Annotated in this window: 53 protein-coding genes and 1 pseudogene (1 of these 54 cut by a window edge); 39 read left to right on the top strand and 15 right to left on the bottom strand. The window is 70.6% G+C overall.

Features of this window, described 5'->3' with window-relative positions; genetic code table 11:
* The 13 genes from ACZ561_RS27165 to ACZ561_RS27105 form a co-directional block, all read left to right on the top strand.
* A protein-coding gene (locus ACZ561_RS27165; protein WP_470999654.1) for a putative bifunctional diguanylate cyclase/phosphodiesterase crosses the window boundary here: on the top strand, nt 1-54 show its end. 2,061 nt of this gene lie to the left of the window's left edge; 54 of the gene's 2,115 nt are visible here — the last part of the coding sequence; its start codon lies off the left edge, out of view; it ends in the stop codon at nt 52-54.
* A gap of 118 nt (nt 55-172) precedes the next feature.
* Nucleotides 173-469, top strand: a complete 297-nt coding sequence (gene gatC / locus ACZ561_RS27160) for an Asp-tRNA(Asn)/Glu-tRNA(Gln) amidotransferase subunit GatC (RefSeq protein WP_015036350.1) — start codon at nt 173-175, stop codon at nt 467-469.
* Between the two features lie 4 nt (nt 470-473).
* Nucleotides 474-1,973, top strand: coding sequence for an Asp-tRNA(Asn)/Glu-tRNA(Gln) amidotransferase subunit GatA (gene gatA / locus ACZ561_RS27155; protein WP_470999652.1), 1,500 nt, complete (start codon nt 474-476; stop codon nt 1,971-1,973).
* Nucleotides 1,974-1,978: 5 nt separating this feature from the next.
* A complete protein-coding gene (locus ACZ561_RS27150) occupies nt 1,979-2,212 on the top strand; it encodes a hypothetical protein (RefSeq protein WP_189513203.1) in 234 nt (77 codons plus the stop codon).
* A 16-nt stretch (nt 2,213-2,228) separates the two neighbouring features.
* Nucleotides 2,229-3,740, top strand: coding sequence for an Asp-tRNA(Asn)/Glu-tRNA(Gln) amidotransferase subunit GatB (gatB, locus tag ACZ561_RS27145; RefSeq protein WP_329115609.1), 1,512 nt, complete (start codon nt 2,229-2,231; stop codon nt 3,738-3,740).
* 113 nt (nt 3,741-3,853) lie between these two features.
* Complete coding sequence (locus tag ACZ561_RS27140; RefSeq protein ID WP_329115607.1) at nt 3,854-4,147, top strand: ArsR/SmtB family transcription factor; 294 nt, start codon at nt 3,854-3,856, stop codon at nt 4,145-4,147.
* Nucleotides 4,144-4,530 carry a VOC family protein gene (locus tag ACZ561_RS27135; protein ID WP_376438881.1) on the top strand — a complete coding sequence of 129 codons (387 nt, stop codon included), beginning with the start codon at nt 4,144-4,146 and terminating at the stop codon, nt 4,528-4,530. The genes ACZ561_RS27140 and ACZ561_RS27135 overlap by 4 nt, the downstream gene beginning before the upstream one ends.
* A 179-nt stretch (nt 4,531-4,709) precedes the next feature.
* Nucleotides 4,710-6,800: a phosphocholine-specific phospholipase C gene (locus tag ACZ561_RS27130; protein ID WP_470999650.1), complete on the top strand. Its 2,091-nt coding sequence runs from the start codon at nt 4,710-4,712 to the stop codon at nt 6,798-6,800.
* A gap of 201 nt (nt 6,801-7,001) precedes the next feature.
* Nucleotides 7,002-9,272 (top strand): MMPL family transporter, encoded by a 2,271-nt coding sequence (locus tag ACZ561_RS27125; protein ID WP_470999648.1) that lies wholly within the window; start codon nt 7,002-7,004, stop codon nt 9,270-9,272.
* Entirely contained in the window at nt 9,250-9,816 is a 567-nt protein-coding gene (locus tag ACZ561_RS27120) for a GNAT family N-acetyltransferase (RefSeq protein ID WP_470999646.1), read from the top strand. The genes ACZ561_RS27125 and ACZ561_RS27120 overlap by 23 nt, the downstream gene beginning before the upstream one ends.
* A 35-nt stretch (nt 9,817-9,851) precedes the next feature.
* Nucleotides 9,852-10,439 (top strand): hypothetical protein, encoded by a 588-nt coding sequence (locus ACZ561_RS27115; protein ID WP_470999644.1) that lies wholly within the window; start codon nt 9,852-9,854, stop codon nt 10,437-10,439.
* Nucleotides 10,440-10,568: 129 nt separating this feature from the next.
* Nucleotides 10,569-10,751 (top strand): hypothetical protein, encoded by a 183-nt coding sequence (locus ACZ561_RS27110; protein ID WP_470999641.1) that lies wholly within the window; start codon nt 10,569-10,571, stop codon nt 10,749-10,751.
* Between the two features lie 7 nt (nt 10,752-10,758).
* Nucleotides 10,759-13,818: a helix-turn-helix transcriptional regulator gene (locus tag ACZ561_RS27105; RefSeq protein ID WP_470999639.1), complete on the top strand. Its 3,060-nt coding sequence runs from the start codon at nt 10,759-10,761 to the stop codon at nt 13,816-13,818.
* Here the strand turns inward: ACZ561_RS27105 and ACZ561_RS27100 are convergent.
* From ACZ561_RS27100 to ACZ561_RS27090, 3 genes are all read right to left on the bottom strand, one after another.
* Entirely contained in the window at nt 13,702-14,019 is a 318-nt protein-coding gene (locus ACZ561_RS27100) for a DUF6191 domain-containing protein (protein WP_470999637.1), read from the bottom strand. The two genes, ACZ561_RS27105 and ACZ561_RS27100, sit on opposite strands and share 117 nt — an antisense overlap.
* Before the next feature lie 10 nt (nt 14,020-14,029).
* Entirely contained in the window at nt 14,030-15,139 is a 1,110-nt protein-coding gene (locus ACZ561_RS27095; RefSeq protein WP_470999819.1) for a PQQ-dependent sugar dehydrogenase, read from the bottom strand.
* A gap of 83 nt (nt 15,140-15,222) precedes the next feature.
* The gene (locus ACZ561_RS27090) at nt 15,223-16,224 is read right to left on the bottom strand and encodes an aldo/keto reductase (RefSeq protein WP_470999635.1); all 1,002 of its coding nucleotides are present in this window, start codon (nt 16,222-16,224) and stop codon (nt 15,223-15,225) included.
* Nucleotides 16,225-16,299: 75 nt separating this feature from the next.
* On the opposite strand from ACZ561_RS27090, the gene ACZ561_RS27085 reads away from it, so the two are divergent.
* The 7 genes from ACZ561_RS27085 to ACZ561_RS27055 all read left to right on the top strand — a co-directional run bounded on the left by ACZ561_RS27085 (nt 16,300) and on the right by ACZ561_RS27055 (nt 26,782).
* On the top strand, nt 16,300-17,262 hold the full coding sequence (locus ACZ561_RS27085; protein WP_470999633.1) for a 2-hydroxyacid dehydrogenase: 963 nt from the start codon (nt 16,300-16,302) through the stop codon (nt 17,260-17,262).
* A gap of 203 nt (nt 17,263-17,465) precedes the next feature.
* The gene (locus ACZ561_RS27080) at nt 17,466-20,492 is read left to right on the top strand and encodes a putative bifunctional diguanylate cyclase/phosphodiesterase (protein ID WP_470999631.1); all 3,027 of its coding nucleotides are present in this window, start codon (nt 17,466-17,468) and stop codon (nt 20,490-20,492) included.
* A gap of 205 nt (nt 20,493-20,697) precedes the next feature.
* Nucleotides 20,698-22,581 carry an acetolactate synthase large subunit gene (locus tag ACZ561_RS27075; protein WP_470999629.1) on the top strand — a complete coding sequence of 628 codons (1,884 nt, stop codon included), beginning with the start codon at nt 20,698-20,700 and terminating at the stop codon, nt 22,579-22,581.
* A gap of 32 nt (nt 22,582-22,613) precedes the next feature.
* Nucleotides 22,614-23,138, top strand: coding sequence for an acetolactate synthase small subunit (ilvN, locus tag ACZ561_RS27070; RefSeq protein ID WP_215065241.1), 525 nt, complete (start codon nt 22,614-22,616; stop codon nt 23,136-23,138).
* A 128-nt stretch (nt 23,139-23,266) separates the two neighbouring features.
* Nucleotides 23,267-24,268 carry a ketol-acid reductoisomerase gene (gene ilvC, locus ACZ561_RS27065; RefSeq protein ID WP_329115580.1) on the top strand — a complete coding sequence of 334 codons (1,002 nt, stop codon included), beginning with the start codon at nt 23,267-23,269 and terminating at the stop codon, nt 24,266-24,268.
* Between the two features lie 237 nt (nt 24,269-24,505).
* Entirely contained in the window at nt 24,506-26,095 is a 1,590-nt protein-coding gene (serA, locus tag ACZ561_RS27060; protein ID WP_383553709.1) for a phosphoglycerate dehydrogenase, read from the top strand.
* Between the two features lie 105 nt (nt 26,096-26,200).
* Nucleotides 26,201-26,782, top strand: a complete 582-nt coding sequence (locus ACZ561_RS27055) for a TetR/AcrR family transcriptional regulator (protein ID WP_470999626.1) — start codon at nt 26,201-26,203, stop codon at nt 26,780-26,782.
* On the opposite strand, the gene ACZ561_RS27050 is transcribed toward ACZ561_RS27055, so the two are convergent.
* A complete protein-coding gene (locus ACZ561_RS27050) occupies nt 26,754-27,746 on the bottom strand; it encodes an NAD(P)-dependent alcohol dehydrogenase (protein WP_470999624.1) in 993 nt (330 codons plus the stop codon). The genes ACZ561_RS27055 and ACZ561_RS27050 overlap by 29 nt on opposite strands.
* Before the next feature lie 124 nt (nt 27,747-27,870).
* Nucleotides 27,871-29,187 (bottom strand): PucR family transcriptional regulator, encoded by a 1,317-nt coding sequence (locus tag ACZ561_RS27045; protein ID WP_470999622.1) that lies wholly within the window; start codon nt 29,185-29,187, stop codon nt 27,871-27,873.
* A 182-nt stretch (nt 29,188-29,369) separates the two neighbouring features.
* Here ACZ561_RS27045 and ACZ561_RS27040 point away from each other — a divergent pair, with 182 nt between their 5' ends.
* The 6 genes from ACZ561_RS27040 (at nt 29,370) to ACZ561_RS27015 (ending at nt 34,827) form a co-directional block, all read left to right on the top strand.
* Nucleotides 29,370-30,296 carry a proline dehydrogenase family protein gene (locus ACZ561_RS27040; protein WP_470999620.1) on the top strand — a complete coding sequence of 309 codons (927 nt, stop codon included), beginning with the start codon at nt 29,370-29,372 and terminating at the stop codon, nt 30,294-30,296.
* Nucleotides 30,297-30,326: 30 nt separating this feature from the next.
* A complete protein-coding gene (pruA, locus tag ACZ561_RS27035) occupies nt 30,327-31,958 on the top strand; it encodes an L-glutamate gamma-semialdehyde dehydrogenase (protein ID WP_470999618.1) in 1,632 nt (543 codons plus the stop codon).
* Between the two features lie 123 nt (nt 31,959-32,081).
* On the top strand, nt 32,082-32,318 hold the full coding sequence (locus ACZ561_RS27030) for a hypothetical protein (RefSeq protein ID WP_470999616.1): 237 nt from the start codon (nt 32,082-32,084) through the stop codon (nt 32,316-32,318).
* 133 nt (nt 32,319-32,451) lie between these two features.
* Nucleotides 32,452-32,868, top strand: coding sequence for a hypothetical protein (locus tag ACZ561_RS27025; RefSeq protein ID WP_470999614.1), 417 nt, complete (start codon nt 32,452-32,454; stop codon nt 32,866-32,868).
* Between the two features lie 7 nt (nt 32,869-32,875).
* Nucleotides 32,876-34,318, top strand: a complete 1,443-nt coding sequence (locus ACZ561_RS27020; protein ID WP_470999612.1) for a hypothetical protein — start codon at nt 32,876-32,878, stop codon at nt 34,316-34,318.
* Nucleotides 34,315-34,827: a hypothetical protein gene (locus ACZ561_RS27015; protein ID WP_470999610.1), complete on the top strand. Its 513-nt coding sequence runs from the start codon at nt 34,315-34,317 to the stop codon at nt 34,825-34,827. The genes ACZ561_RS27020 and ACZ561_RS27015 overlap by 4 nt, the downstream gene beginning before the upstream one ends.
* A gap of 67 nt (nt 34,828-34,894) precedes the next feature.
* On the opposite strand, the gene ACZ561_RS27010 is transcribed toward ACZ561_RS27015, so the two are convergent.
* A complete protein-coding gene (locus tag ACZ561_RS27010; RefSeq protein ID WP_470999608.1) occupies nt 34,895-35,824 on the bottom strand; it encodes an alpha/beta fold hydrolase in 930 nt (309 codons plus the stop codon).
* A 95-nt stretch (nt 35,825-35,919) separates the two neighbouring features.
* Here ACZ561_RS27010 and ACZ561_RS27005 point away from each other — a divergent pair, with 95 nt between their 5' ends.
* On the top strand, nt 35,920-36,477 hold the full coding sequence (locus ACZ561_RS27005) for a GNAT family N-acetyltransferase (protein WP_470999817.1): 558 nt from the start codon (nt 35,920-35,922) through the stop codon (nt 36,475-36,477).
* A gap of 13 nt (nt 36,478-36,490) precedes the next feature.
* Here the strand turns inward: ACZ561_RS27005 and ACZ561_RS27000 are convergent, their stop codons facing one another.
* The 3 genes from ACZ561_RS27000 to ACZ561_RS26990 form a co-directional block, all read right to left on the bottom strand.
* Nucleotides 36,491-37,216, bottom strand: coding sequence for a hypothetical protein (locus ACZ561_RS27000; RefSeq protein WP_470999606.1), 726 nt, complete (start codon nt 37,214-37,216; stop codon nt 36,491-36,493).
* Nucleotides 37,213-37,551, bottom strand: a complete 339-nt coding sequence (locus ACZ561_RS26995) for a PadR family transcriptional regulator (RefSeq protein ID WP_470999604.1) — start codon at nt 37,549-37,551, stop codon at nt 37,213-37,215. Before ACZ561_RS26995 ends, ACZ561_RS27000 begins: the two co-directional genes overlap by 4 nt.
* 100 nt (nt 37,552-37,651) lie before the next feature.
* Nucleotides 37,652-38,659 (bottom strand): zinc-binding dehydrogenase, encoded by a 1,008-nt coding sequence (locus ACZ561_RS26990; protein ID WP_470999602.1) that lies wholly within the window; start codon nt 38,657-38,659, stop codon nt 37,652-37,654.
* Nucleotides 38,660-38,760: 101 nt separating this feature from the next.
* Between ACZ561_RS26990 and ACZ561_RS26985 the strand changes: the two genes are divergently transcribed.
* Together ACZ561_RS26985 and ACZ561_RS26980 are read left to right on the top strand one after the other, a co-directional pair.
* Nucleotides 38,761-39,636 carry a LysR family transcriptional regulator gene (locus tag ACZ561_RS26985; RefSeq protein ID WP_470999600.1) on the top strand — a complete coding sequence of 292 codons (876 nt, stop codon included), beginning with the start codon at nt 38,761-38,763 and terminating at the stop codon, nt 39,634-39,636.
* A 208-nt stretch (nt 39,637-39,844) separates the two neighbouring features.
* Nucleotides 39,845-39,979: a hypothetical protein gene (locus ACZ561_RS26980; protein ID WP_383553750.1), complete on the top strand. Its 135-nt coding sequence runs from the start codon at nt 39,845-39,847 to the stop codon at nt 39,977-39,979.
* A 153-nt stretch (nt 39,980-40,132) separates the two neighbouring features.
* Here ACZ561_RS26980 and ACZ561_RS26975 read toward each other — a convergent pair whose 3' ends face one another.
* A complete protein-coding gene (locus ACZ561_RS26975) occupies nt 40,133-40,315 on the bottom strand; it encodes a hypothetical protein (RefSeq protein WP_470999597.1) in 183 nt (60 codons plus the stop codon).
* Between the two features lie 69 nt (nt 40,316-40,384).
* Between ACZ561_RS26975 and ACZ561_RS26970 the strand changes: the two genes are divergently transcribed.
* Both ACZ561_RS26970 and ACZ561_RS26965 read left to right on the top strand, forming a co-directional pair.
* On the top strand, nt 40,385-41,425 hold the full coding sequence (locus ACZ561_RS26970) for a 3-isopropylmalate dehydrogenase (protein WP_329115547.1): 1,041 nt from the start codon (nt 40,385-40,387) through the stop codon (nt 41,423-41,425).
* Nucleotides 41,426-41,666: 241 nt separating this feature from the next.
* Nucleotides 41,667-42,755, top strand: coding sequence for a branched-chain amino acid aminotransferase (locus ACZ561_RS26965; RefSeq protein ID WP_470999595.1), 1,089 nt, complete (start codon nt 41,667-41,669; stop codon nt 42,753-42,755).
* Between the two features lie 219 nt (nt 42,756-42,974).
* Here the strand turns inward: ACZ561_RS26965 and ACZ561_RS26960 are convergent, their stop codons facing one another.
* Nucleotides 42,975-44,402 (bottom strand): cytosine permease, encoded by a 1,428-nt coding sequence (locus ACZ561_RS26960; RefSeq protein WP_470999593.1) that lies wholly within the window; start codon nt 44,400-44,402, stop codon nt 42,975-42,977.
* A 153-nt stretch (nt 44,403-44,555) separates the two neighbouring features.
* Here ACZ561_RS26960 and ureA point away from each other — a divergent pair.
* The 5 genes and pseudogenes from ureA to ACZ561_RS26935 all read left to right on the top strand — a co-directional run bounded on the left by ureA (nt 44,556) and on the right by ACZ561_RS26935 (nt 48,967).
* A pseudogene (gene ureA / locus ACZ561_RS26955) lies at nt 44,556-45,238 on the top strand (urease subunit gamma).
* A 188-nt stretch (nt 45,239-45,426) separates the two neighbouring features.
* Nucleotides 45,427-46,443, top strand: coding sequence for an agmatine deiminase family protein (locus tag ACZ561_RS26950; protein WP_470999591.1), 1,017 nt, complete (start codon nt 45,427-45,429; stop codon nt 46,441-46,443).
* 43 nt (nt 46,444-46,486) lie between these two features.
* Nucleotides 46,487-46,927: a hypothetical protein gene (locus ACZ561_RS26945; RefSeq protein ID WP_470999589.1), complete on the top strand. Its 441-nt coding sequence runs from the start codon at nt 46,487-46,489 to the stop codon at nt 46,925-46,927.
* A gap of 72 nt (nt 46,928-46,999) precedes the next feature.
* Nucleotides 47,000-47,560, top strand: coding sequence for a TetR/AcrR family transcriptional regulator (locus ACZ561_RS26940; RefSeq protein WP_376444774.1), 561 nt, complete (start codon nt 47,000-47,002; stop codon nt 47,558-47,560).
* Nucleotides 47,561-47,635: 75 nt separating this feature from the next.
* Complete coding sequence (locus ACZ561_RS26935) at nt 47,636-48,967, top strand: MFS transporter (protein WP_470999587.1); 1,332 nt, start codon at nt 47,636-47,638, stop codon at nt 48,965-48,967.
* A gap of 6 nt (nt 48,968-48,973) precedes the next feature.
* Here ACZ561_RS26935 and ACZ561_RS26930 read toward each other — a convergent pair whose 3' ends face one another.
* On the bottom strand, nt 48,974-49,717 hold the full coding sequence (locus ACZ561_RS26930; protein ID WP_470999585.1) for a hypothetical protein: 744 nt from the start codon (nt 49,715-49,717) through the stop codon (nt 48,974-48,976).
* 487 nt (nt 49,718-50,204) lie between these two features.
* On the opposite strand from ACZ561_RS26930, the gene cimA reads away from it, so the two are divergent.
* Nucleotides 50,205-51,821, top strand: coding sequence for a citramalate synthase (cimA, locus tag ACZ561_RS26925; protein WP_470999583.1), 1,617 nt, complete (start codon nt 50,205-50,207; stop codon nt 51,819-51,821).
* Between the two features lie 75 nt (nt 51,822-51,896).
* Nucleotides 51,897-53,243, top strand: coding sequence for a hypothetical protein (locus tag ACZ561_RS26920; protein WP_470999581.1), 1,347 nt, complete (start codon nt 51,897-51,899; stop codon nt 53,241-53,243).
* A 224-nt stretch (nt 53,244-53,467) separates the two neighbouring features.
* On the opposite strand, the gene dnaN is transcribed toward ACZ561_RS26920, so the two are convergent.
* Nucleotides 53,468-54,586 carry a DNA polymerase III subunit beta gene (gene dnaN / locus ACZ561_RS26915; RefSeq protein WP_470999579.1) on the bottom strand — a complete coding sequence of 373 codons (1,119 nt, stop codon included), beginning with the start codon at nt 54,584-54,586 and terminating at the stop codon, nt 53,468-53,470.
* Nucleotides 54,587-54,692: 106 nt separating this feature from the next.
* Between dnaN and ACZ561_RS26910 the strand changes: the two genes are divergently transcribed.
* On the top strand, nt 54,693-55,841 hold the full coding sequence (locus tag ACZ561_RS26910) for a serine hydrolase domain-containing protein (RefSeq protein WP_470999577.1): 1,149 nt from the start codon (nt 54,693-54,695) through the stop codon (nt 55,839-55,841).
* A gap of 119 nt (nt 55,842-55,960) precedes the next feature.
* On the opposite strand, the gene ACZ561_RS26905 is transcribed toward ACZ561_RS26910, so the two are convergent.
* Together ACZ561_RS26905 and ACZ561_RS26900 are read right to left on the bottom strand one after the other, a co-directional pair.
* A complete protein-coding gene (locus ACZ561_RS26905) occupies nt 55,961-56,572 on the bottom strand; it encodes a YceI family protein (RefSeq protein WP_470999576.1) in 612 nt (203 codons plus the stop codon).
* A gap of 93 nt (nt 56,573-56,665) precedes the next feature.
* The coding region (locus ACZ561_RS26900; RefSeq protein ID WP_470999574.1) for a hypothetical protein at nt 56,666-56,856 on the bottom strand (191 nt) is incomplete at its 5' end.

Genomic DNA, 56,856 nt, shown 5'->3' with positions numbered 1-56,856 from the left:
GAGGAGGCCGCCCTCCAGGCCGCCGACCAGCCCACCGGACATGTGGTGCAGTAGCGGTCCGACGCCTCGGGGGCGCGCCCCCGAGGCAGCCGCGGCAAACCGTTTCACGGGTAGAGGTGCGGGCCCCATAGGATTGAGCCCAACACCATCAAACTCACCCCGTGAGGATCGCATGCCTGGCATCACGCGCGAGGAGGTCGCCCACCTCGCACGGCTGGCGCGTCTGGAGCTGAAGGGCGAAGAGCTCGATCACTTCGCCGGTCAGCTCGACGACATCATCGGCGCGGTCGCCCGCGTCTCCGAGGTCGCCGACCAAGACGTTCCGCCGACCTCCCACCCGCTGCCGCTGACGAACGTCATGCGCGCGGACGAGGTCCGTCCGTCGCTCACCCCCGAGCAGGCGCTCTCCGGCGCCCCGGCCCAGGAGCAGCAGCGTTTCAAGGTGCCGCAGATCCTGGGGGAGGACTAATCACATGACGGACAGCACCATCATCAAGCTCACGGCTGCCGAGATCGCCGGGAAGATCGCCGCGGGCGAGCTCACCGCGGTCCAGGTGACCGAGGCCCACCTCGCCCGTATCGAGGCCGTCGACGAGAAGGTCCACGCCTTCCTGCACGTCGACCGGGAGGGCGCCCTCGCCCAGGCCCGCGCCGTGGACGAGAAGCGCGCCAAGGGCGAGAAGCTCGGCCCGCTGGCCGGCGTCCCCCTCGCGCTCAAGGACATCTTCACCACCGTCGGCATCCCGACGACCGTCGGCTCGAAGATCCTCGAAGGCTGGATCCCGCCGTACGACGCGACGCTGGTCAAGAAGCTGAAGGCCGCAGACGTCGTCATCCTCGGCAAGACCAACATGGACGAGTTCGCCATGGGGTCCTCCACCGAGAACAGCGCCTACGGCCCCACCGGCAACCCCTGGGACCTGACCCGGATCCCCGGCGGCTCCGGCGGTGGCTCCTCCGCCGCCCTCGCCGCGTACGAGGCCCCGCTCGCCATCGGCACGGACACCGGCGGCTCGATCCGCCAGCCCGCCGCCGTCACCGGCACCGTCGGCGTCAAGCCGACCTACGGTGGCGTCTCCCGCTTCGGCATGGTGGCCTTCTCCTCCTCCCTCGACCAGGGCGGGCCCTGCGCCCGTACGGTCCTGGACGCGGCGCTGCTCCACGAGGCCATCGCCGGACACGACCCGCTGGACTCGACCTCCATCGACGCCCCGGTCCCGCCGGTCGTCGAGGCGGCCCGCAACGGCTCCGTCGCCGGAATGCGCGTCGGTGTCGTCAAGCAGTTCCGTGGCGAGGGCTACCAGGCCGGTGTCGTACAGCGCTTCGACGAGTCCGTCGAGCTGCTGACGTCGCTGGGCGCCGAGATCGTCGAGCTGGACTGCCCGACCTTCGACCTCGCTCTTTCGGCGTACTACCTGATCGCGCCGTCGGAGTGCTCCTCCAACCTGGCCCGTTTCGACGCCATGCGCTATGGCCTGCGGGTCGGCGACGACGGCACCAAGTCGGCAGAGGACGTCACCGCCCTCACCCGTGAGGCCGGCTTCGGCGACGAGGTCAAGCGCCGCATCATCCTCGGTACGTACGCGCTGAGCTCCGGCTACTACGACGCCTACTACGGCTCGGCGCAGAAGGTCCGCACCCTCATCACCCGCGAGTTCGAGAAGGCCTTCGAGCAGGTGGACGTGATCGTCTCCCCGACGACCCCCACCACCGCCTTCCCGATCGGCGAGCGCGCCGACGACCCGATGGCGATGTACCTCGCGGACCTGTGCACCATCCCGACCAACCTGGCCGGCAACTCCGCCATGTCACTGCCCTGCGGTCTCGCGCCGGAGGACGGTCTGCCGGTCGGTCTGCAGATCATCGCCCCCGCCATGAAGGACGACCGGCTGTACAAGGTCGGCGCCGCCGTCGAGGCCGCCTTCGTGGAAAAGTGGGGTCACCCGCTGCTTGAGGAGGCTCCGTCGCTGTGAGTGCCATGGCAAAGAAGGCCAAGAACTTCAAGAAGTCGAAGACCGGCGTCTACGTCTCGCTGGCGACCACCGCGTTCGGTGCCATCAGCGTCGCGAAGCAGGCCAAGATGGCCCGCAACGACAACGACATGCTGCGGCTGATCGACTCCGCCGTGTCCGCCGCCGCCATCGTTACCGGCCTGGCGATCCTCTACCGGGAGCTGAAGCGCCTGGGCGACGACGACGTCCTGCTGGGCTGAGAGGGAAAGTCTCACTGTGACCGTCACTGAACTGCTGTCGTACGACGCGGCGCTCGCTGCGTACGACCCCGTCATGGGCCTGGAGGTCCATGTCGAACTCGGTACGAAGACCAAGATGTTCTGCGGCTGCTCGACCGAGCTGGGTGCCGAGCCCAACTCGCAGACCTGCCCCACCTGTCTCGGTCTGCCCGGCTCGCTGCCGGTCGTCAACGCGATCGGCGTCGAGTCGGCCGTCAAGATCGGTCTCGCGCTGAACTGCGAGATCGCCGAGTGGTGCCGCTTCGCCCGGAAGAACTACTTCTATCCGGACATGCCGAAGAACTTCCAGACCTCGCAGTACGACGAGCCGATCGCCTTCAACGGCTATCTGGACGTCCAGCTGGAGGACGGGGAGATCTTCCGCGTGGAGATCGAGCGCGCCCACATGGAGGAGGACACCGGCAAGTCGCTGCACGTCGGTGGTGCCACCGGCCGCATCCACGGCGCGTCCCACTCCCTGCTCGACTACAACCGGGCCGGCATCCCGCTCATCGAGATCGTCACCAAGCCCATCGAGGGTGCGGGCGAGCGCGCTCCCGAGGTCGCCAAGGCGTACGTCGCCGAGCTGCGCGAGCTGATCCGTGCGCTGGACGTCTCCGAGGCGCGCATGGACAAGGGCCAGATGCGCTGCGACGTGAACCTGTCGCTGCGCCCGCACGGCACCAAGGTCTTCGGCACCCGCTCGGAGACGAAGAACGTCAACTCGCTCCGTTCGGTGGAGCGGGCGGCGCGCTTCGAGATCCAGCGCCACGCGGCCGTCCTGCAGTCGGGCGGCACGATCGTGCAGGAGACCCGTCACTTCCACGAGGAAGACGGCTCCACCACGTCCGGCCGGATCAAGGACAACGCGGAGGACTACCGGTACTTCCCGGAGCCCGACCTCGTCCCCGTCGCCCCGGCCCGTGAGTGGGTCGAGGAGCTGCGCGCCGGGCTGCCCGAGCTGCCGCGCGTGCGCCGCAACCGGCTCCGCGAGGAGTGGGGCGTGTCGGAGCACGACATGCAGTCGATCCTCAACGCGGGCGCGGTCGACCTCATCGTCGCGACCACGGACGCCGGTGCTCCGGCGGACCAGGCCCGCAAGTGGTGGATGGGTGAACTGGCCCGCTCCGCCAACGAGTCGGGCACGGCCCTGGACGAGCTGCCGATCACCCCGGCGCAGGTCGCCCGGGTGACCGAGCTGGTGGCCTCCGGCGACCTCACCGACAAGCTGGCCCGCCAGGTCATCGAGGGCGTGCTGGCCGGCGAGGGCGGCCCGGACGAGGTCGTCGAGAAGCGCGGCCTGAAGGTCGTCTCCGACGAGGGCGCGCTCGGCACGGCGGTCGACGAGGCCATCGCGGCCAACGCGGCCATCGCCGACAAGATCCGCGGCGGCAAGGTCGCGGCGGTCGGCGCCCTGGTGGGCGCGGTCATGAAGGCAACCCGCGGCCAGGCGGACGCGGCGCGCGTGAAGGACCTGATCCTGGAGAAGCTGGGCGTCAGCGAGGGCTGATCGGCTGCTTTCGTACAAGGGCGGCCCGCACCGGAGGTTCCGGGGCGGGCCGCCCTTGTCATGGGGAGGGCCGGCCTTGATAGGCAAGTGGCTACTTGCCTATGGTGGTGGGTATGACGGAGGATGTCTTCAAGGCACTGGCCGATCCCACCCGTCGGCGCATCCTCGATGAGCTGGTGGAACGGGACGGTCAGACCCTGTTCGAGATATGCACACGGCTGGTGACGAAGCACGGTCTGGGGCTGTCCCGGCAGGCGATCAGCCAGCATCTCGCCGTACTGGAATCCGCGGGTCTGGTCGTCTCGCGGCGGCAGGGCCGCTACAAGTTCCACGATCTGAACACCGAACCCCTTGAGCGCATCGCGAGCCGGTGGCTCAGGCCCGAAACACCGGAGAGCACCCCATGAGGATCCACATCACCAGCGTCTTCGTCGACGACCAGGAGAAGGCCGAGCGCTTCTACACGGATGTACTGGGCTTCGTGAAGAAGCACGACGTCCCGCTGGGCACGGACCGGTGGCTGACCATGGTCTCGCCGGAAGACCCCGAGGGGACCGAACTGCTCCTCGAGCCCTCCCGCCATCCCGTGGTGCAGGCGTACAAGACGGGGCTGGCGAAGGACGGCATCCCGGCGGTCTCCTTCGCCGTGGACGACGTGCGGGCGGAGTTCGACCGACTGCGCGGGCTCGGCGTCCAGTTCACCCAGGACCCGCTGGAGATGGGCCCGTCCACCACGGCGGTCCTGGACGACACCTGCGGCAACCTGATCCAGATCGTGCACGTCAAGTAGAGGCGGCGGCCGCGGGGGCTCCGTGGCCGGAAATCGCTTGGACTTCCGTCACCGCCTGATGGACGTTCACCACCCCGCCGTCGTCGGGTCTTCTCACCGTCACTCGGTCTCACTACCGTCCCCCGCGTACCACCCAATGGCTCGAAGGCGAACCATTGGCCGTCGTCTGGAGGTCGTTCGTGTCACCCGAGATGTCTCGCAGAAGGCTCCTCGCACTGGGCGGTGGCGCCCTCGGTGTTGCCACCGCCGGATCGTTGCTCCCGCCGTCGTTGCAGGAGGCGATCGCCGCGGGGCCACCGGCCGGCGGGATGTCGGCGGTGAAGCACGTCGTGATCCTCATGCAGGAGAACCGGTCCTTCGACCACTACTTCGGCACCCTCCGCGGTGTCCGTGGATTCGGTGACCGCAACGCCATCGAGCTCCCCTCCGGCAAGCCGGTCTTCGAGCAGCCCGCCGCGCTCGACCGGACCGTGCTCCCGTTCCCGATCAGGAACGCGGCCGAGGCCCAGAAGAAGGACCTCCAGTACATCGGCGACCTCGACCACTCCTGGAGCGGTGGCTCCAAGGCGTGGCGCGACGGGTGGATGGACGGCTGGGTCTCCGCCAAGACCGCGGCGACGATGGCGTACTACGACCGCCAGGACATCCCGCTGCACCACGAGCTCGCCGACACCTTCACCATCTGCGACGCCTACCACTCCTCCATCCACACCTCGACGAGTCCCAACCGGAACCACCTGTGGTCCGGCTGGACCGGCTTCGAGGCCGACGGCAGCCGTGCCGTCACCAACGCCGCGTACGCCGAGGGCACCCACCCCGGCTACTCCTGGCCCACCTACGCCGAGCGTCTCGAAGCGGCCGGGCGGAGCTGGAAGACGTACACGGAGTGGGAGAACTTCACCGACAACAACATCGAGTTCTTCACCAGCTTCAAGAAGATCGCCCGCAAGGCGCTCGCCACCACCGGCGGGCACACCTTCATGGAGTCCTTCTACGCCGCTGTCCGCGACACGGAGGACGCCGCCGAACGGTCCCGGCTCCTCGCCGCCCTCGAGGACGGCGTCGCCACCCTCACCGCTGCCGAGCGCTCGCTCTTCGAGCGCGGACTGCGCCGCGTCGAGACCGGGAAGCTCGCCGACGCCTTCCGCGCCGATGTGGCCGCAGGGACGCTGCCGGAGGTCTCGTACCTCGTCCCCTCCGCGATCGACTCCGAGCACCCCGGCTCCTCCTCACCGATCGCCTCCGCCACCCTCGTCTACAAGGTGCTCGACGCCCTCGGCGCGCACCCCGACGTGTGGCGCCACACCGTCGTGCTGATCAATTACGACGAGAACGACGGCTTCTTCGACCACGTGCCGCCGCCCGTCCCGCCGGCGGACAACACGGACGAGCGCTACAAGGGTCTGCCCACCGGCCTCGGCATCCGCGTCCCGCTGCTCGTCGTCTCCCCCTGGTCGGTCGGCGGCTACGTCTGCTCCGAGACCTTCGACCACACCTCCGTGGTCCGCTTCCTGGAGAAGCTCACCGGCATCCAGGAGCCCAACATCACCCCGTGGCGCCGCGCCGTCACCGGCGACCTGACCTCCGCCTTCGACTTCCGCCGCGGGCACCGCCGGCCCGAGATCGAGCAGCCCGGCCCGATCCCGCCCTTCTCCGGCCGGTGGCGGCCGCAGCCCCCGCTCGTCCAGCAGATGCCGGTGCAGGAGCCGGGCACCCGCCCCGCCCGCCCGCTGCCGTACCAGCCGGACGCCGTCGCGAAGGTGGGGGAGAAGGAGATCACCGTCGCCCTGCGCAACAGCGGGAAGGCGAGTGTCCACTTCGCGCTCTATCCGTACGCCGGAGAGTTCACCGTCCCCCAGCACAAGGACGTAAGGGGCGCGGCGCACTGGGCGGTACCCCTCACCCGCGATCATTACCGGTTCACGATCACCGGTCCGAACGGCTTCCGCCGCGAGTTCGAGGGCCCGACGGCGGGCGGCGCCGAGGTCGCCTCGCATATCGACCATCATGACCGTGACCTGCATCTCACCGTACGGAACACGGGCGCCGCCCCGATCTCCTTCACCGTCCGCCCGCTCGGCTACGTCGACCGGGACGACCTCCGCGACTGGACCCGCACCGTCACCGTCAAGCCGGGCCGGGGCCGTACCGTCGTGCACTCCGCGGCCGACGCGCACGGCTGGTACGACGTCGAGGTGACCGCCCCCGGCGGCTTCCGGCGGCGGCTCATGGGGCACATCGAGAACGGGCGGGCGAGCGTCTCCGGCTGAGGCCGCCGACGAGACCTTCCGAACGCGCTGCGCGGGAGCCCAGGACCAAAGGCCTGAGCTCCCGCGCAGCCCTGTGAGTAACGACACGAAACGGGCAAAGGATCTCTTAAGGCTGCAACAGTGGCCTGACGTAGGTCATGCGTTCTTTGCGGGCAGTTCCCCGGTAAAGATCCACGAACCACCCACCAGGGAGCACGTCCTTTGGCAGCCATCGCACGGTGGTGCATCAAGCACCGCCTCGTCGTCGTTCTGCTCTGGCTCATCGCCCTCGGCGGAGCAGTCGCCGGCGCAGCGGTCGCGGGCAACGCGTACTCCAACGACTACGAGGTACCAGGCACCGAGTCCGGCCGTGCCACCGCTCTCCTCGATCAGGGGTTCCCCGGCGCGGGCGGTGACAGCGACACCATCGTCTGGCACACCGAGACGAGCAGTGTCCGCGCCACCGGCATCGAGCAGCGCATGACCGAGATGCTCGACGAGGTGGCCGAACTGCCCGGCATCGCGTCGGTGGCCTCCCCGTACGGGGACAGCCCGGCCGCCCAGGCGCAGATCAGCGAGGACGGGCGCACCGCCTACGCCGCGGTCACCTTCCACGAGCAGGCCGACGACATCCCGGAGGCCCAGGCCCAGGCGCTCGTCGACACGGCCCGCACGGCCGCGGGCGACGGCGTCCAGGTCGAACTCGGCGGCACCGCCATCGCCCTCACCGAGGCCCCCGGCGGACACACCGCCGAGGCCGTCGGCGTGGTCGTCGCGGCTGTCGTCCTCTTCCTCGCCTTCGGCTCGCTCGCCGCCTCCGCGCTCCCCATCGCCACCGCCCTCGTCAGCGTGGGCATCGCGTACTCCGGGATCGCGCTGCTCGGCCACGTCATCACGGTCGCCGACTTCGCGCCCATGCTGGGCCTGCTCATCGGCCTGGGCGTCGGCATCGACTACGCCCTGTTCATCGTCACCCGGCACCGCAAGGGCCTCAAACGTGGGCTCTCGGTCGCCGAATCCGCGCAGATCGCCGTCGCGACCACCGGCCGTGCCGTCGTCTTCGCGGGCGCGACCGTCTGCATCGCACTGCTCGGCATGCTGATCCTCAGGCTCAGCTTCCTCAACGGCGTCGCCATCGCCGCCTCACTGACCGTGGTCCTCACCGTCGCGGCCTCCATCACCCTGCTGCCCGCGCTGCTCTCCCTCATCGGCATGCGGGCGCTCAGCCGGCGCGAACGGCGGCATCTCGCCGAGCACGGCCCGCAGCCCGAGCTGCCGACCGGCTTCGCCGCCCGCTGGTCCGCCTTCGTGGAGCGCCACCCCAAGCTGCTCGGCGCGGTCGCCGCCGTCGTCATGCTGGTCCTGGCCCTGCCGACCCTCTCGCTCCATCTCGGTACGTCCGACCAGGGCAACGGCCCGGCCACGGCGACGACGCGGCAGGCGTACGACCTGCTGGCCGAAGGATTCGGGCCCGGAGTGAACGGGCCGCTCACCCTCGTCGCCCAGATCGACGGCGCCGACGACAGGGTCGCGCTCGCGGAGCTGCCGGCCGAGCTCGCGAACACCCGAGGCGTCGAGTCCGTCTCGCCGATCACGTACAGCAGCGCGGGCGACACGGCCGTCCTGACCGTCGTACCGGACTCCTCTCCGCAGTCGAAGGCGACGAGCGAGCTCGTCGACCGGCTGCGCGCGGACGTGCTGCCCTCGGCCGAGCAGGGCACCTCGCTGGACGTGCACGTCGGCGGCGTCACCGCCTCGTACGACGACTTCGCCGAGATCATCGTCGGCAAGCTGCCGCTCTTCGTGGGCGTCGTCATCGCGCTCGGCTGTCTGCTGCTCCTGCTCGCGTTCCGGTCGATCGGCATTCCGCTGAAGGCGGCGGCCATGAACGTGGCCGCCGTCGCCTCCTCCTTCGGGATCGTCGTCGCGATCTTCCAGTGGGGGTGGGGGAGCGAGCTGCTGGGGCTCGGCAGCGCCGGCCCGATCGAACCGTTCCTGCCCGTGATCATGGTGTCGGTGCTCTTCGGGCTCTCCATGGACTACCAGGTCTTCCTGGTCAGCCGGATGTACGAGGAGTGGCTGGAGACGGGCGACAACCGTCGGGCGGTCCGGGTCGGGCTCGCCGAGACCAGCCGGGTGATCAACTCCGCGGCGGTCATCATGATCTCCGTCTTCCTCGCCTTCGTGCTGAGCGGGGACCGGGTCATCGCGATGTTCGGCATCGCGCTCGCCGCCGCCGTCGCGCTCGACGCGTTCGTCCTGCGCACGCTGCTCGTCCCGGCGCTCATGCACATGCTCGGCGGGGCGAACTGGTGGCTGCCGCGCTGGCTCGACCGCCGACTGCCCAGGATCAGCATCGAACCCGCCGAGTCCCGTGCCGCAGCAGACGCGCGCGACGCCGAACGGGACGACGACCGTGCGAAGATCCCCCTGCAGCGTGTGACGGTTTCGAGCGCGGAGGACAACGAGGATGTTCGCGATATCGCTGGGTGACGACGGTGCGGTGCTGAAGCCTCTGGAGCCTTCGCACGCCGAGGAGTTCCTCACCCACATGAACCGCGGCCGGGAATACGTCGGGGAGCACATCGCGCTCCCCGACTTCGTGGCGGACCTCGACTCGGCCCGCTCCTTCCTCAAGGCGTACGCCGAGAAGGCCGCGAACGACGCCGGCCGGATCTACGGCATCTGGACCGGGGGCACCCTCGTCGGCGGCGTGCTCTTCCGCACGATGGACGTGACCCTCGGGACGGCCGAGGCCGGGTGCTGGCTGGAGCCGTCGGCGGTCGGCAAGGGCCTGGTCACCAGGGCCGCGCGCACCATCATCGACTGGGCGATCGTGGAGCGCTCCATCCACCGCGTCGAGTGGCTGGTCTCCTCGAAGAACGAGGCCAGCATCGCAGTGGCCCGGCGGCTCGGCATGACGAAGGACGGCGTGCTGCGGGAGAGCTACCCGTACCGCGGGCAGCGCCTCGACATGGAGGTCTGGTCGGTGCTCGCGCCGGAGTGGAAGACGCTCAGGGCCGGGCAGGCTTCTTAAGGCCCTTCTCATACGCGGCACCTAGCGTGCCGTGCATGACTGCCAAGACTGACGAGAACACGGAAGCCGAGAAGACCACGGAGGCCGTGCAGACCGAGGACACCGTGAAGACCACGGAGGCCGTGCAGACCGCGAAGACCGCGGAGGCCGTCGGCCCCGGCGACGGCCTCGACGCCGTCGACGAGCCGGACGAGCAGGGAGACCTGGACGACCTGGACGAGCTGGAGGCGGCCGACGAGGTCCCCGCCGCCTCCAGCGGCGTCGGCGCGGGCGCCGCGGCCGTCGTCTCCGCCGGCCTCGGGCTCGCCGCCCTGAGCGGCACCTGGGTCGGGAAGGTCGGCAGCGAGCGCGAGACGCTCATCGGCCAGATCAAGGCCCAGGGCGGCACCGCCGCCCAGCAGATCTCCGAGATCTACGGCGACGCCTGGCACACCACCGCACTCGTCAACGGCCTCTTCTCACTCCTCGCCCTGATCACCGCCGTGGTCGTCCTCACCCGTCCGCAGCGCCCCGTCTGGATCCGGGCCGTGGCCGTCGCCGGTGCCGTACTGGGCGGAATCGGACTGTTCCTGTCGGCGGGCATGTACTTCGACCTGTTCCTGAGTCTCCCGTCGGCGCCCTAAGTACCCCCTAGGACCCTCCTAAGGCCCCCCGTACCCCGAACATGCGGCACTCTCCCGATGTGGCGACACCCCCTGGGAAACGACAGTAGAGGCATCGCAAGGAGCGATACCGACACCAGGGAGCATCGAATGTTCGCGTACGAACTGCACCGCATGAACCACGACGAGCGCGTCCGTGAGGCCACCGCCGAGCGCCTGGCCCGCCAGGCCGTCAAGGCGCGGCGGGCCGCGAAGGAGGCCGCCCGGTCCGGAGGCCATGATTCCGAAGGGCGGGTGGGAGCCGAGCGAGGCCGCTTCGTCCGGGCCGCGTGACCCCCGTATGAGCACGACCCCGGACGTCTGTGCGATGCTCGGCGCCGTGGAGACCAGGTCAGTCAGCCCCGTGTTCGTCGGCCGGGCCGGCGAACTCACCGCCCTCACCGACGCGCTCGCCCGCGCCGGTGAGGGAGAGCCCCAGGCTCTGCTCATCGGCGGCGAGGCCGGCGTGGGCAAGACGCGGCTCATCGAGGAGTTCGTCGCCGCGGCCTGCGACCGCGGCGCCTTCGTCGCGGTCGGCGGCTGTGTCGAAGTCGGCGCGGACGGGCTGCCGTTCGCGCCCTTCTCCACCGCCCTGCGCGCGCTGAGCCGCCGACTCCCCGACGAACTGGCGGCCGCGGCCGCCGGGCAGGAGGGCGAACTCGCCCGCCTCCTCCCCGAACTCGGCGACGTCGGCAGCCACGAGCCCTCCAACGAGGACTCCACCGCCCGGCTCTTCGAACTGACCGTACGGCTCCTGGAACGGCTCGCCGCCGACCGGACGATCGTGCTCGTCCTGGAGGACCTGCACTGGGCCGACGCATCGACCCGGCACCTCCTCGCCTACCTCTTCCGCACCCTGCGCCGCGGGCGGATCGTGGTCGTCGCCACCTACCGCGCCGACGACATCCACCGCCGCCACCCGCTGCGCCCCCTGCTTGCCGAACTGGACCGGCTGCGGACCATCCGGCGCATCGAACTCGCCCGGTTCACGCGCGCGGAGGTCCGCCGCCAGCTCACCGGCATCCTCGCCGCCGAACCCGACGCCGCCCTCGTCGACGAGGTCTTCGACCGCTCCGACGGCAACGCCTTCTTCGTCGAGGAACTCGTCGTCTCCCACGAGTCCGGCTGCGCCCCCGGCGCACTCACCGACTCCCTGCGCGATCTGCTGCTCGTCCGGGTCGAGACGCTCCCCGAGGACGCCCAGCGGGTCGCCAGGATCGTCGCCGAAGGCGGCTCCACCGTCGAGTACGCGCTGCTCGCCGCCGTCGCCCGGCTCTCCGAGGACGACCTCATCGAGGCGCTGCGCGCCGCCGTCGGCGCCAACATCCTGCAGTCCGTCCCCGACGGCGACGGCTACCGGTTCCGCCACTCCCTGGTCCGCGAGGCCGTCAGCGACGACCTGCTGCCCGGTGAACGCTCCCGCCTCAACCGGCGCTACGCCGAAGCCCTGGAGGCCGACCCCTCCCTCGTCCGCTCCGACGAACGGGCCACCAGGTCCGCCAGCTACTGGTACCACGCCCACGACCCCTCCCGGGCGCTGCCGGCCGTGCTCCGCGCCTCCGTCGAGGCCCGCAAGCGCTCTGCGTACGCCGAGCAACTGCGGCTCCTCGAACGGGCCATGGAACTCTGGGACGAGGTCCCCGCCGAGGTGCGCGGCTCCCTGCGGCCGATGGACTACGCCGAGGCGTACCCTCCGTGCGGCTGCGACCCCGAGACCACGCCGCTGCGCTATCTCGACCTGCTCGCCGAGGCCGCGTACGCCGCCCGGCTGTGCGGGGAGCGCGAACGCGCCCTGAAGATCGGCAAGATGGCCCTGCGGCTCCTCGAAGGGGAGGAGGACGAGGACCGCGACCCGCTGCGCTCCGCCTGGTTCTGGACCGAACGCTCCCGCATCGTCTCCGGACTCGGCCGCTCCGACGGCTGGGACGAGATCGCCACCGCCCAGGAACTCGTCAAGGGCATGCCTCCGTCCGGTGTGCACGCCCGCATCCTCGCCGTGGCCGCCGGCTGGGGGATGCTCCACAAGCCCGGCCCGGAGAGCCTCGCCGCCGCCGAGCGGGCCGTCGAGTACGCCCGCCTCGTCAAGGACGAGTCCATCGAGCTCAGCGCCCGACTGACCCTCGGCACCCTCCAGGTCGGCGCCGGAGACCGCGAGACCGGGCTCGCCACCATGTACGAGGTACGCGACCGCACCCGCGCCCTCGGCCTCCACCACGAGTCCTCCCGCGCCCACGTCAATCTCTCCCACTCCCTGGAGAACCTCGGCCGCTCCCAGGAGGCCGTCGACGTCGCCGAGGAGGGCATCCGGCTCACCCGCGACCACGGCCTTCTCGACAGCCAGGGCTGGATCCGCTCCAACCAGGCCGAGTCGCAGCTCTCCCTCGGGCTCTGGTGCGATGCCCAGCGCAACTGCGAGTGGCTGGAACGGAACGGCATCCGATCCAAGCCGCGCGGCTCCGTGGCCCTGCGCCTCGCCCAACTGGCCCTCGCCCGGGGCGAGCTGGACACCGCCGTCACCCAGCTCGCCGCCGCCCGCGAGCACTTCGGCGAGGCCGACCCCATGCCGCAGTACACCGTCCCGACGCGCATGGTCGAGCTGGGCATCGCCGCCGTCGGCGGCCGGATCCAGGACGTCCGGACCGTGCTCGCCGCCGCCGCGGAGTCCGGCTTCCCGCTCGGCACCCACCGAGAGGCCTGGCCGCTGCTGCTCGCCGCCGCCACCGCGGAGGCCGACTCGCTCGGCCTGCCCGCCGCCGAGGAGGGCCGCACAGAGGCGATCGCCCTGATCCGCCGCTGCGTACGGGGGCTGGCGACCCCCGCGCCCGTGTGGGAGGCGTACTCCCTGCACACCTCGGCGGAGCTGGACCGTGCGGAGGACCGCCGACCCGTCGAACGCTGGACCGAGATCGTCACCGCGTACGAGCAGCTGGAGCGCCCCTACCTGCTCGCCCAGACGCGTCATCGCCTCGCCGACGCCCTGCTCGCGGAGGGCGGCCTTCGTGAGGAGGCAGCGGCCCTCCTGCGCGAGGCCCATGCCACGGCCGTCCGCCTCGGCGCGCACCCCCTCCGCGAAGACGTCGCACTCCTGGCCGCCCGGGCCCGTCTCTCCCTCACCACCCCGGATCACGCCCCCGAACCGGAGACGGGAGACGACGCCTTCGGCCTGACTCCCCGGGAGCAGGACGTCCTGCGCCTGGTCTCCGCCGGCCGCACCAACCGTCAGATCGCCGAGGAACTCTTCATCTCACCGAAGACGGCGAGCGTCCACGTCTCCAACATCCTCGCCAAGCTGGGCGTCTCCGGCCGCGGCGAGGCAGCCGCCCTCGCGCACCGCCTCCGCCTCCTGGAGCCGACTCCCTAAGGCATGCACACCCTGGGCTCCCTGATCGTTCGTGGCGGCCGGTCCCGGGACGCGTATCGTCACGCGGCCCGACGTCAGGTCGATCGGGCCCTTCCCGGGATCACCGTCGCCCTGGTCCTCCCTGGTCAGGGCGAGCCGCTGACGCTCGTCCTCGGTGTGCTTGCGGCCCGGTGCGAAGAGTTCTTCCGCCAGGTTGAACATCGTGTCGCCCCTATCTCACCTCCAGCCGGAGGATCTTGTCGTCGCCGGCCCCGGGGGTGCCCCGGGAGTCGGTCTCGCTCGTCGTCAGCCAGAGCCGGCCGTCACCCGCCGCCAGGACCGTACGCAGGCGGCCGAACTCCTCCACGAGGAACGCCTCGGGTTCCCCCGCGCGTTCCGCCCCCGAGAGAGGAATCCGCCACAGTCGCTCGCCTCTGAGCCCGGCCATCCAGATCGCGCCCTCGGCGTAGGCGATACCGCTCGGCGAGGCCTCGTCCGTCTTCCACTGGGCCACCGGGTTCACGAAGCCGGACACGTCCGACGAGCCCTCCACCGTCGGCCACCCGTAGTTCTTGCCGGGCTGGATCAGATTGAGCTCGTCCCAGGTGTTCTGGCCGAACTCGGCCGCCCACAGCCGTCCGTCCGTGTCCCAGGCCAGGCCCTGCACATTGCGGTGACCGTACGAATACACCAACGAGCCGGGGAACGGATTGCCGGGCGCCGGCTTCCCCTCCGGTGTCATCCGCAGGATCTTGCCGCCCAGCGACTCCAGGTTCTGCGAGAGGCCCGTCTCGCCCCGCTCGCCCGTCCCCGCGAACAGCATCCCGTCCGGGCCGAACGCGATCCGCCCGCCGTTGTGCACCGTCCCCTTCGGGATGCCCGACAGGACCACCTCGGGCGCGCCCAGCCGGTCCGTGCGCCCGCCTCCGTACGGCATCCGGACGATGCGGTTGTCCGACTCGGCAGTGAAGTACGCGTACACCAGGCCGTCCCGCACGGCGAGGCCCATCAGCCCGCCCTCACCGCCGGGAACCACCCCCGGCACCTCTCCGACCAGCGTCTTCGTCCCCGTCTTCGCGTCGACACGGGTGATCGTCCGCTCGTCGCGCGAGGCGACGAGAAGATCCCCGCCGGGCAGCGCGGCCACCCCCCACGGCGACTCCAGATCCTCGGTCAGCGTCCCGGCGACCCGCACTTCGGCCGGCGCCCCTCCCGTCCCCGTCCCCGACTGCGACGCGGACGGGGGCGCGGACGTGGGCGAGGACGCGGGCCCGCTCCCACCCTCGCCCGACGAGCACCCCGTCACGAGCCCCAGCACGGCGGCGGCACACACAGCTCCCACAAAAGTTCGGCCCACGGTCCCGATCCCTTCGAACGGCGCTCACTACCCTTGATACACCGCTCGGGCCGATCAGGTTCCCGCGCTCAGTCCCACGATCCCCGCGGCGCGGGCAGCCGCGCGATCTCCGCCAGATCCGCGGCCGTCAGCACCAGCTCCGCCGCCCGCGCGTTCTCCACCGCCCAGACCTCCCGCTTCGCCCCCGGGATCGGCACCACGTGCGGCCCCTGCGCCAGCGTCCACGCCAGCGCCACCTGGGCCGGAGTGACCTTCGCGCCGTGCCGCGCCGCCACCCGCCGCAGACCGGCCACCAGCGGCTGGTTGGCAGCCATCATCTCGGCCGTGAAGCGGGGGTGCCGGGCCCGCGGGTCGTCCGGCTCGAAGCCGCCGCCCGGCGTCAGCGTCCCGGTGAGGAAACCGTTCCCCAGCGGCATCGCGGCCAGGAACCCCACACCCCGTGCCTCGCACCACGGCAGCAGCCGCTCCAGCGCCTCGGGCGACCACACCGACAGCTCGGCCTCCACCGCGCTCACCGGGAAGACCTGCTGGACCCGCTCCAGCTGCCGAATCGTTCCCTCGTGCAGATGCGCCGGCCCGCCGCGCCGGGCCGCACGGGCCCCCACCGCGCAGAACCCGAGCGCCCGCACCTTGCCCGCGGACACCAGCTCGGCCATCGCGCCCCAGGTCTCCTCGACCGGCACCTCGGGATCGGCCCGGTGCAGCTGATAGAGATCGATCACATCCGTCTGCAGCCGGCGCAGCGAGGCGTCGCAGGCCCGCCGTACGTATCCCGGCCGGCCGTTGGCCACCACATGCTGATCGCCCACGAGGAGACCGCACTTGGTCGACACGAACGCCTCCGCCCGGCGTTCCTTCAGAGCCCGCCCCACCAACAGCTCGTTGGTGAACGGCCCGTACATGTCCGCGGTGTCGAGCAGACTCACCCCGGCGTCCAGCGCCGCGTGCACCGTCCGCAGCGAGCGGTCACCACGCTGCTGCGAGGCGTTGTAGGCCCAGTTCATCGGCATGCAGCCCAGGCCGACCGCCCCCACGTCGAGCGCCGCCGCCCCGATAGTCCTGCGCTCCACCTGCCGGTACCCCTCCCTGTGCCGCCCCCCAAAGTAACCAATGGTGAGCGGGTTTCTTCGCATAGCCTCCCGGTCATGACACTCGATGACACGACCGCTGACGTGTGGCTTCCGATTCCCGCGGACGAGATCGAAGGGCTTCCCGATCCGGGCGCGTCGGGGCTGAACTACCGCTTCTGGGACGGCGGTCCCGACTTCCCGGCCGATCCGGCGCGCTGCGCCTTCTACGTGGTCCCGTACATGAAGGGCACGGAGATCGCCGTCCGGCCGCTCGCCGCGATGACCTCGGTGCGTGCCGTACAGACGCTGTCGGCCGGCACGGACCATGTGACCCCCGGGCTCGGCGCGCTGCGCCCAGGGGTCGAACTCTGCAACGCCAAAGGCGTGCACGAGGCCAGCACCGCCGAGCTGACGCTCGCTCTGATCCTCGCCTCTCTGCGCGGGATTCCCGGCTTCGTGCGCGGCCAGGACGCGGAGGAATGGCGGGGCGGCTTCTATCCGGCGCTGGCCGACAAGTCCGTACTGATCGTGGGGTACGGGTCGATCGGTGCCGCCATCGAGGACCGGCTCGTTCCGTTCGAGTGCGCGCGGGTGGCGCGCGTCGCGCGCTCCGCACGCACCACGGAGCGCGGTCCGGTCCAGCCGATGTCCGCTCTGGCCGACCTGCTGCCGCAGGCGGATGTCGTGGTGCTGTCCACCCCTCTCACGCCCGAGACCAGGCATCTCGCCGGCGCGGGGTTCCTCGCGCGGATGCGGGACGGGGCGCTTCTGGTCAACGTCGCCAGGGGCCCCGTGGTGGACACCGCCGCGTTGCTCAAGGAGGTCGAGAGCGGCCGGATCACCGCCGCGCTCGATGTCACCGACCCCGAACCGCTGCCGCCCGGCCACCCGTTGTGGCACGCTCCCGGTGTCCTGGTGAGTCCCCATGTCGGCGGTTCCACTTCGGCGTTCATGCCCCGTGCCAAGCGGCTGATCGCCGGCCAGCTGACCCGGTTCGCGGCGGGGGATCGGCTGGCCAATGTGGTCCTGACCACCTGAGTCGCCGGCCCACGGCGCGCGCCCCCTCGGGGCGCCCGCCGTGAGCCCCAGGGCCGTCACTGAGAGTACAGCACCCCTGTCCCTGAGTGACGGTCCTGGTGTATCGTCCCGGAGCGGGGGGCTGCGTCGAGTACGAGCTGGCGCTGGGGAGCGAAGTGACGGGTCAACAGAATCCGAGGGGGGCGACGGGTGAAGTACGGCCGATGGACCGACGATCCGACGCGGCGGGGCCGCCGTCGACGACCCTCGCGCGCCCCGTTCCGGCACAGGAGGCGCCCGAAGACAGCGGCGTGCGCAGGGGAGCCCCGGTGACCGCCCCCGGAGCACTCATCGGCCGCAACCCGGTCGCCGCGGGCACGGCCCAGGGCGGCACGGCGACGGGCGGCGCCGCGTCCGCGGCCGTGAGCGGCACTCCGACGAAGAAGGCGGGAGGCGGAGCGAGCGGCACCCGGGGCCCGGACCCGACACCGACCGACACCGGCGGCGTCCTCACCCAGGTGGTCCTCGGGCTGATCTGCGCGGGCTACGCGACAGGGGCCGCTCTCGGCTGGGGATCCGAACAACTGTCGCTCATCATGGGCGACTTCGGCCTGAGCGCGGCCGCCCTCGCCGCAGGCGTCTCCTGCTTCCTCTACGCCCGCCTCCGCGAGAGCCGTTTCCGCCCCGCCTGGATGCTGTTCGCCTTCTCCTCCACGATGGCCGCCGCCGGGAACGCAGTCTGGGGGTGGTACGAAGTCGTGCTCGACCGGGAGGTGCCCAGCCCCTCCGTCGCCGACCTGTTCTTCCTGCTCTTCGCCCCGCCCGCCATCGTCGGCCTGCTCGTCCTCGCCAAGAAGCCCGTCACCCGGGCCGGCTGGGTCTGCCTCGGGCTCGACGCCTGGCTCATCGGCGGCTCGCTGCTCACCCTTTCGTGGAGCCTCGCCCTCGCGCACACCGCGCACTTCCAGGGCGAGAGCGTCGCCGAGGCCGCCCTCTCGCTCGCGTACCCGCTGCTCGACATCGTTCTCGTCAGCATGGTCCTGGCCCTGCACTTCCGCCGCTCCAACGTGAACCGCTCGGCGACGAACACGGCCATCGCCGCCCTCGCCCTCACGGTGCTGTGCGACGCACTCTTCACCTCCCCGTTGCTGCGCGAGAACTACACCTCCGGGCAGCTGCTCGACGCCGGCTGGTTCGCCGGATCGCTGCTCCTGGCGTACGCCCCCTGGGGGGTGCGCCGGGGCGTCGAGAGCACCTCCTCCCCGCGCGGCCAGCGCCTCCCGAGCCGCCCCGTGGCCGGTTCGCTGGCCGCCCTCACCCCCTATCTCGCCGCGGCGGTCTGCACGCTCGGCATCCTGTACAACGTCGTCGAGGGACGCAGAGTGGACCGCGTGGTCGTCTTCACCGGCTGTACGGTCGTCCTCGCCCTGGTCGTCCGGCAGGGCATCATGCTCCTCGACAACATCGCCCTCACCCATGAACTGGCCCAGAAGGAGAACCACTTCAGGTCCCTGGTGCAGGGCTCCAGCGACGTCATCATGATCGCCGCACCCACCGGCATACTCCGGTACGTGAGCCCCGCCGCTTCCGGGGTCTACGGGCGTGAGGCCGAGGATCTGATCGGCTCCGAACTGGCCTCCCTCATCCATCCGGAGGATCTCGGCGGCGTGGTCCACGAGGTGCGCCGGTTCCTCGCCGCTTCTCCCTCGGAGGAGCCGACGACCCGGATCGAGTGCCGCTTCCGCTCGGGCCGCGGCGACTGGCTCAATGTCGAGTCCACCGTCAACCGCCACCAGGGCGGGCTCATCTTCAACAGCCGCGACGTCACCGAACGGGTCAGACTCCAGGCGCAGTTGCAGCACAACGCCGAGCACGACCCGCTCACCGACCTGCCCAACCGGGCGCTGTTCACCCAGCGCGTCCGCAAGGCCCTCACCGGCCGACGCTCCTCCGACCCCGGCACCGCCGTGCTCTTCATCGACCTCGACGGCTTCAAGGGCGTCAACGACCGGCTCGGCCACCAGGCGGGCGACGAGCTCCTCGTCCAGGCCGCCCGCCGCCTCCAGGACTCCGTACGGGCCGGGGACACCGCCGCCCGTCTCGGCGGCGACGAGTTCGCCGCGCTCATCCTCGGCGACGGCTCGCGGGACACGTCGGCACGTGAGTACCAGGTCCACGAGATCGCCGACCGGCTCCGCCTCACGCTCTCCCAGCCGTACCGCCTCGACGGCGGGGACGAGGTGCGGGTCGCCGCCTCCATCGGCGTCGCCTTCGCCGAGCCCGGCATCAGCGCCGGGGACCTGCTCCGCAACGCCGACCTGGCCATGTACCGGGCCAAGGCCGCCGGCAAGGACCGCGTCGAGATGTACGCCCCGCAGATGCAGGCCGAGGTCGTCCGCAGGACGGAGCTGGCCACCAGGCTGCGCACCGCTCTCGACGACGGCGAGTTCGCCCTGCTCCACCAGCCCGTCGTGGACCTCACCAGCGGCCGTATCACCGCCGTCGCGGCCCAGGCCCGCTGGCGCTCCGCCCAGGGCATCCTCTTCACCCCCGCCGAGTTCCTGCGCGTCGCCGACGACAGAGAGCGCGTCTCCGAGCTCGGCCGCTGGCTCCTGGAGCAGGCCGTCGAGCAGGCCGCCGAACGGGCCGGACTCGGCCATCAGGCGCCGGTCTCCGTGCGGCTCTCCGCCCGCAGGCTCCTGGACCGCTCGCTGCCGCTGGCCACCGTCGAGGCGCTGCTGACCCGACACGGGCTCCCGTCGGGCTCCCTGATGATCGAACTCGCCGACAGCGACCCCCGGGTCTCCCTCGACGACCTGGAGCAGCGCCTGGTCGCCCTGCGCCGCCTCGGTGTACGGATTGCCCTGGACGGCTTCGGCAGCGGCCACGCGGCCATCAACGCGCTGCGGCGCCTCCCTGTCGACGTACTGAAACTGGACAGAGGTCTGGTCGAGGGTGTGGTCGAGTCGGCCCGGCTGCGCAAGATCACCAGCGGGCTGCTTCGCATCGCCCGCGACCTCGGGCTGCAGTCCGTCGCCGACGGTGTGGACGTCCCCGAGCAGGTGATCGCCCTGCGCGCCATGGGCTGCACGCACGGACAGGGCATGGCCTTCTCGGGTCCGCTGGACGAGTACCGGCTGCGCCGTGCGCTCGTGCGGGACGAGTACCCCGTCCCCGGAGGCGTGGCGATTCCAGCCGGAAACCGTCCCCCGTTCCGCTCAAATAGTGAGACGCCCGTCCCACCCCCTTGACACTGATGGTGCGTCGGGGAGAGGGTCAGTGCCATGCGCACCCGAATTCTCGTACTTGGAAAGCGCGTCGGCTGAAGCAGGGCCATAGAAGGCCCGGCTTGAACGCTACCGACGCGCTCCCCTCGCTTGCCTCCCGGCACGAGGGGTTTTTTGTTGCACCGGCTCCCCCCAAACCCTCGCAAAAACCCTCTGCTTCGAGAAGAGAATGCTGATGACCGAGCAGGCCTCCGGGCACCATCCGCAGCCGCGGGCCCGTAGCGGCGGACAGTCCGCCACCACCGTCGAGCACGTCACGGGTGCGCAGTCCCTCATCCGTTCTCTCGAGGAAGTGGGGGCCGACACCGTCTTCGGTATTCCGGGCGGCGCCATCCTCCCCGCGTACGACCCGATGATGGACTCCAAGAAGGTCCGCCACATCCTGGTCCGCCACGAGCAGGGAGCGGGCCACGCCGCCACCGGCTACGCCCAGGCCACCGGCAAGGTCGGCGTCTGTATGGCGACCTCCGGCCCCGGCGCCACCAACCTGGTGACCCCGATCGCCGACGCCCACATGGACTCCGTCCCGCTCGTCGCGATCACCGGCCAGGTCGCCTCCAAGGCGATCGGCACGGACGCCTTCCAGGAGGCGGACATCTGCGGCATCACGATGCCGATCACCAAGCACAACTTCCTGGTCACCAAGGCCGAGGACATCCCGCGGACGATCGCCGAGGCGTTCCACATCGCCTCCACCGGCCGTCCCGGCCCGGTCCTGGTCGACATCGCCAAGGACGCCCTGCAGGCGAAGACCACCTTCAGCTGGCCGCCGCAGACCGACCTGCCCGGCTACCGCCCGGTGACCAAGCCGCACGCCAAGCAGATCCGCGAGGCCGCCAAGCTGATCGCCGCGGCCAAGCGCCCCGTCCTGTACGTCGGTGGCGGCGTCCTGAAGGCCGGCGCCACCGGAGAGCTGAAGGTCCTCGCCGAGCTCACCGGCGCCCCCGTCACCACCACCCTGATGGCGCTGGGCGCGTTCCCCGACAGCCACCCGCTGCACGTGGGAATGCCGGGCATGCACGGTGCGGTCACCGCCGTCACCGCGCTGCAGAAGGCCGACCTGATCGTCGCCCTCGGAGCCCGCTTCGACGACCGCGTCACCGGCAAGCTGGACAGCTTCGCGCCCTTCGCCAAGATCGTCCACGCCGACATCGACCCGGCCGAGATCGGCAAGAACCGCGCCGCCGACGTCCCGATCGTCGGTGACGCCCGCGAGGTCATCGCCGACCTGGTCCAGGCCGTCCAGGCCGAGCACAGCGAGGGCAACAGGGGCGACTACACCGCATGGTGGAGCGACCTGAACCGCTGGCGCGAGACCTACCCGCTCGGCTACGACCTGCCGGAGGACGGCAGCCTCTCGCCGCAGCAGGTCATCCAGCGCATCGGCCAGCTCGCCCCCGCCGACACCATCTACGCGGCCGGCGTCGGCCAGCACCAGATGTGGGCCGCGCACTTCATCGACTACGAGAAGCCTGCCACCTGGCTCAACTCCGGCGGCGCCGGAACGATGGGCTACGCGGTCCCGGCCGCCATGGGTGCCAAGGCCGGTATGCCGGACCGCCCGGTCTGGGCGATCGACGGCGACGGCTGCTTCCAGATGACCAACCAGGAGCTGGTCACCTGCGCGCTCAACAACATCCCGATCAAGGTCGCCATCATCAACAACGGCGCCCTCGGGATGGTCCGCCAGTGGCAGACCCTCTTCTACAACCAGCGCTACTCCAGCACCGTCCTGCACGCCGACGACACCGGTCACGAGGCCGCCGGCTCCCAGGTCGGCGCGAGCACGGCGCCCCGCAAGGGCACCCGCATCCCGGACTTCGTCAAGCTGTCCGAGGCCATGGGCTGTGTCGCGCTGCGCTGCGAGGACCCGGCCGACCTGGACAAGGTCATCGCCGAGGCCAACGCCATCAACGACCGCCCGGTCGTGATCGACTTCATCGTCCACGAGGACGCCCAGGTCTGGCCCATGGTCGCCGCCGGCACCTCCAACGACGAGGTCATGGCCGCCCGGGGCGTCCGCCCCGACTTCGGCGACAACGAAGACGACTGAGACCGAGAGCCGTAGGAAGAGGAACGACGCACATGACTAGGCACACGCTCTCCGTCCTGGTGGAGAACACCCCCGGCATCCTGGCCCGGATCGCCGCCCTGTTCTCCCGCCGCGGCTTCAACATCGACTCGCTCGCCGTCGGTGTCACCGAACACCCCGACATCTCCCGCATCACCATCGTGGTCAATGTCGAGGACCTGCCGCTGGAGCAGGTGACCAAGCAGCTCAACAAGCTGGTCAACGTCCTGAAGATCGTCGAACTCGAGCCCTCCGCTGCGATCCAGCGCGAGCTCGTCCTGGTGAAGGTCCGCGCCGACAACGAGACCCGCTCCCAGATCGTCGAGATCGTCCAGCTGTTCCGTGCCAAGACCGTGGACGTCTCGCCCGAGGCGGTCACCATCGAGGCCACCGGTTCGAGTGACAAGCTCGACGCGATGCTCAAGATGCTGGAGCAGTTCGGCATCAAGGAGCTCGTGCAGTCCGGCACGATCGCCATAGGGCGTGGTGCCCGGTCCATCACGGACCGCTCCCTGCGGGCCCTCGACCGCAGCGCCTGACCCTTCCGGGCGTCAACAGGAACGGACCGCCGGTCCATCCGGCGGTCCGCCTGGCGAGACCCGAAGACTTCCCTCCCGCTCCCCGCCGTACGGTGGGACGCAACACCAGCACATCAAGGAGATTCCCAGTGGCCGAGCTGTTCTACGACGACGACGCCGACCTGTCCATCATCCAGGGCCGCAAGGTCGCGGTGATCGGTTACGGCAGCCAGGGCCACGCCCACGCGCTGTCGCTCCGTGACTCGGGTGTCGACGTCCGCGTCGGTCTGCACGAGGGCTCCAAGTCCAAGGCCAAGGCCGAGGAGCAGGGCCTGCGCGTGGTGACGCCGGCCGAGGCCGCCGCCGAGGCCGACGTCATCATGATCCTGATCCCGGACCCGATCCAGGCCCAGGTCTACGAGGCGTCCATCGCCCCGAACCTGAAGGACGGCGACGCGCTGTTCTTCGCCCACGGCTTCAACGTGCGCTTCGGCTTCATCAAGCCCCCGGCCGGCGTCGACGTCGCGCTCGTCGCCCCGAAGGGCCCGGGCCACCTGGTCCGCCGCCAGTACGAGGAGGGTCGCGGCGTCCCCGCGATCGCCGCCGTCGAGCAGGACGCGACCGGCAACGCCTTCGCCCTGGCGCTCTCCTATGCCAAGGCCATCGGCGGCACCCGCGCCGGCGTCATCAAGACGACCTTCACCGAGGAGACCGAGACCGACCTGTTCGGTGAGCAGGCCGTCCTCTGCGGTGGTGCCTCCGCGCTGGTGAAGGCGGGCTTCGAGACCCTGGTCGAGGCCGGCTACCAGCCGGAGATCGCCTACTTCGAGTGCCTGCACGAGCTGAAGCTCATCGTCGACCTCATGTACGAGGGCGGCCTGGAGAAGATGCGCTGGTCGGTCTCCGAGACCGCCGAGTGGGGCGACTACATCACCGGCCCGCGGATCATCACCGACGCTACCAAGGCCGAGATGAAGAAGGTCCTCACCGACATCCAGGACGGCACCTTCGCCAAGAACTGGATGGACGAGTACCACGGTGGCCTGAAGAAGTACAACGAGTACAAGACCCAGGACGAGCAGCACCTCCTGGAGACCACCGGCAAGGAGCTGCGCAAGCTCATGAGCTGGGTGAACGACGAGGAGGCGTAAGCCTTCGGCACGGGGTCGGACACACTGTCCGGCCCCGTGCCACATCGTTGGACAGGCCGTCCAACCACGGACGAGTGATCCTTCCAACGAGGCGCATGAACGGCGCCGACGCACCACTACACTGCTCAACAACATTCGCGTTCAGGCCCACAGCGTCGTGCGCTTTCACGCGGCAAGCCCCCTCCACCGCCTGCGGCCGTCGGGACGGCCGTCCGCACTGGATCTGTGAGGACTCACGTGAGCTCGAAACCCGTCGTACTCATCGCTGAAGAGCTGTCGCCCGCCACCGTCGACGCACTGGGCCCGGACTTCGAGATCCGGCACTGCAACGGTGCCGACCGCGCCGAACTTCTGCCCGCCATCGCCGATGTGGACGCGATCCTCGTCCGCTCCGCGACCAAGGTCGACGCGGAGGCCATCGCCGCCGCCAACAAGCTCCGGGTCGTGGCCCGCGCCGGTGTCGGCCTGGACAACGTCGATGTCTCCGCCGCCACCAAGGCCGGCGTCATGGTCGTGAACGCCCCGACCTCCAACATCGTCACCGCCGCCGAGCTCGCCTGCGGCCTGCTCGTCGCCACCGCGCGCAACATCCCGCAGGCCAACACCGCGCTGAAGAACGGCGAGTGGAAGCGCTCCAAGTACACGGGCGTCGAGCTCAGCGAGAAGACCCTCGGCGTTGTCGGCCTCGGCCGCATCGGCGTTCTGGTCGCCCAGCGCATGTCCGCCTTCGGCATGAAGATCGTTGCGTACGACCCCTACGTGCAGCCGGCCCGCGCCGCCCAGATGGGGGTGAAGCTGCTGGCCCTGGACGAGCTCCTGGAGGTCGCCGACTTCATCACCGTCCACCTGCCGAAGACCCCGGAGACCCTCGGTCTCATCGGCGACGAGGCGCTGCACAAGGTCAAGCCCAGCGTCCGGATCGTCAACGCAGCGCGCGGCGGGATCGTCGACGAGGCGGCGCTGTTCTCCGCCCTCAAGGAGGGCCGGGTCGCCGGCGCCGGTCTCGACGTGTACGCGAAGGAGCCCTGCACGGACTCCCCGCTCTTCGAGCTCGACCAGGTCGTCTGCACCCCGCACCTCGGCGCGTCCACGGACGAGGCCCAGGAGAAGGCCGGAATCGCGGTCGCCCGCTCGGTGCGGCTCGCGCTCGCCGGTGAGCTCGTGCCGGACGCGGTCAACGTCCAGGGCGGTGTCATCGCCGAGGACGTCAAGCCGGGTCTGCCGCTCGCCGAGAAGCTCGGCCGCATCTTCACCGCGCTTGCGGGCGAGGTCGCGGCGCGTCTCGACGTCGAGGTGTACGGCGAGATCACCCAGCACGATGTCAAGGTGCTCGAACTCTCCGCGCTCAAGGGCGTGTTCGAGGACGTGGTCGACGAGACCGTGTCGTACGTCAACGCTCCGCTGTTCGCGCAGGAGCGCGGTGTCGAGGTCCGTCTGACGACCTCCAGCGAGTCCCCGGACCACCGCAACGTGGTCACCGTGCGCGGCACGCTCTCGAGCGGCGAGGAGGTCGCGGTCTCCGGCACGCTGGCCGGCCCCAAGCACCTCCAGAAGATCGTCGCCGTCGGCGACTACGACGTGGACGTCGCGCTCGCCGACCACATGGTGGTGCTCCGCTACGAGGACCGCCCCGGTGTCGTCGGCACGGTCGGCCGGATCCTCGGCGAGGCCGGTCTGAACATCGCCGGTATGCAGGTGGCGCGCTCGGAGGAGGGCGGCGAGGCGCTCGTCGTGCTCACCGTGGACGACACGGTGCCCGCCGCAGTGCTCGCCGAGATCTCGGAGGAGATCGGCGCGGCCTCGGCCCGCTCGGTCAATCTGGTCTGATCTCAGGCAGGTCCGGGCCCCGGCCCGGTCCGCACCAGGTACCCGTACCCGGTGTGCTAGACGATCGTCTTACACGACCGTCTAGGCGCCGGGTACAGTGCTGTCATGGGACACAAGGAAGACCTGCTCGAAGGCGCCAAGCGCTGCCTCCTGGAGAAGGGCTACGCCCGCACCACGGCCCGCGACATCGTCGCCGCCTCGGGCACCAATCTGGCCTCCATCGGCTACCACTACGGCTCCAAGGAGGCCCTGCTCCAGCAGGCCTTCCTGACGCTGACGGAGGAGTGGGGCAACCAGGTCGGCCCGGCCGGGAGCGGCGAGGAGAAGAAGGTGCTGCCGGCCGACCCGTACCAGCGCTTCCACGACCTCTGGGAGCAGGTCATCGCCGCGGCGGACGCCAGCCGACCGGTCTGGAAGCTCCAGACGGAGATCGTCACCCGCCTCGACGACGACGAGAAGCTCCGCGAGGCCATCAAGGAGCCCCAGCGGGAGGGCCGTCTCGGCATGGCCGAGGGCTTCCTCGGCATCGACGCGGAGGCCGACCCGGAGAAGGCCCGGGTGGCGGGGCTGCTCTGTCAGGCGCTGGTGACCGGCGTGATGATCCAGTGGATGGTGGATCCCGAGACGGCGCCGACCGCCGACGACCTGACCGAAGGGCTCAAGGTCCTGATGGCGGAGGGGAACTGACGACGACCTTCGCGCGGGCGTGCTCGATCTCCACGTAGCGGATGGCCTCCGGCACCTCGTGCAGCGGATAGGTCCGGTCGATCACCGGTGTGATGCTCCCGTTCTCGGCCAGATCCCGCAGGGCCGCGAGCTTCTCCCTGCCGGGGGAGGCCGAGAGCACGAGCAGCCGTTGGCGTACGAAGCGGGACAGCAGCTGTCCCTTGAGGAGAAGCCCCATCGGTCCGACCACGCTGCCCCCTTCGAAGACTCCGCCGCCGGACAGGACGAGCGTCCCGGTGGGGGTCAGGGCGCGTCGGCACTCGGCCAGCGATCGATTGCCCACCAGGTCGAACAACAGGTCGTAGCGCTCCGCGCCCGTGGCGAAGTCCTCCTGGGTGTAGTCGACGACACGGTCCGCCCCGAGCGAGCGGACCAGCTCCACGTTCCGCGTACTGCACACACCGGTGACGGCGGCGCCGGAGGCCTTCGCGATCTGGACGGCGAACGTCCCCACACCTCCTGACGCACCGTTGATCAGCACCTTCTGCCCCTGCCGCACGCCCCCCAGATCGCGCAGCCCCATGAGAGCGGTGGTACCGGCCAGCGGAATCGCAGCCGCCTGCTCGAACGACAGGTTCGCCGGTCTTCGCTCCACGACGTCGTCGGACGCGCACATGTACTCCGCGAACGCCCCTTCGGCCTCGCCGAACACCTCGTCACCGGGGCGCAGTCGCGTCACCCCCGACCCCACCGCCTCCACCCGGCCCGCGAAGTCCGTACCCAGGATCTTGGCCTTCGGTCTGCGGACTCCGAGCACCAGACGCGCCAGATACGGATCGCCCCTCATGAGATGCCAGTCGCGCGCGTTGACCGACGCCGCGTGGACCCGTACGAGCACCTCGCGGTCGCCCGGCACCGGCGTCTCGATGTCCTTGAACTCCAGCACGTCCGCCGATCCGTACCGGTCCTGAACGATTGCCTTCATGCGGCCCTCCCTCACCTACCCACGACGGTAGGGGCCCGGGTGGCCGGGGGATATCGGGGACGCCCCCGAGAACATTCGCACAGACCCCTGAGGAATCCCGGGGGTGGGACAGCCGTCAGGGTGACTACAACTTCGCCGCCTTGAGCGCCATGTGGAGCAGCAGCCGGTCCTCACCCGCGTCCAGGTCCAGCCCCGTCAGCTGCTCGACCCGCGACAGTCGGTAGTAGAGGGTCTGGCGATGGATGCCCAGGGCAGCCGCGGTGCGCCCTGCCTGGCCCGCGTTGTCGAGGAACACCTCGGCGGTGCGGGCCAGTTCGGCATGGGTGGGGGAGAGCAGGGCCTGCACCGCCGGGTCGGGGGCGGTCCGGGGGAGAGCGGTGAGCAGACGGTACGGGCCGATGGCCGACCACTCGGCGAGCGGGCCGAGCCCCGGTTGGGCGACGGCCGCCCGTGCGGCCGCCGCGGCCTCATGCCAGGCGGTGTCCAGGTCGGCGAGACCGCGACGCGGGAGCGCGATCCCCGCGACGGCCACGGCGCCGGCCCCTGAGACGGCCGTCGCCGCGCCGGTCGCCGCGCCGGCCTTCGTCCTGGCCTTCGTACCGGCCGCCGGGCCGGAACCCGCCCCGGCCGTCCCGCCCGCGGCGTCCCGCAGTCGCCCGGGACCCGCCCCGGCCGCAGCGTCCCGCAGCCGCCCGGCCGCCGCCGCGGCCGGCGCGAGATTGTCCGCCGCCCGCAGGCGCACCAGCACCGCGAGCGCCCGCCCGTCCGCGCCCTCCCCGCTCCCGACCGCCGTCCCGGCCGCCGACGCAGGGGCGTGCCACGGCACCGTGCAGAGCGCCGCCGCGGCCGGGACCGTACGGGCCGAAGGGCTGTCCTCGCCCGGCCACGGGGTCACGGCCACCATCGCGTGCAACCCCTCGGCGTCAGGGCCCAGGGCCGTACGCAGCGCGGCGAGCGCCATGTCGTACTGCCAGCCCCGCTCGGCGGTCAGGGCGGCCCTCAGCTCCCGGGAGAGGTCCGAGCCCGCCCGCTCCTCGTCCGCGAGAAGGCCGCCGATCCGGGCCGCGACCTCCATGGCCGCCGTGAGCTGGGCGGGCGTGGGATGCGGCTCGGCGTCCAGCAGCCAGACGTACCCGAGGACGACGCCCCGATGCCGTACGGGAAGGCAGATCCGGTCCCGGAACACTCCGGCGTCCGGTGCGGCCGGGATGCGGACCGGGCCCGTCGCCCGGGTGATGCCGAAGCCCTCGAACCAGGCGCGCACGGCGGGCGTCGACTTTCTCGTCAGGATCGAGCGGGTGCGGACCGGGTCCATGGCACTGTCGTCGTCGCTGTCGTGGGCCCCGAAGGCGATCAGCCCGAAATCGCGGTTCTCCAGGGTCGCCGGGGCGTCGAGCAGCGCCGAGATCTCGTCGACCAGTTCTTGGTAGTCGCCCTTCACGGCGCCATTCTCGCACCCTCTCAGACATATGTATGAGATGCCGCCCACGGATGCGTGACAGCTGTCGATGGCAGACGATCGGAGCGATCCTTAGGTTTCACGGTGGTTCTCCGTGCTGTTCCCGATTCCTTACCAAAGATCGGGTAGGCACCCTTCGTCACCCTGCCCCTCTGGAGGTCCCCGTGCTGGGTCCCGTGATCCTCGCCGCGTCGCGCAGCGACAAGATGCGCCGTTTCGTGTCGGCCGCCCCCGGGACCAAGCAGGTCGTCGACCGGTTCATCGCGGGCGAGACGGTCGAGCACGTCATCCCGATCGTCGAGGACATCACCGGCCGCGGCCTGGAGGTCACCCTCGACGTCGTCGGTGAGGACATCACCACCGTCGAGCAGTCCTATGCCGCCCGCGACGCCTACCTGGAGCTGATCGGCCGCCTCAAGGAGCTGGGTCTCGGCGAGCGCGCAGAGATGTCCGTGAAGCTCTCGATGTTCGGGCAAGCGCTGGAGGGCGGCCACGAGCTCGCTCTCGCCAACGTCCGCCCCGTCGTCGCCGCCGCCGCCGAGATCGGCACCACGGTCACCCTGGACGCCGAGGACCACACCACCCTCGACTCGATGTTCGCCATCCACGAGGAGCTGCGGAAGGACTTCCCGCAGACCGGCTGCGTCATCCAGGCGTACCTCTTCCGCACCGAGGAGGACGCCCGCCGCCTCGCCGCCAACGGCTCCCGCGTCCGGATCGTGAAGGGCGCCTACAAGGAGCCCGCCTCCGTCGCCGTCCAGGACAAGCCCGAGATCGACAAGGCCTACGTCCGGATCATGAAGATCCTGATGGAGGGCGAGGGCTACCCGATGATCGGCTCCCACGACCCGCGCCTGATCTCCATCGGCCAGGAGCTCGCCCGCCGTGCCGGGCGCAAGCTGGACGAGTACGAGTTCCAGATGCTCTACGGCATCCGCAGCGAGGAGCAGAACCGTCTCGCCGCCGAGGGTCACCGGATGCGCGTCTACACGGCCTACGGCACCGACTGGTACGGCTACTTCATGCGCCGCCTCGCGGAGAAGCCGGCCAACCTGCTCTTCTTCGCCCGCTCCATCCTCACCAAGGGCTGAGCCCACCCCTCAAAAGGAGTTACGAGACTCATGGACGCTGTAACCCAGGTCCCCGCTCCGGTCAACGAGCCGGTGCACAGCTACGCCCCCGGTTCCGCCGAGCGCGCCCGCCTCGAGGCCAAGCTCAAGGAGCTGGCCGAGAACCCGCGCGACCTCCCGATGACGATCAACGGTGTCAAGCGCATGGGCGGCGGCGAGCGCGTCGACGTCGTGCAGCCGCACAACCACAAGGCCGTCATCGGCACCTTCGCCGGCGCCACCCAGCAGGACGCCCAGGACGCCATCGACGCCGCCCTGGCCGCCGCCCCGGCCTGGCGCGCGATGTCCTTCGACGACCGCGCCGCGATCATCCTGCGCGCCGCCGAGCTGCTGTCCGGTCCGTGGCGCGAGACGCTGGCCGCCTCCACCATGCTCGGCCAGTCGAAGACCGCCCAGCAGGCCGAGATCGACACCCCCTGCGAGCTCGTCGACTTCTGGCGCTTCAACGTGGCCTACGCCCGCCAGATCCTGGCCGAGCAGCCGCCGGCGAACTCCCCGGGTGTGTGGAACCGTCTGGACCACCGCCCGCTCGAGGGCTTCGTCTACGCGATCACGCCGTTCAACTTCACGGCCATCGCGGGCAACCTGCCCACCGCCCCCGCCCTCATGGGCAACGTGGTGATCTGGAAGCCGTCCCCGACCCAGACCCACTCCGCCGTGCTCCTCATGGAGCTCCTGGAGGAGGCCGGTCTGCCCAAGGGCGTCATCAACCTGGTGACGGGCGACGGCATCGCCGTCTCCGAGGTGGCGCTGAACCACCCCGACCTGGCCGGCATCCACTTCACCGGCTCGACCAAGACCTTCCAGCACCTGTGGAAGACGGTCGGCAACAACATCGAGGCGTACCGCTCCTACCCGCGGATCGTCGGCGAGACCGGTGGCAAGGACTTCGTCGTCGCCCACCCGAGCGCCGACCGCGCGATCCTGAAGACCGCGCTGACCCGTGGCTCCTTCGAGTTCCAGGGCCAGAAGTGCTCCGCGTCCTCGCGTGCGTACGTCCCGGCCTCCATCTGGAACTCGGGCTTCAGGGAGGAGTTCGCGGCCGAGGTCGACGGCATCAAGATGGGTGACGTCACCGATCTGACGAACTTCATCGGCGCCGTGATCGACGAGCGTTCGTTCGCCAAGAACAAGGCCGCGATCGACCGCGCGAAGGCCGACGAGACCTGCACGATCGTGGCCGGCGGCACCTACGACGACTCGGAGGGCTACTTCGTCCGTCCGACCGTCATCGAGTGCTCCGACCCGGCGAACGAGGTCTTCACGACCGAGTACTTCGGCCCGATCCTCGCGATCCACGTCTACGAGGACGACAAGTACGACGAGATGCTGACCCAGATGGAGTCGGTCTCGGACTACGCGCTCACCGGCTCGGTCATCTCCGGCGACCGCGCCGCCACGGCGTACACGATGGAGAAGCTCCGCTTCGCCGCGGGCAACTTCTACATCAACGACAAGTCGACCGGCGCCGTCGTCGGCCAGCAGCCCTTCGGTGGCGGCCGCGCGTCCGGCACGAACGACAAGGCCGGCGCGCCGCAGAACCTGATGCGCTGGACGCTGACCCGCGCGATCAAGGAGACCCTGGTCCCGCCGACCGAGTACGGCTACCCCCACATGGGCTGACGCCCCCGCCTCACCGAGGCCCCCTGACACCGCCCCCCTCCTGGGTCCCCCAACCGAGGACGGGGGCGGTTCTCATGGTGTGGGCATACGCTGCTTGGAGGGGGCTTGGTGAGGAGGTACGACATGCCTGGTTCGACGACCATCGGCCCCGGGCACGGGGTCGACGCGATCGAGCACCTCGATGCGCTGCGGATGATGTCCCTGATGAAGGAGCTGCACCGGCTGCTGACCGTGCAGGGACCTGATCGGATCACGGACGCGCAGGTCGCGGCCCTGCTCGGGGGCGAGGCCCACGATCGCGAGGTCTTCACCGACTGGGTGGAGCGGGTGGCCCGTGATCTGGAGAAGGCTACGGCCTGAGGGGGACGCGCCGTTCGAGGAAGTCGCCGGTCAGCTCGGCGATCGCCGAGCTGACCGGCGACTTCCTCGAACGGGCTGTCGGAGGTGCTGTGTAGGGTGACGTCGATTGACGCCGATCTCAACGGGGGTGGATATGGCGTTCGACGACGAGTGGTCGCAGATCAAGACCGAGACGACCACGATGCGGCTCAACCAGCTCGACGGGGGCGGGGGTGGCGGCGGGGGAACGTCGCAGCCGGACCTGAAGACCGCGCCGGCCGAGAAGAAGGCGGCGGCCAAGGCCATCCATGACATCCTGGAGCCGGAGACGAGGACCGCGGGGGATCACGCCGACGCGTCCACGACCGCGGCGAAGACGGAGTTCGCGGGGTGGCAGACGGCCTCCGCGCTGAAGACCGTCGAGGAGACCTGGACCGGCCAGGTGAAGATGCTGCTCGGACGGCTCGGCGGCGAGAAGGGCGCGCTCGGCGGGTCCGGATTCTCCTTCCAGGCGCAGGAGTTGAGAAACCGCGACGGCTTCCAGCCGCTGGCGCCCGGCCCGAAGGAGTAGGGCGACCGTGCTCACGTACCACGAGGTCATGACGACCGACTTCGGCAAGCTGACCACGGCGGCCACGGCCTGGGACGGCATGGCGGACAAGTTCGAGACGCTGGAGACGACGTACGAGAAGAAGGTCCAGTCGACCACCACGAGCGGCATCTGGCTCGGGCAGGCCCAGCAGGTGGCCGCACCGAACTTCGCCGTCACCCGCAACGAGTACAACAGCGCGCAGATCCAGGCGCGGACGGTCGCCATGTTGTTGCGCGAGGCGAGCACGCTCTTCACCGAACTGAAGGGAAAGGTGAAAACGGCGGTCGACGAGGCTGTGGCGGCGGGGATGAAGGTCAGCGAGGGCGGGGTCGCCTCGTTCGACTTCTCCAAGGTCGACACCCAGGACGCACGTGCCATCCGTCACGATCCCGACCTCCCGGAGGTGGAGCGTGCCTGGACGCGGAAGATCCAGCAGGCAGTGGACGCGTTCGACGAGGCCGACACCGGGGTGAAGCTCGCCCTGATCGACGCGGTGACGGACACGAACTTCCAGGACGGCACCTTCGGCGGCTTCAACGGCAGCCGCCCGTACGCCTCCCTCAAGGAGGCGGCCGCGGCCGAGAACATGCCCAAGGACCGGTCGAAGGTCCCGGAGTGGTGGAGCAGACTCGACCCGGTGACGCGGGCCATCCTGCTGGAGGAGCGCGGCGACGAGCTGCGCAAGGCGGGCGTCCTCGACGTCCACCACTACAAGTGGTCCAAGCCCGACGAGGGCGCCGGCGCGTTCGACGTGGAGGACCCCACGGCACGCGACTACTGGGTCCTCGCCCAGGCGAAGCTCCTGGAGGGCGGCGGCGACGTCCTCGGCCAGAACGGCGCCAGCCGCAACATGTCGCACTACCTGAGCGCCACGGGAAAGCCGCTCACCGTGGACGTGGACCGCTTCCTGCACGACGAACCACAGCTCGGCAACTCCATCAGGACCAACCATCTGGAGCTGAACCAGCAGGCCTGGCGGCAGCAGGCCCTCGACGCCTACCAGCAGTCCGGCGGCAAGCCCGTGGCGATCCCGGTGGAGAGCCGGGCCATCGGGCAGCAGCTCCAGGAGGGCACCGAGTGGTACCACGCCATCAACGGACACCAGCAGAACGTCTCCGGCGTGGTGACCGTGACCCCGGGGGACGACGGCAAGCCCAAGGTGGCCCTCGACTACCAGGTCAACGTCTGGGACCGCTACAACTGGGACAACGGCAAGGGGATCAACCTCGGCCCCGTGCACATCCCGGACACCGACATGCAACGCCTGCACAAGACGGGCCTCGCCCAGGAGTTCGACATGCGAGGATCCAGCTCGGTACGCCACCAGGACTTGACCGTCCTCCCGTCCTCGACCCCGGTGCCCGACACCGATCCGGGCCGGGACGGCACCCGCAAGGACCCGGACCGCACCAGGGAGGCGAACCGATGACGTGGACCGCCCGTTCCAGGCCAACGGTCCTCGCGGCGACCCTCGCCTCCGCCGTGCTGCTCACCGCCTCCGGCTGCTCGTCCGGTTCGGCCGAGCAGCGCGGGCCGGAGTGGAAGAAGGGCGCCGGAGCGCCCGAGACCGCGGCCTACATGAGGGTCGACGTGCCGGCGGGGGCCACCGAGGTGAAGGGAGCGGTGAAGCTCGTCCCCCAGGACGCGGTCCAGCTGCTGACCTTCGTCACCACGCCGAAGGAGGCCGAGGCCCTCGGGCGGCAGTTCGAGGGGCAGGGTCCGCTGATCGTGCGGCCGGCGCAGACCGCGCAGCCCACGACCGACCCGTCCTTCGCCCACCTCGGGACCGCCGAACCGGAAGCGCTGACCGGCCTGCGCTGGGCCGGCGTCTGTCCGCCCTGCGTCAAGGACAAACAGCGCACGCACATGCAGTGGATCGAGATCTACCTCCAGAAGCTGGACGCCGACCGCACCCGGGTCTACCTGCGCGCCTGGTGATCGCGACGGTCCGGACATGTGATCTTCACCGACTGGGTGGAGCGGGTGGCCCGCGATCTGGAGAAGGCTACGGCCTGAGGGGGACGCGGCGCGCGAGGAAGTCGCCGATCAGCTCGGCGATCGCCGGTGCGTGGGTCTCCAGGGCGAAGTGGCCCGTCGGGAGCAGGTGGATCTCCGCGTTCGGGAGGTCGCGGCGGAAGGCTTCGGCGCCCTTCGGGACGAAGACCTCGTCGCCCTCGCCCCAGACGGCGAGCAGGGGGACCTGGGTCGTGCGGAAGTAGTCGTGGAAGGCGGGGTAGAGCGCGAAGTTGGAGCCGTAGTCGCCGATCAGGTCGAGCTGGATGGCGTCCTGGCCCTCCCGTGCCATCAGGGCGGCGTCGTGGTGCCAGGCGTCCGGGCTGAGCAGGTCGCGGAACTCGGCCGGGACGCCCGTCTCGTACTGCCACTTGATGCCGTCCAGGGAGCGGATGCCGCGCACCGGCTCCTCGGTCTCCGGCGTGCGGTCGGCGATCATCGCGAGGACGGGGGCCCAGGCGTCGGCCCCGAGGCCCTCCTCGTAGGCGTTGCCGTTCTGGGTGACGATCGCGGTGATCCGCTCCGGGTGGGCGAGGGCCAGGCGCAGGCCGATGGGGGCGCCGTAGTCCTGGATGTAGAGGGCGAACCGGTCCAGGCCGAGGGTCTCCGTGAACTCCGCTGTGACAGCGGCCAGTTCGGCGAAGCTGTAGTCGAACTCCTCGGCCGATGGCGCCGCGCTACGGCCGAAGCCGATGTGGTCCGGGGCGATCAGCCGGAGGGGGTACCTCCCCGCTCGGGCGGATCCGGGAGCTTGGGGGCTGTCGGCGAGGAGCGGGATCAGGTCGCGGAACATGTGCGAGCTGGTGGGGAAGCCGTGCAGCAACAGGAGGACCGGGGCGTCCGCGGGGCCGGCCTCCCGGTAGTTGATCTCGTGGCCGCGGACGGTGACGGTGCGGTGGTGGACCGGCTGCACTGGAGACATCGCCTCTAACCCCTCAATGTGCTTTGACTGGTTGACGGTGAGAGTGAATCAGCCTCCCGTCTAACCTGTCAATTGTATTTTGATGGTTAGTGATGATGCTGGGGGAGACTGGAGGGGTGAACGTGACTACCGCCGCCACTCATGAGCTAGGGCCCGAACGGCTCGGCTCCATCAGGGAGATGCTCGACACCGCCTTCGACGGCGACTTCGGCGACGAGGACTGGGACCACACCCTCGGTGGCATCCACGCCTGGATCGAGGACGCGCGCGGCATCGCCGCACACGGCAGCGTGATCATGCGGCGCGTGCTCCACAACGGGCGTTCGTACCGCATCGGTTACGTCGAAGGCGTGGGTGTGCGCGGCGATCGGCGCCGGCAGGGGCTCGGCGGGCTCGTCATGGGCGAGCTGGAGCGGGTGATCGACGGGGCGTACGCCTTCGGGGCGCTGTCCGCGTCGGACGAGGGGGCCGCGCTCTATCTGGCTCGCGGCTGGCAGTCGTGGCAGGGGCGGATCGAAGTGATCGGCCCCGAGGGGGTCGTCCGCCTTCCGGACGAGGAGGGGTCCACCTATCTGCGTCCGGCGGCCGGCGGAACGCTCCCGGACCCCGCCGCCGCGCTGCTCTTCGACTGGCGCGACGGCGACGTGCTCTGAGCTTTCGGAGCGCTCAGCCCTGGCAGCCCTTGGCCGCGTCCCGCTTCAGGCCGATCAGCGCGCCCGTCGCACCGAACAGCGCGACGAAGGGTGTCGTGTAGGCCGGCATGTCGAAGACGCCGACGAGGGTCACTCCGACCGCGCCGATGACCAGCAGCATCCAGACCGTCAGCAGCACCTTGCCCTTGCGGCTGAGGAAGAGCCACCGGCCGGGCCGCTCGGGCAGCGCGTCGAGAGCCGCGGCCGGCCCTTCGCTCGCCGCCTTCGGGCGCTTGAAGTAGGCGAAGATCATCCACTCCCCGCACATCTCCCAGCCCTCCGGCGTCAGCCGGTCGAGGACCTCGTCGCGCCGCTTCCCGCTGATCAGCTCGCGGCGGTACTCCCAGCGCAGGGCGGCGCCGGGCACCCGGCGGCACATGAACCGGCCGAGCGTGTCGAGTCCTTCGACTTCCCAGCCCTGGTCGCCGTGGACCGCGAGCAGCCGCCGGTCGCTGTAGATGTCGGCCGTCCACAGCCAGGTCTCGGCCTGCTCGGCGGGCTCCACCGCCACCGGCGCCGTACCGCCCAGTCGCGCCGCGAAGTCCGCGGCTGGACCGAACTCGTCCTCCGGTGACGAGTCCGTCTCGGCGAGATGTCCGCGCAGTTCGGCGACGGTGGAGGCGATCTGCTCCGCCGGAACGCCGGCCTCGCGCAGTGCGGCGGTCAGCGTGTCGAAGTATGTGCTCGGCTCGGTGTTCATCGTGTTCCCCCGGTGTTCAGCATGGTCTGTACGGCGGTGTGGAAGGTCAGCCACGCCCCGCTCTCGGTGGCGAGGTGGCTCCGGCCCTGCTCGGTGAGCCGGTAGTAGCGGCGCCCCGGACCCCGCTCGGCGGCCCGGAACTCGGCCTCCACCAGCCCGGCTTCCTCCAGCCGGTTCAGTACGGGATAGAGGGTCCCGCCCTTGATCTCCCCGAGCCCCGCCTCGGCGAGCGCCTTGGAGATCTCGTACCCGTAACTCTCGCCCTCCGTGAGGCAGGAGAGGACGAGGAGGTCCAGGACGCCCTTGAGCCAACTTGATCTGCGGTCTGCGGCCATGGCTGTATTCCAGCACTAGCTAGGTAGGAATGCAATCTAGCTGGCTTGGCTAGTTGAATCGGAGAGCCAGCTGGATCGGGACGCCGACTGGATCGGGGTGCTAGTTGGATCGAGACACCAGCATCTTCCCGATGTTCTCGCCGCGCAGCATCCCCAGGAACGCGTCCACGATGTGCTCGAAGCCGTCCACGACCGTCACGTCCAGCGGCAGTCGCCCGCTCCGCAGATGCGGCACGGCGAAGTCGTACAACTCCCGTTGCGCGTCCGCGTGGTTGCTGACCAGGAAGCCTTCGAGTCGGATGCTCTTCTCCACCAGGTCGAAGAGGTTGCGCGGGGCGGGCGGGGGAGTGGAGAGCGAGTGGTACTGCGCGACGGCCCCGACCCAGGCGATCCGGCCGTGCTCGCGCAGCGCGGCGATCGACGCCTCCAGATGATCTCCGCCCACCCCGTCGAGCACCGCGTCCAGGCCTTCGGGTGCCGCCTTCGCGAGCAGTTCGGAGACCGGACCGTCGTGATAGTCGAAGGCCGCGTCGAAGCCGACCCGTTCGGTGAGGTACGCGACCTTCCGTGCCGACCCTGCGCTGCCGACGAGCCGTCCGGCGCCCAGGAGCCGGGCGAAGCGGCCGGCCGCCGTGCCGACTCCGCCGGCCGCGGCCGAGACGAACAGGTCCTCGCCCGGCTGGAGCCGCGCGATCCGGGTCAGGCCGACATAGGCCGACAGGCCCGTACCGCCGAGCACGCTCAGGTGTGCGGCGAGGGGAACGCCCTCGAAGTCCGGGACGGGGCGCACCTCGTCCGGCCCGACGACGGAGTGGGTGCGCCAGCCCTTGCGGTGCTGGACCAGGTCGCCGGGTGAGAGGGCGGGGGTGCGGGAGTCCACGACCCGGCCCAGGGTGCGGCCCTCCATGGGGGAGTCGAGGGTCCAGAGGAAGTCCCCGTCCATCGCCTCGCGGTGGTACGGGTCCACGGACCAGAGGAGGTTCTCGACGAGCGCCGTGCCGGGCTCCGGGTCGGGGACCGGGGCCTCGACGAAGGCGAAGTGGGCGGGGGTGGGGAAGCCGTCCGGGCGGGCGGTCTGCTGGACGGTGATCATGGTCTCGTGCGTCATGGGGGAGACCGTAGGAAGGAATTCCGCGGCGGGGCAGTAGGTTGCTCCGATGGATCGCAGCGATCCATGAAAGTTCCTCATACTCCGAGGTGGGAGCCCTGATGACCGACCTCGCGCCGCACGAACTGCGCGTCCTCCTCGCCGTTGGGGGCGAGGGTGGCTTCTCGGCCGCGGCCGTCGTCCTCGGCATGACGCAGTCCGCCGTCTCCCACTCGGTGCGGACCAGCGAGCGCAAGCTGGGCGCGGTCCTCTTCGACCGGGGGCGGGCCGGGGCCACGCCCACCGCCGCAGGGGAGCGGGCCCTCGGCCATGCCCGGCGGGTGCTGAGGCTCCTGGAGGTGATGGCGGCGGAGGTGCGGGGTGCCGAGACGGGTACGGCCGCCGGGCCGTTGCGGATCGCCGCGTTCCGTAGCGCCGCCCTGCATCTGCTGCCGCGCGCCCTGGAGCGACTGGCCGCCCGCCACCCGGAGATCGCCCCGGAGGTGCGGATCGTACGGGAGGTGGGGCCAGGGACCGCGGGTGAAGTCCTGGAGGGGCGGGCCGACCTCGGCATCGCCACCATCGGGACGACATCGCCCGTGCCGCCGCAGCTCGTCGGGGGCGTGCTGGTCGAGGAGGGGTACGCGCTGGTGCACCCGGCCGGTCATGCCGCGCCGCGCTCGCTTCCGTTGGTCGACTGGACGGAGAACTGCACCTCGTACACCCGGGAGTGGTGGGCGGAGCAGGACTGGCTGCCGGCGGCGACCGTCGAGGCCGAGGACGACGGAGCGGTGCTCTCGATGGTGAGCAGTGGTTTCGGTATGGCCGTGATGCCGGAACTCTCCCTGATCGGAGCACCGCCCTCGGTGCAGATCACCGATCTCGGTCCGGATCGGCCGACGCGGTCCGTCGGCTATGTCACCACCCCTGAACTGGCGAAATCCCTCGCTGTGCGGGCGCTGATCCGAGAACTGAGGGCCGCCCGGCAGTCGCGGTGAGTCGATCACCGTCTCAGATAGTAGGAAGTCCGAGTAATTGTGGAGACAGATGCGACCGCCTGTCCTAGCTTTGTAGGAGCCGAACGTCTCGCTTCATCAGCGAATGGCGGCCGAGAGCGCGATGCCCCTGTGCAGGCAACCCCTGCGGCGGCGCTCCCCGCCCCTTCCGGCGCCTTCGATCACCACTGATCTCAAGGAGTCGATCCCCATGGCCGCTGAGACCGCCCGTCGTGTCCGCCACTCCGTCGCCCGCCCCATCGCCGACGACGCCCGCAAGAACGCCGCCGCCGCGCTCCAGCGCGCCCTCGACCGCCGTGACAACGGCGGCGCCACCGGCCACTAGGCGCGGCCCGTCCGAGCGCTGCTCGTCCAGGCAGGCGCAGCCCGTTCAGGCACGCCGTCCAGTACGGCCCGCCCCCGTCGAGCCGTGTCCGCATCACGCCGACACGGCCCAGGGCGTCGGGCCGACACGGCCCCGGGGCGTCGAGCCGGCGCGTCAGGCCGTGCGCCGGATCTCGAAGTGACCGATGCGTTCGCCGCTTTCGGCGATCGCGGCCACCTTCAGGGCCTGCGACACGCCGGCCGCCGCCACGTACGCGATGCCGTCGCGCGCGTCGGGTCCGTCGTCCCACCGATCGGTACCGGCCTGGCCACCTCGCCGAGCCGCCGGTCGAGCCATGCCGAATCGCGTCCGTCCGCATGATGGACAGCGAGTGTCAGACACTGGGACGAGGAGTAGGGTGCCGACATGTCTCACAGCATCAATCTCGCAGTCATTCCCGGCGACGGCATCGGCCAGGAGGTCGTGGCCCAGGGCCTCAAGGTCCTCGCCGCCGCGCTTCCGCAGGACGTGAAGCTGGAGACGAAGGAGTACGACTTCGGCGCCAAGCGCTACCACGCGACCGGTGAGACCCTCACCGACGCGGACGCCGAGGCCCTCAAGCAGCACGACGCCATCCTGCTCGGCGCGATCGGCGACCCGTCGGTCCCGTCCGGAGTGCTGGAGCGCGGCTTCCTGCTGAAGCTCCGCTTCCTCTTCGACCACCACGTCAACCTGCGTCCCTCGAAGCTGCTCCCCGGCGTGTCGACCCCGCTCAAGGGCCAGCCCGAGATCGACTTCATCGTGGTCCGCGAGGGCACCGAGGGCCCGTACACCGGCAACGGCGGCTCGATCCGTACCGGCACCCCGCACGAGGTCGCCACCGAGGTCTCCGTCAACACGGCCTTCGGCGTCGAGCGCGTCGTCCGCGACGCCTTCGCCCGCGCCCAGGCCCGCCCGCGCAAGAAGCTGACGCTGGTCCACAAGAACAACGTCCTGGCGTACGCGGGTCACCTCTGGACCAATGTCTTCAACAAGGTGGCCGAGGAATTCCCCGAGGTCACCACCGACTACCTGCACGTGGACGCGGCGACGATCTTCCTCGTCACGCAGCCCGAGCGGTTCGACGTGATCGTCACCGACAACCTCTTCGGTGACATCATCACGGACCTCGCCGCGGCCGTCTCCGGCGGCATCGGCGTCGCCGCCTCCGGCAACATCAACCCGAGCGGCGAGTTCCCGTCCATGTTCGAGCCCGTCCACGGTTCCGCGCCGGACATCGCGGGCCAGGGCAAGGCCGACCCGACGGCCACCGTTCTCTCCGTCGCGCTCCTGCTGCGCCACCTCGGCCACGAGACCGAGGCCGCCCGCATCGAGGCCGCCGTCGCCGCCGATCTGACCGAGCGCGGCGACTCCGTCCGCACGACGGACGAGATCGGCGACGCGCTCGCCGTACGCGTAGCGAGCTGACCCGTCGACTGACGTCACACAGCCGCCGGGTCGCACAACCACCCGGCGGCTGTACCTATGCGGCCGTGGGGTGCCACCATCAACTCATGGATCGCATGCACGCCGTTTCCGTGCACCGTCCCCCACGGGCGATAATCGAACGTGGGGCCGCGGCATGCGGGAAAGCTCGGACGTCCTAGCAGAGCACTGATAGCGGCGTGAGCGCGGTCCGTCACACACAACCGGTGAAGGACTAGCACTCATGACGACGCCCACGATCGAGCTCAAGCCCTCCTCCAGCCCGCTGTCGGACGCGGAGCGCGAGGCGATCCTGGCCAACCCGGGATTCGGCCGCCACTTCACCGACCACATGGTGACCATCCGGTGGACCGAGGGCCGCGGCTGGCACGACGGCCAGCTGGTGCCGTACGGCCCGCTCTCTCTCGACCCGGCCACGAACGTCCTGCACTACGCGCAGGAGATCTTCGAAGGCCTCAAGGCGTACCGCCGTCCCGACGGCACCGTCGCCACCTTCCGCCCCGACGCCAACGCCCGGCGCTTCCAGGCCTCCGCGCACCGGCTCGCCATGCCCGAGCTGCCCGTCGAGACGTTCATCAAGGCCTGCGACGTCCTCGTCCAGCAGGACAAGGCATGGGTTCCGGCGCACGGCGGCGAGGAGTCCCTCTACCTGCGCCCGTTCATGATCGCGACCGAGGTCGGCCTGGGCGTGCGGCCGGCGAACGAGTACCTCTTCGTCGTCATCGCCTCGCCCGCGGGACCGTACTTCCCCGGCGGCGTCAAGCCCGTCTCGATCTGGCTCTCCGAGGACCGCGTCCGCGCCGTCCCCGGCGGCATGGGTGACGCCAAGACCGGCGGCAACTACGCGGCCTCCCTCCTCGCTCAGGCCGAGGCGGCGGAGAAGGGCTGCGACCAGGTCGCCTACCTCGACGCCGTGGAGCACAAGTGGGTCGAGGAGCTCGGTGGCATGAACCTGTACTTCGTGTACGAGGACCGCATCGTCACCCCGGAGCTGACCGGCTCCCTGCTGGCCGGCATCACCCGTGACTCGCTTCTCCGGCTCGCCGAGGACCTCGGCCACCGGTCCGAGGAGGGGCGGATCTCCATCGACCAGTGGAAGGCCGACACGGAGAACGGCTCGCTCAAGGAGGTCTTCGCCTGCGGCACGGCCGCGGTCATCACCCCGGTCGGCACGGTGAAGTCGGCGCGTGGCGAGTGGCAGCAGTCGGGCGGGCAGCCGGGCGAGGTCACGATGAAGCTCCGCGAGGCGCTTCTCGCCATCCAGACCGGCAAGGCCGAGGACGTCCACGGCTGGACCCACCAGCTGGGTTAGTCGAACCAGCTGGGTTAGTCGAACCGTCTGGGTCAGTCGGACCGTCTGGGTCAGTCGAACCGCGAACGGCCCCGGGGCGCACCGCCTCGGGGCCGTTCTGCGTCCCGGACGACCGGGAGAGTCGGACCGCGCTACCAGGGAAGTCGGACGGGCCGCGCTACCGGGAGAGTTGGACGGCCGCGCTACCGGGAGAGCCAGACGGCCGCGCTACCGGGAAAATCAGGCGGCCGCGGCTTCGGTCGCCGTGGTCTCCTCGGTCTCCGTCTTCGGTGCCGTCCCCGGCGTCAGAATCGCGTACACCGCTCCGCCGACCAGACCCGACAGGACGAAACTGCAGTCGATCCCGCCCGTCAGCGCGAGAAGCGGCCCCTCGTACACCGGCGTGGAGACGGACGCGAGCCCCACGGCCGCGCCCAGCGCCCAGGAGACCGTGGCGCGCGGGTGCCAGCCGGCGCGGAACCAGTAGATGCCACCGCGCGCCCGGCGGTTGTAGACCTGGAGGGCCTCCGGGTCGTACGTACCGCGGCACCGTGCGTGGCCGATCAGCGTGATCACCGCCCAGGGCGTGCCGATCGCCGTCAGGAGCAGCACGAAGGACGTCATCGCGGTCTGCGCGTCCGAGGCGAAGTGACCGAGGAAGACGAAGGCGGTGGCCACCGCCGCCACCACCAGCGTGGCCCGCGCCCGGGTGGCGCGCGGCAGGATGGCGTCCAGGTCGAGGCCCATCGAGTACAGCATCAGGCCCGCGTTGCCGACCGAGCCGGCGGTCGCCGCGAGCAGCAGGGGCACCAGGTACCAGACGGGGGACGCCTCGACGAGGGGTCCTGCGTAGTCGGCGCCGCCGCGTGCCGCGAGCGCCGTGTACGTACCGAAGAGCTGAGGTATCAGGAGGCCGGCGAGGAGGCCCAGACAGGTGGTCCGCCAGACGGTCTTGGAGCTGTGCTTCGCGGGGGAGATGTAGCGGGTGTAGTCGCCGAGCAGGGTGATGAAGGCGACCGGGCCGCTGAGTCCCGCCGCGACGGCGGAGAGCACCCAGGTGGGCCAGAACGAGCCGAGCAGGTAGGGGGTCTCGGGCACGGCGGCCGTGGTGACGTCGCCCGCGTAGGCGACCAGGCCGAGCGCGAGGAGCAGGGTCATGCCGATCGCGAGCGCCTTGCTGAGCCGGAGCAGCAGCTTGTAGCCGTACACCGCGGCGACGACCGTGCAGGCGGCCAGGACCGCGTACACCACGGTGTGCGCGGCGCCGCCGGTCGGCAGCCCGATCAGCCGGGCGAGCGTCCCGACGACCACGTCGCCGCCGATCCACAGCGTCAGCGCGGTGTAGCCCAGGGAGAGCAGTAGTCCGACCACCGAGCCGACGAGCCGCCCGCGTACGCCGAAGAAGGCGCCGCTGGAGGTGGAGAGGTTCGTCGCGGTGCGCAGCGAGACGAGCGCGAGCGGGGCGGTCACGGCGACACCGACCACCGTGCCGACGAGCACGGAGGTCACCGAGGCCCACAGCCCGAGGCCGAAGGAGACCGGCAGCCAGCCGAAGACGATCACGCCCAGGCAGAGGTTCGAGCCGAGCAGGATCGACAGGAGGTCCCGCGGTCCGCTGGTGCGTTCCGCTTCGGGGATGGTGTCGACTCCGCGCTGTTCTATCGGCATGGGGACTCCCTGCGGGGAAGAGGGGGTGGGGGGCGGCACATCACGATGAATTTGAGCGGCGCTCAATGTGACCCATGCCAGTGCACCACGTCAATGCTTGGTTGTGAAGGTTTCCGCGTTTAGAGTGTCACTCAAACAGGAGGTGTTTTCGACGTGCGACTGCCCCCCACGGAACGCGACCGGCTGCTGCTCTTCGGTGCCGCCGAGCTCGCCCGGGCCCGCCGGGCGCGGGGCCTGCGGCTCAATGTGCCGGAGGCGATCGCGCTCATCGCGGACACCGTCTGCGAGGCGGCCCGCGACGGCCTACGGCTCTCCGAGGCGATCGCCGCGGCCCGGTCCGTGCTCGGCCCGGACGACGTCCTGCCGGGTGTGGCCGATGTCGTCACCGAAGTGCATGTCGAGGCCGTTTTCGACCACGGCTCGCGGCTCGCGGTCGTCTCCGACCCGATCGGCGGCGGGCGGCTCGGTGAAGGCGCGCCGGGTGCCCTGCTGCCGGGTCCCACCGAGGCCGGGACGTCGCCCGCGCCGAACGTGGGCGTACGCAACACCGCGACGGTCCCGGTCGGCGTCACCTCCCACTTCCACTTCTTCGAGGCCAATCCGCGCCTCGACTTCGACCGGACCGCCGCCTACGGAATGCGGCGGGCGCTCCCCGCCGGAGCGTCGTTCCGCTTCGACGCGGGCGGCGAGGCCGAGGTCGGCCTGGCCCCCTCGGCGGTGCGCGCGTCGCCATCGGCTTCGCGGGCCTGGCCGACGGCCCGCTGGACCCGCCGGGCGCGAAGGAAGAGGCCCTGCGACGCGCCGCGGCCTGCGGCCATCTGGGAGTTGAGGCCTGATGGACCCGTACGAGTACGCAACGGTGCACGGCCATCGACCCCGGAAACCTGCTTCTCAACTCCCGTATCGGCCAGGTGGGGGTGGACGGCCGGACCGGACTCGTACCGCTGGACGGCGAACCGATCCGCTCCGAGCCGGCCGACTCCATCTCCCTGAACCGTCTCTACTTCCTCTGAGGACTACTCCCATGACCTTCCGAATGCCGCCCGAGTGGGCCCCCCACGAGCGCACGTGGATGGCCTGGCCCGGCCCGAACCCCACCTTCACCAACGACGAGGAGCTGACCGAGGCCCGTAAGGCCTGGGCGTCCGTGGCCCGCGCCGTACGCCGCTTCGAGCCGGTGACCATGGTGGTCGGACCCGGCCAGCTGGACTTCGCGCGCGAGCTGCTCGGCGACGCGGTCGACGTGGTCGAGCGCGAGCTGGACGACGCCTGGATGCGGGACATCGGCCCGACGTTCGTCACCGACGGCTCCGAGCTCGCGGCCGTGGACTGGGTGTTCAACGGCTGGGGCGCGCAGGACTGGGCCCGCTGGGAGCACGACTCCAAGATCGCCCGCCATGTGGCCGACCTGATCGACGTGCCGGTGCTGAGCAGCCCGCTCGTGAACGAGGGCGGCGCGATCCATGTCGACGGTGAGGGAACGGTCCTGCTGACCGACACCGTCCAGCTCGGCTCCGGCCGCAACCCCGAGTGGACCCGCGCGGAGGTCGAGGCGGAGATCCACGCGAAGCTCGGCACGACGAAGGCGATCTGGCTCCCGCACGGCCTGTCCGGTGACTACGGCCTGTACGGCACCCAGGGCCATGTCGACATCGTCGCCGCCTTCGCCAAGCCCGGCGTCGTGGTCGTCCACAGCCAGCAGGACCCGGGCCACCCGGACTACGAACGCTCCCGGATGTACGTGGACATCCTCAGCCGCCAGACGGACGCGAAGGGCCGACAGCTGGAGGTCGTGGAGGTCCCGGCGCCGACCGTGCTGAAGGACGAGGAGGGGGACTGGGTCGACTACTCGTACATCAACCACTACCTCTGCAACGGCGGCGTGGTGCTCTGCGGCTTCGACGACCCCAACGACGAGATCGCGGCGGGCATCTTCCGCCGGCTGTTCCCGGAGCGGATCGTCACGCTGGTCGACGCGCGGGCCATCTTCGCGGGCGGCGGCGGCATCCACTGCATCACGCAGCAGCAGCCGAAGGTCTGAAATCCCTTGGCGATGGCCGCAGGCGGCGTGACAGCCTGCGGCCATGCCGCTGATCTCCCACGAGGGCACCGACTACGCGCTCCAGATCCTGTACTCCGTACCGGATGACGCCTGGTACCTGGAGCTGGACCACGTCGCCGGCAACCGGACCGTGCTGACGGCCGTCGTGCCCGACGAGGACCCTGCGCGGGAGCCGACCGTATGCGTCGACCCCGTGTCGGGGCACCACCGGATCCCGTACGACGTCATGCGCTGGTTCATGGAGCACGTGGACGAGGAGATCCGCACCTCGCGGGCGTGGATGGGGCTGAGGCCCGAACTCGTCGAGATCATCCGCGCGCTGCGCGAGGAGTACCTCGGCATGATCGACGACGAGCGGTTCGGGCCCGTGCTCGCGGAGCTGCGTGCGACCGTGCCCGCCGAGGACCTCCCCGCCGTCCTGGAGGCCGCCTTCGGTCGGAACGCCGACGGGAGCGTGAGGTAGAACAGACGAGTGACCCGCATCAACCCCGCCGGACCCCGGCGTCGCAACAACGCCGCCCCTCCCCGTGAGGAGCTGCTCGCCGCCGCCATGGACACCATCGCCGAGCGCGGACTCGACGGGCTGACCATGGCCGGGCTCGGGCGCGAGGTGGGGATGAGCAGCGGGCACCTGCTCTACTACTTCCGCACCAAGGACGAGCTGCTGCTGCAGACCCTGGAGTGGAGCGAGGGGCGGCTCGGCGCCGAGCGGAGCGCGCTGCTCTCCCGTCCCGGCAGCGCCCGCGAGCGGCTCGACGGCTACATCGACGTCTACGTCCCCGACGGCCCCCGCGACCCCCACTGGACCCTCTGGCTCGAGGTCTGGAACCGGTCCCAGAACGCCGACGACGACGCCCGTGCCCGCCAGGCCGCCATCGAGGGTGCCTGGCACCGGGATCTCGTCGCGCTGATCGCCGAGGGGGTCTCGCGCGGCGAGTTCCGGTCGGTCGACCCCGACCGGTACGCGGCCCGGATGCGGGCCCTGCTCGACGGGTTCAGCGTCCATGTCGCGGTCGGGATCCCCGGCACCGGGCGGGATCAAGTTCTTGCACACGTACGGGAATTCGTCGCCGAAACCTTGTTGCTGCGACCGTAACGCACGTAAGTACTCCTGATCGTTGCGCGCTCCACCCTTGTTGCGTCGACTTGATCTCCGGCACGGTTCCGCTCCATGGGACGAGAGCACTGGAAGAAGATCTGGGTCGGTTCGGCCGGCAACATGGTCGAGTGGTTCGACTGGTTCGTGTACGCGAGTTTCGCGACGTATTTCGCGGGGGCGTTCTTCCCCGAGGGCAATGACACCGCCAAGCTCATGAACACCGCCGGCATCTTCGCCGTCGGCTTCTTCATGCGCCCCGTCGGTGGCTGGCTGCTCGGCCGGGTCGGCGACCGCAAGGGCCGCAAGGCGGCGCTCACCCTCACCGTGACGCTGATGTCCGCCTCGGCCGTACTGATCGCCGTCGCGCCGACATACTCCGTCGCAGGCTACGGCGGCGCCGCGGTCCTGCTGATCGCCCGGCTCCTCCAGGGCCTCTCGGTCGGCGGCGAGTACGCGGCCAGCGCGACCTATCTGACCGAGGCCTCCGCGCCGCAGCACCGCGGCTTCGCCTCCAGCTTCCAGTACGTGTCGATGACGGCCGGCCAGATCCTGGGCCTCGGCCTGCAGATCGTCCTCCAGCGCACGATGTCCACCGAGGCCCTGCATAGTTGGGGCTGGCGCATCCCGTTCATCATCGGCGCGCTGGGCGCGGCGGTCGTCTTCTACCTGCGGCGCAACATGCTGGAGACGGAGGTGTACGAGGAGACGGCGGACGACGGCGTGGCGGGCGGCGAGAAGGGCACGCTCAAGGCGCTGTGGGCGCACAGGCGCGAGGCGTTCCTCGTCATCGCCCTCACCATGGGCGGCACGGTGGCCTACTACACGTACACCACCTATCTGACGAAGTACCTCTCCAACTCCGCGGGCCTGCCCAAGCAGACGGCGACCCTGGTCTCGTTCTGCGCGCTGATCGTCTTCGCCTGTCTGCAGCCGCTCGCGGGCCGGCTGTCGGACCGGATCGGCCGCCGCCCGCTCCTCATCACCTTCGCGGTCGGTTCCACCTTCCTGACCGTGCCGATCATGACGATGCTCCAGAAGGCGGGCTCCTTCTGGCCGGCACTCGGCCTCTCCCTCCTCGCGCTGGTCGTCATCACCGGCTACACGTCGATCAACGCGTGCGTGAAGGCGGAACTCTTCCCGACCGGCATCCGGGCGCTCGGCGTCGCCCTGCCGTACGCCATCGCCAACGCGCTCTTCGGCGGGACGGCGGAATACGTGGCGCTGTGGTTCAAGGACGCGGGGATGGAGTCCGGCTTCTACTGGTACGTGGCGGGCTGCGCGGCCGTCTCGCTGATCGTCTACCTGACGATGCGCGAGACCCGGGACATCGACCTGGGGAGGGTGGGGCGGTCGGCGGCGGATCCGAAGGGCGCGCCGGAGACGACGCCGGCCTCCGCCGCCTGACCGTCCTCACTGCTGGGCGGCGCCGGAAGGGGCGGTCTGCAGGCGCTGCTGCATCTTCTGGAGGGCGAAGGTGGCGCGCTTGGTCAGCGCCGCCGCGTTGGCTGGGGTGTCGGTGGCGAAGGTGATCAGCACGGTGTTGCCGACGCGCCCGGTGTAGTAGACGTAGCGACTGTCGATCTTCGCCCCCTCGGAGTTGGCCACCTGTGACCCCTCCTCGGCCACCAGCTGGTCGAATCCGGTCACCTCGGGCGCGGTGGCCTCGCGGACTCCCGTCCAGCGTGCCTTGCCGCTGTGCTGGGCGGGGCACCGGTGGGTGGCGTCCTGGATATCGCGCATGTAGGCCTCCGCCGTCTTGGCGTCAGTGAAGACGCGGACCTCGGTCGATGCGGATTCAGCGGTCTCCGTGTGGTAGGAGAGGCGGTAGATTGCCGCCAGCGTGCCCGCGCGGCTGGCACGGGTGGCCCACTCGCAGGTGTCCGTCACCGCCGATTCGTCCGAGGGGTCCGACTCGTATGGATCGCCCTTCACGTACCCCGTGCCCCAGTCCTCGGGGGCCATGACGACACGCGCGGCCAAGGCGTGCGCCGCCGCGCGGCCGTTCGGGGTGTCGGCCAAAGGGCTCGCCGCGGCGCTCGACGCCGACGGACTGGACTGGGCCGCCGTGCCACCGTCGTCGTCACCACCGCTCACCACGGCGACGAGCGCCGCAGCCAGGCCGAGGGCGACGACCACGCCGATCCCCGCGATCACGAGGGTGCGGCGGTTTCGGCTGCCAGGGGGACGGGGGTCGGGCTGATCGGCGGGGCCGGAAGAGCCATGCGGAGGGGGAGCAGGGGGGACGCTGCCTCCGCCCGAACCCGGGCCGAGTGGTCCGGGGGGTGGTCCCGGCGGGACGGAAGGGGGTGAGGTGCTCATGCAGAAGACGCCTACCACCGGACCGCCGCCCGCATCCTGAGACCACGGTCCCATCACCCGTACAGATGTGGCAGACTGCCGACGTGCTCGCTACCACGATGATTATGGGCAGCAGCGCGCCGGTCCGCAGTGACCGCTGAACCGCGACTCGACCCCCGCGGCAGTGGACACCGTGCCCCAGACCCGCGCGCAGACCTCTCGCACCCGCGAGAGGTTTTTTCGTTTTCCGGCCCCACCATCGTCGGAAACGGACAGCGCGTGAGAATGGGGGCAAGTGGATCCAGACCTTCCGGAGCCACATCCGACAGGAGCCATCACAGCCATGACCACGGAGACCGACGAGAGCCCGCGTCTCGACGACAGCTTCCATGTCTTCGACACGACGCTGCGCGACGGAGCGCAGCGTGAAGGAATCAACCTCACCGTCGCTGACAAGCTGACCATCGCGCGGCACCTCGACGAGTTCGGAGTGGGGTTCATCGAGGGCGGCTGGCCCGGTGCCAACCCGCGTGACACGGAGTTCTTCGCCCGTGCGCGGCAGGAGATCGTCTTCAAGAACGCGCAGCTCGTCGCGTTCGGCGCGACCCGCAGGGCGGGCGGCAACGCGGCCGAGGACCCGCAGGTCAAGGCGCTGCTCGACTCCGGTGCCCCCGTCATCACGCTGGTCGCCAAGTCGCACGACCGGCACGTGGAACTCGCGCTGCGCACCACCCTGGACGAGAACCTGGAGATGGTCCGCGACACCGTCTCCTACCTGCGCTCCCAGGGCCGCCGCGTCTTCGTCGACTGCGAGCACTTCTTCGACGGCTACAAGGCCAACCCGCAGTACGCCAAGGCCGTCGTCAGCGCCGCGCACGAGGCCGGCGCCGATGTCGTGATCCTCTGCGACACCAACGGCGGAATGCTCCCCGCCCAGGTCCAGGCCGTCGTCGCCACCGTCATCGCCGACACCGGCGCCCGGCTCGGCATCCACGCCCAGGACGACACCGGCTGCGCCGTCGCCAACACCCTCGCCGCCGTCGACGCGGGCGCCACGCACGTCCAGTGCACCGCCAACGGCTACGGCGAGCGGGTCGGCAACGCCAACCTCTTCCCCGTGGTCGCGGCCCTCGAGCTGAAGTACGACAAGCGGGTGCTGCCCCAGGGCGCGCTGGCCGAGATGACCCGGATCTCGCACGCGATCGCCGAAGTCGTCAACCTGACGCCCTCGACCCACCAGCCTTACGTGGGCGTCTCCGCCTTCGCGCACAAGGCCGGGCTGCACGCCTCCGCGATCAAGGTCGACCCCGACCTCTACCAGCACATCGACCCCGAGCGCGTCGGCAACACCATGCGGATGCTCGTCTCCGACATGGCCGGCCGCGCCTCCATCGAGCTGAAGGGCAAGGAGCTCGGCGTCGACCTCGGCGGCGACCGCGCACTGGTCGCCCGCGTCGTCGAGCGGGTCAAGGAGCGCGAGCTCTCCGGTTACACCTACGAGGCCGCCGACGCCTCCTTCGAGCTGTTGCTCCGGGAGGAGGTGGAGGGCCGGCCGCGCCGGTACTTCCGTACGGAGTCCTGGCGGGCCATCGTCGAGGACCGGCCCGACGGCACCCACGCCAACGAGGCGACCGTGAAGCTCTGGGCCAAGGGTGAGCGCATCGTCGCCACCGCCGAGGGCAACGGTCCCGTCAACGCCCTCGACCGGGCGATGCGGGTGGCCCTGGAGCGGATCTACCCGCAGCTCGCCAAGTTCGAGCTGGTCGACTACAAGGTCCGCATCCTGGAGGGCCGCCACGGCACGGAGTCCACGACCCGCGTCCTGATCACCACCAGCGACGGCAACGCCGAGTGGTCGACGGTCGGCGTCGGCGAGAACGTGATCGCCGCGTCCTGGCAGGCGCTGGAGGACGCGTTCACCTACGGACTGCTGCGTCTGGGCATCGACCCCGCGGAGTAGGCCATTACGCGGAGTAGGCCATTACCTTGCGTCCTCAATGTCTCGCAAACGCCCATTAGGGGTAGTTTCGATGGTATGAGGACCAGGCCGTTCCACCTCCTGTCGGCCCTCGCCGGGCTGGCAATGCTGCTGCTCCTGGTCCTGGCCCCCTCAGCGGGGGCCGGGATCACCGGGATTCCCGACGCCGGCGCGGCTCTGAAGCAGGGCCCGGTGTATGTCGATCCGGGCGCCGCCGCCCAGCTCTCGACGGCCGAAGCGGATGCCCTCGCCCAGAAGATCGAGGACGCCGACAAGCCGCTGTTCATCGCCGTGCTGCCCGCGTCCAGCGAGTATCCGCCCGAGAACCTGCTGCGCAATCTGCGCACCCAGACCGGCGTGACGGGCCTGTACGCGGTCCGGCTCGGTGACGGGTTCGACGCCGCCGCCGACCGCTCGGTGATGTCCGCGGAGACCGTGGACAACCTGGTCACCTCCGTACGACAGCCCGGGGTGGACGCCGCCACCGAGCTGAACAACTTCGTCGACCAGGCGCTGCCGACGATGAACGGCACCGCTCCCTCCTCCTGGTCCTCGGCGAGCGCCGGCGACGGCGTTCCCGTCGCCGGACTGATCACCCTGGGCGCGGTCGTCGCAGCCGGAGGCGCGAGCGCGTACGCGGTCGTCCGCCGCAAGCGGCTCCGCAAGGAGGCCGAGGAGCGCGAGGCCCTGGAGAAGCTCCGGGTCGTCGTCGACGAGGACATCACCGCCTTCGGCGAGGAGCTCGAACGCCTCGACTTCCACCCGGCCGAGCCCGGTGCCGACGACGCCATGCGTGGCGACTACGAGCGGGCGCTGGACTCGTACGACAAGGCCAAATCGCTGATGGGCTCCGCCACCCGTCCGCACGACGTCAAACCGGTGACCCAGCAGCTGGAGGACGGCCGCTACTCGCTCGCCGTCCTGGCCGCCCGGCGCGAGTCCAGGCCGCTGCCCGAGCGCCGTCCCCCCTGCTTCTTCGACCCGCGCCACGGCCCGTCCGTCGAGGACCGGACCTGGACCCCGGCGGGCGGGGGCGCCGCCCGTGAGGTCCCGGTCTGCGCCGCCGACGCCGCACGCCTCGACGACGGGCAGGACCCCCTGGCCCGTACCGTCGACACCTACGACGGCCGCCGCCCGTACTGGGAGGCGGGACCGGCGTACGGCCCGTGGGCCGGCGGATACTTCGGCGGCGGAATGCTTCCCGGCCTCCTCGCCGGCACCCTGCTCGGCTCGATGCTCGCCACCCCGGCCTACGCCTCCGAGTACGGCGGCGGGGAGTTCGAGGGCGGCGACTTCTCCGGGGGCGACTTCAGCTCCGGCGACTTCGGGTCGGGCGACTTCGGCGGTGGTGGCGGCTTCGGCGACTTCGGTGGAGGCGGGGACTTCGGCGGCGGCGGGTTCTAGACGGCCCGACCGGTGAGATCGGCCCCACCGGTGAGATCCGCGTGACCGGTGAGATCCGCGCGACTGGCGAGAACCGCCCACCCGCGCGATCCGCCCGGCCGGTGAGGGCGGCCGACCCCGGGTGAGGACGGCCGCCCCGGCCTCACGTCCCAGACGGCGTCCTGCCGCCGTCCCTGGCCGGCGGGGCACCCCGGGGCGGTCACCACGGAGAGCGGGGGCAGGAGCTACACCAGAGGCTTCACCGACATCAGCAGGTGCTGGTGGACTCCGTCCTCCCGGTCGGTGATCAGGGCGCGCTGGCCCGGTCCGAGCAGGTGGATACGGACGGAGTCGGTGTCGAAGGAGCCGAGCGCGTCCAGGAGATACCCGGGGTTGAACGCGACCGTCATCGACTCCGCGCCCTCCAGGAGCGCCGGGAGCCGCTGGGAGGCCACGTCGTCCTCGTATCCGGCCTGGAGCTGGACGGTGCCGTCGGCGAAGGCGAGCTGGACCGGGCTGTCGCCCTCCGCGACCACCGCGACCCGCTTCACGGCCTCGAGGAGCGGAGCCCGGTCGGTCACGGCGACGGCGTGCTCGCCCAGGGAGAAGAGCTTGTCGTGGCGGGGGAGTCGGCCGTCGAGCAGCCGGGTCGTCGTCCGCGTCCCCTCGCTCTCGAAGCCGATCGAACCGCCGTCCAGGGCCAGACGGACCGGCCCCGCCGTCGTCAGGGAGCGGGCGATCTCGGTCAGCCGGCGCGCCGGCACGACCACGTCCGCGCCCTCGGCCCCCTCGGACACCGCGTCCGCGTCGCCCTCCGGCTTCCACTCCAGCGTGCGGACCGCGTAGCGGTAGCGGTCGGTCGCGGCCAGAGTCATCGTCGTACCGTCGAGGGCCAGGCGTATCCCGGTGAGCACCGGCAGCGAGTCGTCCCGGCCCGCCGCCACCGCCACCTGTCCGACGGCCACCGCGAACGCGTCGGCGTCCACCACGCCCCGGAACGCGGGCAGCCCCGGCTGGGCCGGATAGTCGTCCAACGGCAGCAGGGAGAGCCCGAAACGGGCCTCCCCGCCGGTCACCGAGAGGCGCGCCCCTTCGACCACGCACTCGACGACGCCCCGGGGCAGCACCTTGCAGATGTCGAGCAGCCGCCGCCCGAGGACCAGCGCCCGGCCCTCCAGCGCGGTGTCCGCCTCGACCTCGATGCGCGCCGACGCCTCGTAGTCGAGACCGGAGACACGCAGCCGGCCGTCGCTCGCCTCCAGGAGCAGCCCGCCGAGCACCGGCACGGGCGACCTGGCGGGCAGGACGCGGGCAGCCCAGGCCACGGCGTCGGTCAACACACTGCTGTCGATACGGAATTCCATGGATCCGACGCTAGCGGCGCCCACTGACAACGCCTCGGGAAGTTCTCGGCGCCGTTGATCGTTCCTCCCCGTGAACGTCGTCGTGACCAGCCAGGGGGAGAGCGTGATGAGTGACGTCCACGGCACCGTGGAGCCCGGATTCGAGTCCGTACGGGAGGAGTTCGGGCGCGTCGCCGCGAACGAGGCGAGGGACGGCGGCGCCCAGCTCGCCGTCTACCACCGCGGCCGGCAGGTCGTCGACCTGTGGGGCGGTGACGGGGTCGACGGCGACTCGCTCCTCGGCCTGTACTCCTCCTCCAAGGGGGCGATGGCGCTGATCGCCGCGCTCCTCGTGCAGGACGGCGTGCTCGACCTGGACCGCGAAGTCGCCTCCTGGTGGCCGGAGTTCGCCGCCGAGGGCAAGGGGCGGCTCACGCTCCGCGAGCTTCTGGCCCACCGTTCGGGCGTGATCGGGGCCGACGGCGGATTCAGCCTCGACGAACTCGCCGACGACCGGGTGGTCGCCGATCGGCTCGCGGGCCAGCGACCCTTCTGGGAGCCGAACACCGGCCACGGCTACCACGCCCTCGTCATCGGCGCGCTGGTCGGCGAGGTGGTGCGCAGGGCCACCGGCCGCACGATCCAGGAGCACTTCGAGGAGCGGGTCCGGGCCCCGTACGCCCTGGACTACTACCTCGGACTTCCCGAGGAGCTGGAGCCCCGCTTCCGTCCCGTGCTGCCGATGCGGCCCACCCCCGCGCAGCAGGCACTGCTGGACGCGAATCCGATCGCCCCGGACAGTCTCAAGGCCGTCGCGTTCGACTTCCACGCCGACCCGCCGCTGGACCTGGTCGCGTACGCCAACTCCCGTACGGTACGGGTCAAGGCGCCGCTCTCCGGTGGCGGCATCGGCTCCGCGCGGGGCCTGGCGCGGATGTACGCGGCGATCGCGGGCGAGCTCGACGGGCGGCCCCCGCTCCTGAAGCCGGACACGCTCGCCGAGGTGGCCCGGATCCACTCCTCCGGCACCGACCTGGTGACGGGCGCCGAGAACGCTTTCGGGCTCGGCTTCGTTCCGCTGGCCACCCGCCATCCGGTGCTGAGCCCCGCCGCGATCGGCCACAGCGGTGCCCCCGGCTCCCAGGCCTTCGCGGACCCGTCCACCGGTCTCGCGTACAGCTACACCCGCCGCCGCTTCGGCTTCATGTCCGGCCCCGGCGCCCCGGAGAACGACCGCCTGATCCCGGCGGTGGTGCGAGCGGCTGAAGCCGTCTGACCGGGAAGCCCACCGGAGACCCCCGGGAACGCCGAGCGCCCGCCCTCCGTCGTGACGGAGAGGCGGGCGCGCTCGTGGTGCGGGGATGAGCCGGACGAGCTCTTCGGGCGGCCGAAGGCTCAGGCGGCGTTCTTGATCGCGGAGATGTCGAAGTTCAGCTTCACCTTGTCGCTGACCATGACACCGCCGGTCTCCAGGGCCGCGTTCCAGGTCAGGCCCCAGTCGGAGCGCAGGATCTCGGCCGAGCCCTCGAAGCCGACGCGCTCGTTGCCGTAGGGGTCCGTGGCCGTGCCGTTGAACTCCAGGTCGATGGAGAGCGGCTTCGTGACGTCCTTGATCGTGAGGTCTCCGGTCACGCGGTACTTGTCGCCGCCCAGCTGCGCGGCCTCCGTGGAGCGGAAGGTCATCAGCGGGAACTGCTCGGCGTCGAAGAAGTCGCCGCCGCGCAGGTGACCGTCGCGGTCGCCGATGCCCGTGTCGACGGAGGCGATCTTGACATCGATGGAGGCGGCGGACGCGCCCGGGTTCGAGCCGTCCAGCGTCAGCGTGCCCTCGTGCTCGCCGAAGGTGCCGCGCACATTGGTGACCATGGCGTGACGGACGGTGAAGCCGATGCTGCTGTGCGCCGCGTCGATCGTGTACTCGCCGGTCAGCGCGGCCAGCGCCGGGTCGACGGGGAGGGTGGCGACGGCGGTGTCGACGGTGTCGTTCTTGCGGCTGAAGATGCCCATGACCTGCTCCTTGGGGACGGTGCGCGGAGGTGGCGCGGAGGCCGGATTGCCTTTGTTGAAGCTTCAACGAGAACGACAGTAACCCTATTCCGTTCAACTTTCAACATCTCTGGGCGGTGTTTCCTCCGGTTCACCCGAAAGACGTCGACGCCCTCTGGCGGACGCGCGTAGAACTGCGGCACCATCTCCCTGCTCCACCTGCTCCACCTGCTCCACCTGCTCCACCTGCTCCACCTGCTCCACCTGCTCCACCTGCTCCACCTGCTCCACCTGCTCCACCTGCC

This window comes from Streptomyces sp. NPDC039609 (assembly GCF_055596705.1).
This window is presented reverse-complemented; position numbering and strand designations above follow the sequence as displayed.

Coding starts and splice junctions, on each gene's coding strand:
- gatC (WP_015036350.1), top strand. CDS start 173: ATGCCTGGCATCACGCGCGAGGAGGTCGCCCACCTCGCACGGCTGGCG.
- gatA (WP_470999652.1), top strand. CDS start 474: ATGACGGACAGCACCATCATCAAGCTCACGGCTGCCGAGATCGCCGGG.
- ACZ561_RS27150 (WP_189513203.1), top strand. CDS start 1,979: ATGGCAAAGAAGGCCAAGAACTTCAAGAAGTCGAAGACCGGCGTCTAC.
- ACZ561_RS27140 (WP_329115607.1), top strand. CDS start 3,854: ATGACGGAGGATGTCTTCAAGGCACTGGCCGATCCCACCCGTCGGCGC.
- ACZ561_RS27135 (WP_376438881.1), top strand. CDS start 4,144: ATGAGGATCCACATCACCAGCGTCTTCGTCGACGACCAGGAGAAGGCC.
- ACZ561_RS27120 (WP_470999646.1), top strand. CDS start 9,250: ATGTTCGCGATATCGCTGGGTGACGACGGTGCGGTGCTGAAGCCTCTG.
- ACZ561_RS27115 (WP_470999644.1), top strand. CDS start 9,852: ATGACTGCCAAGACTGACGAGAACACGGAAGCCGAGAAGACCACGGAG.
- ACZ561_RS27110 (WP_470999641.1), top strand. CDS start 10,569: ATGTTCGCGTACGAACTGCACCGCATGAACCACGACGAGCGCGTCCGT.
- ACZ561_RS27105 (WP_470999639.1), top strand. CDS start 10,759: ATGAGCACGACCCCGGACGTCTGTGCGATGCTCGGCGCCGTGGAGACC.
- ACZ561_RS27100 (WP_470999637.1), bottom strand. CDS start 14,019: ATGTTCAACCTGGCGGAAGAACTCTTCGCACCGGGCCGCAAGCACACC.
- ACZ561_RS27085 (WP_470999633.1), top strand. CDS start 16,300: ATGACACTCGATGACACGACCGCTGACGTGTGGCTTCCGATTCCCGCG.
- ACZ561_RS27080 (WP_470999631.1), top strand. CDS start 17,466: ATGGACCGACGATCCGACGCGGCGGGGCCGCCGTCGACGACCCTCGCG.
- ACZ561_RS27075 (WP_470999629.1), top strand. CDS start 20,698: ATGCTGATGACCGAGCAGGCCTCCGGGCACCATCCGCAGCCGCGGGCC.
- ilvN (WP_215065241.1), top strand. CDS start 22,614: ATGACTAGGCACACGCTCTCCGTCCTGGTGGAGAACACCCCCGGCATC.
- ACZ561_RS27055 (WP_470999626.1), top strand. CDS start 26,201: ATGGGACACAAGGAAGACCTGCTCGAAGGCGCCAAGCGCTGCCTCCTG.
- ACZ561_RS27050 (WP_470999624.1), bottom strand. CDS start 27,746: ATGAAGGCAATCGTTCAGGACCGGTACGGATCGGCGGACGTGCTGGAG.
- pruA (WP_470999618.1), top strand. CDS start 30,327: ATGGACGCTGTAACCCAGGTCCCCGCTCCGGTCAACGAGCCGGTGCAC.
- ACZ561_RS27030 (WP_470999616.1), top strand. CDS start 32,082: ATGCCTGGTTCGACGACCATCGGCCCCGGGCACGGGGTCGACGCGATC.
- ACZ561_RS27025 (WP_470999614.1), top strand. CDS start 32,452: ATGGCGTTCGACGACGAGTGGTCGCAGATCAAGACCGAGACGACCACG.
- ACZ561_RS27015 (WP_470999610.1), top strand. CDS start 34,315: ATGACGTGGACCGCCCGTTCCAGGCCAACGGTCCTCGCGGCGACCCTC.
- ACZ561_RS27010 (WP_470999608.1), bottom strand. CDS start 35,824: ATGTCTCCAGTGCAGCCGGTCCACCACCGCACCGTCACCGTCCGCGGC.
- ACZ561_RS27005 (WP_470999817.1), top strand. CDS start 35,920: ATGCTGGGGGAGACTGGAGGGGTGAACGTGACTACCGCCGCCACTCAT.
- ACZ561_RS27000 (WP_470999606.1), bottom strand. CDS start 37,216: ATGAACACCGAGCCGAGCACATACTTCGACACGCTGACCGCCGCACTG.
- ACZ561_RS26995 (WP_470999604.1), bottom strand. CDS start 37,551: ATGGCCGCAGACCGCAGATCAAGTTGGCTCAAGGGCGTCCTGGACCTC.
- ACZ561_RS26990 (WP_470999602.1), bottom strand. CDS start 38,659: ATGACGCACGAGACCATGATCACCGTCCAGCAGACCGCCCGCCCGGAC.
- ACZ561_RS26985 (WP_470999600.1), top strand. CDS start 38,761: ATGACCGACCTCGCGCCGCACGAACTGCGCGTCCTCCTCGCCGTTGGG.
- ACZ561_RS26980 (WP_383553750.1), top strand. CDS start 39,845: ATGGCCGCTGAGACCGCCCGTCGTGTCCGCCACTCCGTCGCCCGCCCC.
- ACZ561_RS26975 (WP_470999597.1), bottom strand. CDS start 40,315: ATGGCTCGACCGGCGGCTCGGCGAGGTGGCCAGGCCGGTACCGATCGG.
- ACZ561_RS26970 (WP_329115547.1), top strand. CDS start 40,385: ATGTCTCACAGCATCAATCTCGCAGTCATTCCCGGCGACGGCATCGGC.
- ACZ561_RS26965 (WP_470999595.1), top strand. CDS start 41,667: ATGACGACGCCCACGATCGAGCTCAAGCCCTCCTCCAGCCCGCTGTCG.
- ACZ561_RS26960 (WP_470999593.1), bottom strand. CDS start 44,402: ATGCCGATAGAACAGCGCGGAGTCGACACCATCCCCGAAGCGGAACGC.
- ACZ561_RS26950 (WP_470999591.1), top strand. CDS start 45,427: ATGACCTTCCGAATGCCGCCCGAGTGGGCCCCCCACGAGCGCACGTGG.
- ACZ561_RS26945 (WP_470999589.1), top strand. CDS start 46,487: ATGCCGCTGATCTCCCACGAGGGCACCGACTACGCGCTCCAGATCCTG.
- ACZ561_RS26935 (WP_470999587.1), top strand. CDS start 47,636: ATGGGACGAGAGCACTGGAAGAAGATCTGGGTCGGTTCGGCCGGCAAC.
- cimA (WP_470999583.1), top strand. CDS start 50,205: ATGACCACGGAGACCGACGAGAGCCCGCGTCTCGACGACAGCTTCCAT.
- ACZ561_RS26920 (WP_470999581.1), top strand. CDS start 51,897: ATGAGGACCAGGCCGTTCCACCTCCTGTCGGCCCTCGCCGGGCTGGCA.
- dnaN (WP_470999579.1), bottom strand. CDS start 54,586: ATGGAATTCCGTATCGACAGCAGTGTGTTGACCGACGCCGTGGCCTGG.
- ACZ561_RS26910 (WP_470999577.1), top strand. CDS start 54,693: ATGAGTGACGTCCACGGCACCGTGGAGCCCGGATTCGAGTCCGTACGG.
- ACZ561_RS26905 (WP_470999576.1), bottom strand. CDS start 56,572: ATGGGCATCTTCAGCCGCAAGAACGACACCGTCGACACCGCCGTCGCC.